The 55,816-nt window shown below is 71.1% G+C and carries 52 protein-coding genes and 1 pseudogene (2 of these 53 cut by a window edge); 29 read left to right on the forward strand and 24 right to left on the reverse strand.

Annotation, left to right across the window (positions count from 1 at the left end):
- The 4 genes in view from LDL49_RS11085 to LDL49_RS11100 are tightly spaced (at most 54 nt apart) and all read right to left on the reverse strand, a layout consistent with a single transcriptional unit that may run on beyond the window.
- Positions 1-307, reverse strand: partial view of a glycine betaine ABC transporter substrate-binding protein gene (locus LDL49_RS11085; RefSeq protein WP_225290881.1) — the beginning only. It extends 659 nt beyond the left edge of the window; only the first 307 of its 966 coding nucleotides appear in the window; it begins with the start codon at positions 305-307; the stop codon falls past the left edge of the window.
- A gap of 54 nt (positions 308-361) precedes the next feature.
- On the reverse strand, positions 362-1,129 hold the full coding sequence (locus tag LDL49_RS11090) for an ABC transporter permease (protein WP_225290882.1): 768 nt from the start codon (positions 1,127-1,129) through the stop codon (positions 362-364).
- Positions 1,126-2,184, reverse strand: coding sequence for an ABC transporter ATP-binding protein (locus LDL49_RS11095; protein ID WP_225290883.1), 1,059 nt, complete (start codon positions 2,182-2,184; stop codon positions 1,126-1,128). The genes LDL49_RS11090 and LDL49_RS11095 overlap by 4 nt, the downstream gene beginning before the upstream one ends.
- On the reverse strand, positions 2,171-2,824 hold the full coding sequence (locus tag LDL49_RS11100; protein WP_225290884.1) for an ABC transporter permease: 654 nt from the start codon (positions 2,822-2,824) through the stop codon (positions 2,171-2,173). The genes LDL49_RS11095 and LDL49_RS11100 overlap by 14 nt, the downstream gene beginning before the upstream one ends.
- Before the next feature lie 152 nt (positions 2,825-2,976).
- On the opposite strand from LDL49_RS11100, the gene LDL49_RS58310 reads away from it, so the two are divergent.
- Positions 2,977-4,206, forward strand: coding sequence for a PucR family transcriptional regulator (locus LDL49_RS58310; RefSeq protein ID WP_225290885.1), 1,230 nt, complete (start codon positions 2,977-2,979; stop codon positions 4,204-4,206).
- A 17-nt stretch (positions 4,207-4,223) separates the two neighbouring features.
- Here the strand turns inward: LDL49_RS58310 and LDL49_RS11110 are convergent, their stop codons facing one another.
- Complete coding sequence (locus LDL49_RS11110) at positions 4,224-5,078, reverse strand: SGNH/GDSL hydrolase family protein (RefSeq protein ID WP_225290886.1); 855 nt, start codon at positions 5,076-5,078, stop codon at positions 4,224-4,226.
- A 125-nt stretch (positions 5,079-5,203) separates the two neighbouring features.
- Positions 5,204-6,460 carry an MFS transporter gene (locus tag LDL49_RS11115; RefSeq protein ID WP_225290887.1) on the reverse strand — a complete coding sequence of 419 codons (1,257 nt, stop codon included), beginning with the start codon at positions 6,458-6,460 and terminating at the stop codon, positions 5,204-5,206.
- Positions 6,461-6,544: 84 nt separating this feature from the next.
- Here LDL49_RS11115 and LDL49_RS11120 point away from each other — a divergent pair, with 84 nt between their 5' ends.
- The 17 genes from LDL49_RS11120 (at position 6,545) to LDL49_RS11200 (ending at position 26,811) form a co-directional block, all read left to right on the forward strand.
- A complete protein-coding gene (locus tag LDL49_RS11120) occupies positions 6,545-7,024 on the forward strand; it encodes an RrF2 family transcriptional regulator (protein WP_225290888.1) in 480 nt (159 codons plus the stop codon).
- Positions 7,025-7,160: 136 nt separating this feature from the next.
- Positions 7,161-8,192 (forward strand): LacI family DNA-binding transcriptional regulator, encoded by a 1,032-nt coding sequence (locus tag LDL49_RS11125; RefSeq protein ID WP_225290889.1) that lies wholly within the window; start codon positions 7,161-7,163, stop codon positions 8,190-8,192.
- 243 nt (positions 8,193-8,435) lie between these two features.
- Positions 8,436-9,530, forward strand: a complete 1,095-nt coding sequence (locus tag LDL49_RS11130) for a Gfo/Idh/MocA family protein (RefSeq protein ID WP_225290890.1) — start codon at positions 8,436-8,438, stop codon at positions 9,528-9,530.
- Positions 9,527-10,444 (forward strand): DUF6807 domain-containing protein, encoded by a 918-nt coding sequence (locus LDL49_RS11135; RefSeq protein ID WP_225290891.1) that lies wholly within the window; start codon positions 9,527-9,529, stop codon positions 10,442-10,444. The genes LDL49_RS11130 and LDL49_RS11135 overlap by 4 nt, the downstream gene beginning before the upstream one ends.
- Positions 10,441-11,160, forward strand: coding sequence for a cupin domain-containing protein (locus tag LDL49_RS11140; protein WP_225290892.1), 720 nt, complete (start codon positions 10,441-10,443; stop codon positions 11,158-11,160). Before LDL49_RS11135 ends, LDL49_RS11140 begins: the two co-directional genes overlap by 4 nt.
- 65 nt (positions 11,161-11,225) lie before the next feature.
- A complete protein-coding gene (locus LDL49_RS11145) occupies positions 11,226-12,344 on the forward strand; it encodes a LacI family DNA-binding transcriptional regulator (protein ID WP_225290893.1) in 1,119 nt (372 codons plus the stop codon).
- 22 nt (positions 12,345-12,366) lie between these two features.
- Positions 12,367-14,322, forward strand: coding sequence for a DUF2264 domain-containing protein (locus LDL49_RS11150; protein ID WP_225290894.1), 1,956 nt, complete (start codon positions 12,367-12,369; stop codon positions 14,320-14,322).
- A 41-nt stretch (positions 14,323-14,363) separates the two neighbouring features.
- Positions 14,364-15,371 (forward strand): hydroxyacid dehydrogenase, encoded by a 1,008-nt coding sequence (locus tag LDL49_RS11155; RefSeq protein WP_225290895.1) that lies wholly within the window; start codon positions 14,364-14,366, stop codon positions 15,369-15,371.
- 212 nt (positions 15,372-15,583) lie between these two features.
- Positions 15,584-18,823, forward strand: a complete 3,240-nt coding sequence (locus LDL49_RS11160) for an MGH1-like glycoside hydrolase domain-containing protein (protein ID WP_225290896.1) — start codon at positions 15,584-15,586, stop codon at positions 18,821-18,823.
- A gap of 121 nt (positions 18,824-18,944) precedes the next feature.
- The gene (locus LDL49_RS11165) at positions 18,945-19,832 is read left to right on the forward strand and encodes a hypothetical protein (RefSeq protein ID WP_225290897.1); all 888 of its coding nucleotides are present in this window, start codon (positions 18,945-18,947) and stop codon (positions 19,830-19,832) included.
- 367 nt (positions 19,833-20,199) lie between these two features.
- Complete coding sequence (locus tag LDL49_RS11170; protein WP_225290898.1) at positions 20,200-20,961, forward strand: endo alpha-1,4 polygalactosaminidase; 762 nt, start codon at positions 20,200-20,202, stop codon at positions 20,959-20,961.
- 34 nt (positions 20,962-20,995) lie between these two features.
- Positions 20,996-22,318, forward strand: coding sequence for an ABC transporter substrate-binding protein (locus LDL49_RS11175; protein ID WP_225290899.1), 1,323 nt, complete (start codon positions 20,996-20,998; stop codon positions 22,316-22,318).
- A gap of 10 nt (positions 22,319-22,328) precedes the next feature.
- Positions 22,329-23,279, forward strand: coding sequence for a carbohydrate ABC transporter permease (locus LDL49_RS11180; protein WP_225290900.1), 951 nt, complete (start codon positions 22,329-22,331; stop codon positions 23,277-23,279).
- The gene (locus LDL49_RS11185; protein ID WP_225290901.1) at positions 23,276-24,154 is read left to right on the forward strand and encodes a carbohydrate ABC transporter permease; all 879 of its coding nucleotides are present in this window, start codon (positions 23,276-23,278) and stop codon (positions 24,152-24,154) included. Before LDL49_RS11180 ends, LDL49_RS11185 begins: the two co-directional genes overlap by 4 nt.
- Positions 24,155-24,181: 27 nt before the next feature.
- The gene (locus LDL49_RS11190; protein WP_225290902.1) at positions 24,182-25,126 is read left to right on the forward strand and encodes a carbohydrate kinase family protein; all 945 of its coding nucleotides are present in this window, start codon (positions 24,182-24,184) and stop codon (positions 25,124-25,126) included.
- Positions 25,127-25,134: 8 nt separating this feature from the next.
- Complete coding sequence (locus LDL49_RS11195; RefSeq protein WP_225290903.1) at positions 25,135-26,442, forward strand: alpha-glucosidase/alpha-galactosidase; 1,308 nt, start codon at positions 25,135-25,137, stop codon at positions 26,440-26,442.
- A gap of 135 nt (positions 26,443-26,577) precedes the next feature.
- Positions 26,578-26,811, forward strand: a complete 234-nt coding sequence (locus LDL49_RS11200) for a DUF6289 family protein (protein WP_225290904.1) — start codon at positions 26,578-26,580, stop codon at positions 26,809-26,811.
- A gap of 24 nt (positions 26,812-26,835) precedes the next feature.
- On the opposite strand, the gene LDL49_RS11205 is transcribed toward LDL49_RS11200, so the two are convergent.
- Positions 26,836-27,357 (reverse strand): XdhC family protein, encoded by a 522-nt coding sequence (locus LDL49_RS11205; protein ID WP_225290905.1) that lies wholly within the window; start codon positions 27,355-27,357, stop codon positions 26,836-26,838.
- 157 nt (positions 27,358-27,514) lie between these two features.
- Here LDL49_RS11205 and LDL49_RS11210 point away from each other — a divergent pair, with 157 nt between their 5' ends.
- On the forward strand, positions 27,515-28,276 hold the full coding sequence (locus LDL49_RS11210; protein WP_225290906.1) for a poly-gamma-glutamate hydrolase family protein: 762 nt from the start codon (positions 27,515-27,517) through the stop codon (positions 28,274-28,276).
- Positions 28,277-28,346: 70 nt separating this feature from the next.
- On the opposite strand, the gene LDL49_RS11215 is transcribed toward LDL49_RS11210, so the two are convergent.
- The gene (locus LDL49_RS11215; RefSeq protein ID WP_225290907.1) at positions 28,347-28,829 is read right to left on the reverse strand and encodes a metallophosphoesterase family protein; all 483 of its coding nucleotides are present in this window, start codon (positions 28,827-28,829) and stop codon (positions 28,347-28,349) included.
- The gene (locus tag LDL49_RS11220) at positions 28,826-29,299 is read right to left on the reverse strand and encodes a GNAT family N-acetyltransferase (RefSeq protein ID WP_225290908.1); all 474 of its coding nucleotides are present in this window, start codon (positions 29,297-29,299) and stop codon (positions 28,826-28,828) included. Before LDL49_RS11220 ends, LDL49_RS11215 begins: the two co-directional genes overlap by 4 nt.
- A 157-nt stretch (positions 29,300-29,456) precedes the next feature.
- Between LDL49_RS11220 and LDL49_RS11225 the strand changes: the two genes are divergently transcribed.
- On the forward strand, positions 29,457-29,921 hold the full coding sequence (locus LDL49_RS11225) for a PPOX class F420-dependent oxidoreductase (protein WP_225290909.1): 465 nt from the start codon (positions 29,457-29,459) through the stop codon (positions 29,919-29,921).
- Between the two features lie 35 nt (positions 29,922-29,956).
- Here LDL49_RS11225 and LDL49_RS11230 read toward each other — a convergent pair whose 3' ends face one another.
- From LDL49_RS11230 to LDL49_RS58315, 10 genes are all read right to left on the reverse strand, one after another.
- Positions 29,957-31,969, reverse strand: a complete 2,013-nt coding sequence (locus LDL49_RS11230) for a beta-galactosidase (protein WP_225290910.1) — start codon at positions 31,967-31,969, stop codon at positions 29,957-29,959.
- A gap of 221 nt (positions 31,970-32,190) precedes the next feature.
- Complete coding sequence (locus LDL49_RS11235) at positions 32,191-33,045, reverse strand: geranyl diphosphate 2-C-methyltransferase (RefSeq protein ID WP_225290911.1); 855 nt, start codon at positions 33,043-33,045, stop codon at positions 32,191-32,193.
- Between the two features lie 41 nt (positions 33,046-33,086).
- The gene (locus tag LDL49_RS11240; protein WP_225290912.1) at positions 33,087-34,361 is read right to left on the reverse strand and encodes a family 2 encapsulin nanocompartment cargo protein terpene cyclase; all 1,275 of its coding nucleotides are present in this window, start codon (positions 34,359-34,361) and stop codon (positions 33,087-33,089) included.
- Between the two features lie 21 nt (positions 34,362-34,382).
- A complete protein-coding gene (locus LDL49_RS11245) occupies positions 34,383-35,777 on the reverse strand; it encodes a family 2B encapsulin nanocompartment shell protein (RefSeq protein ID WP_225290913.1) in 1,395 nt (464 codons plus the stop codon).
- A 382-nt stretch (positions 35,778-36,159) separates the two neighbouring features.
- Positions 36,160-37,206 carry an aldose 1-epimerase family protein gene (locus LDL49_RS11250; protein WP_225290914.1) on the reverse strand — a complete coding sequence of 349 codons (1,047 nt, stop codon included), beginning with the start codon at positions 37,204-37,206 and terminating at the stop codon, positions 36,160-36,162.
- On the reverse strand, positions 37,203-37,907 hold the full coding sequence (locus LDL49_RS11255; protein WP_225290915.1) for an SDR family NAD(P)-dependent oxidoreductase: 705 nt from the start codon (positions 37,905-37,907) through the stop codon (positions 37,203-37,205). Before LDL49_RS11255 ends, LDL49_RS11250 begins: the two co-directional genes overlap by 4 nt.
- The gene (locus LDL49_RS11260) at positions 37,904-38,947 is read right to left on the reverse strand and encodes a type 2 periplasmic-binding domain-containing protein (RefSeq protein ID WP_225290916.1); all 1,044 of its coding nucleotides are present in this window, start codon (positions 38,945-38,947) and stop codon (positions 37,904-37,906) included. The genes LDL49_RS11255 and LDL49_RS11260 overlap by 4 nt, the downstream gene beginning before the upstream one ends.
- On the reverse strand, positions 38,935-40,113 hold the full coding sequence (locus LDL49_RS11265) for a CaiB/BaiF CoA transferase family protein (RefSeq protein WP_225290917.1): 1,179 nt from the start codon (positions 40,111-40,113) through the stop codon (positions 38,935-38,937). Before LDL49_RS11265 ends, LDL49_RS11260 begins: the two co-directional genes overlap by 13 nt.
- Positions 40,113-40,877 carry an enoyl-CoA hydratase/isomerase family protein gene (locus LDL49_RS11270; RefSeq protein ID WP_225290918.1) on the reverse strand — a complete coding sequence of 255 codons (765 nt, stop codon included), beginning with the start codon at positions 40,875-40,877 and terminating at the stop codon, positions 40,113-40,115. The genes LDL49_RS11265 and LDL49_RS11270 overlap by 1 nt, the downstream gene beginning before the upstream one ends.
- An 8-nt stretch (positions 40,878-40,885) precedes the next feature.
- Positions 40,886-41,587, reverse strand: a complete 702-nt coding sequence (locus LDL49_RS58315) for a FadR/GntR family transcriptional regulator (RefSeq protein WP_225290919.1) — start codon at positions 41,585-41,587, stop codon at positions 40,886-40,888.
- Between the two features lie 106 nt (positions 41,588-41,693).
- Here LDL49_RS58315 and LDL49_RS11280 point away from each other — a divergent pair, with 106 nt between their 5' ends.
- Complete coding sequence (locus LDL49_RS11280) at positions 41,694-42,560, forward strand: fumarylacetoacetate hydrolase family protein (RefSeq protein WP_225290920.1); 867 nt, start codon at positions 41,694-41,696, stop codon at positions 42,558-42,560.
- A 103-nt stretch (positions 42,561-42,663) separates the two neighbouring features.
- Here LDL49_RS11280 and LDL49_RS11285 read toward each other — a convergent pair whose 3' ends face one another.
- Positions 42,664-42,978 (reverse strand): DUF6289 family protein, encoded by a 315-nt coding sequence (locus tag LDL49_RS11285; RefSeq protein ID WP_225290921.1) that lies wholly within the window; start codon positions 42,976-42,978, stop codon positions 42,664-42,666.
- Between the two features lie 67 nt (positions 42,979-43,045).
- Between LDL49_RS11285 and LDL49_RS11290 the strand changes: the two genes are divergently transcribed.
- Both LDL49_RS11290 and LDL49_RS11300 read left to right on the forward strand, forming a co-directional pair.
- A complete protein-coding gene (locus LDL49_RS11290; RefSeq protein WP_225290922.1) occupies positions 43,046-44,113 on the forward strand; it encodes a hypothetical protein in 1,068 nt (355 codons plus the stop codon).
- 250 nt (positions 44,114-44,363) lie between these two features.
- Positions 44,364-44,921 (forward strand): hypothetical protein, encoded by a 558-nt coding sequence (locus LDL49_RS11300; RefSeq protein WP_225290923.1) that lies wholly within the window; start codon positions 44,364-44,366, stop codon positions 44,919-44,921.
- Here LDL49_RS11300 and LDL49_RS11305 read toward each other — a convergent pair.
- Entirely contained in the window at positions 44,833-46,413 is a 1,581-nt protein-coding gene (locus tag LDL49_RS11305) for an MDR family MFS transporter (RefSeq protein WP_225290924.1), read from the reverse strand. The two genes, LDL49_RS11300 and LDL49_RS11305, sit on opposite strands and share 89 nt — an antisense overlap.
- A 113-nt stretch (positions 46,414-46,526) precedes the next feature.
- Here LDL49_RS11305 and LDL49_RS11310 point away from each other — a divergent pair, with 113 nt between their 5' ends.
- Positions 46,527-47,165, forward strand: a complete 639-nt coding sequence (locus LDL49_RS11310) for a TetR/AcrR family transcriptional regulator (protein WP_225290925.1) — start codon at positions 46,527-46,529, stop codon at positions 47,163-47,165.
- Here the strand turns inward: LDL49_RS11310 and LDL49_RS11315 are convergent.
- Entirely contained in the window at positions 47,131-50,403 is a 3,273-nt protein-coding gene (locus tag LDL49_RS11315; protein ID WP_225290926.1) for a glucodextranase DOMON-like domain-containing protein, read from the reverse strand. The genes LDL49_RS11310 and LDL49_RS11315 overlap by 35 nt on opposite strands.
- A gap of 58 nt (positions 50,404-50,461) precedes the next feature.
- A complete protein-coding gene (locus LDL49_RS11320) occupies positions 50,462-51,607 on the reverse strand; it encodes a DUF418 domain-containing protein (RefSeq protein WP_225290927.1) in 1,146 nt (381 codons plus the stop codon).
- Positions 51,608-51,816: 209 nt separating this feature from the next.
- On the opposite strand from LDL49_RS11320, the gene LDL49_RS11325 reads away from it, so the two are divergent.
- Entirely contained in the window at positions 51,817-53,223 is a 1,407-nt protein-coding gene (locus LDL49_RS11325) for a dienelactone hydrolase family protein (RefSeq protein WP_225290928.1), read from the forward strand.
- Between the two features lie 14 nt (positions 53,224-53,237).
- On the opposite strand, the gene LDL49_RS11330 is transcribed toward LDL49_RS11325, so the two are convergent.
- Entirely contained in the window at positions 53,238-54,140 is a 903-nt protein-coding gene (locus LDL49_RS11330; protein WP_225290929.1) for a TauD/TfdA dioxygenase family protein, read from the reverse strand.
- 258 nt (positions 54,141-54,398) lie between these two features.
- Between LDL49_RS11330 and LDL49_RS56840 the strand changes: the two genes are divergently transcribed.
- From LDL49_RS56840 to LDL49_RS11345, 4 genes and pseudogenes are all read left to right on the forward strand, one after another.
- A complete protein-coding gene (locus LDL49_RS56840; RefSeq protein WP_263654869.1) occupies positions 54,399-54,521 on the forward strand; it encodes a hypothetical protein in 123 nt (40 codons plus the stop codon).
- 21 nt (positions 54,522-54,542) lie between these two features.
- Positions 54,543-55,025, forward strand: a pseudogene (locus LDL49_RS59125) (serine/threonine-protein kinase); the annotation flags it as partial.
- A gap of 229 nt (positions 55,026-55,254) precedes the next feature.
- Positions 55,255-55,464, forward strand: a complete 210-nt coding sequence (locus LDL49_RS11340) for a hypothetical protein (RefSeq protein ID WP_225291027.1) — start codon at positions 55,255-55,257, stop codon at positions 55,462-55,464.
- A gap of 34 nt (positions 55,465-55,498) precedes the next feature.
- A protein-coding gene (locus LDL49_RS11345; RefSeq protein ID WP_225290930.1) for a translocation/assembly module TamB domain-containing protein crosses the window boundary here: on the forward strand, positions 55,499-55,816 show its 5' end (the start). Its footprint extends 1,779 nt past the window's final position; the window shows 318 of its 2,097 coding nt (coding positions 1-318); the start codon lies at positions 55,499-55,501; its stop codon lies beyond the right edge, outside the window.

The following is a 55,816-nucleotide window of genomic DNA, read 5'->3' on the forward strand; positions in this document are numbered from 1 at the left end:
AGCCGGTGCCCGAGTAGTCCCAGTACATGTCGATCGCCTTGGACGTCAGCGCCTGGCGGTTCGGCACGGTGCCGCCGAGGTTGGTCTTGTCCACGACCTCGGCCCCGTGCGCCTTGAGCAGCTGCACGGCGATCTGGCCGAGCACGATGTTCTCGGTGAAGTCCTTGGAGCCGATGACGAACTTCGCGCCGGACAGCTCGTCGCCCGCGCTGGCGGCCTCGACGGCGTCGCCCGAGCCGCAGGCGCTCGTGGCGGTCAGGGTCAGGGCGGCGGCGGAGAGCAGGGTGAACGTCTTGCGGACACGCATACGAAAAACACCTCTTGAAGCTGGCTTACGGTACTTGCGGTACGAGAGGGGGACTCAGATGCCGCGCGGCTTGAGCAGGTTCTCGGCGAGCCCGCCGAGCCAGTCGATGAAGAAGGCGATGCTCGCCGTCAGCACGGCGCCCGCGATGGTCACGGGCATGCGGTTCAGCTTGAGCCCGTTGATGATCAGCTCGCCGAAGCCGCCCGCGGCGACGAACGCGCCGAGCGTGGCGACGCCGACGGTCAGCACGAGCGCGGTCCGCAGCCCGGCGAGGATCGCCGGCACGGCCAGCTTGAGCTCCACGCGGCGCAGAATCTGTCCCCTGGTCATCCCCATGCCGCGCGCGGCCTCGATGAGCGCCGGGTCGACCTGCTGCACGCCGACCATCGTGTTGCGCAGTACGGGCAGCACCGCGTAGGCGACCAGGCCGACCAGGGCGGTCTGGAAGCCGACCCCCAGCAGGAACGTGCACAGCACGAGCAGCCCGATGCACGGTATCGCCTGGCCCAGGTTGGCCACGGTGAGGATGACGGGGGTGATCAGCCGGTTGCGGGCCCGGGAGGCGACGATGCCCAGGGGGATCGCGATGACCACCACGAGCGCGGTCGCCACGAGCGTCATCTGGATGTGCTCGACGGCCTTGGCGAACAGGACCTCACGGGTGAGGCTGCGGCTCTCGATCGAGTCGAGGTTCTGCGCGCCTAGCCAGGCGTACAGGGCGAGCAGTACGCCGCAGAGGGCGATGGGGGTGATGGCGTACCGCAGACCTGGCACGCGCCCGAGCGAGCGGGGCCGGCCTGCGCCGAGGGTCGCGGTGGTCACGTGCCGACCGCCTCCCCTCGTGCGGCGTCCGGCACGGGCGCGGTCCTCACCGGCGTCGATCCGGATCCCACCGACTGCAGCCGCGGGGCGGGTGCTGGTTCGGTTCCCACGGCCTCGCACAGCGCGCCGTAGGTGAGGACGCCGGACGGCGAGCCGCAGCGGTCGGTGCCGTGCGCGAGCATGACGTCCAGCGCCTCGCGCAGGCTGGCGTCCGCGGCGATCTGCGGCAGGTTCGCGCTACCCGGCTGCTGCCCGCACTCCACGTCGGCCACGCGCAGCAGCGCGAGACGCTTGAGGGTGGCGTCCGCGCCGATGAAGCCGGCGACGTAGTCGTCCGCCGGGTTGGCCAGGATGTTCGCGGGGGTGTCGTACTGGGCGATGTGCGATCGCTCCTTGAGCACGGCGATGCGGTCGCCGAGCTTGATGGCCTCCTCGAAGTCGTGCGTGACGAAGATGATCGTCTTACGCAGCTGCTTCTGGAGCTTGACGAACTCGTTCTGCAGGTGCTCGCGGGTGATGGGGTCGGTCGCGCCGAAGGGCTCGTCCATCAGCATCACGGGGGGATCGGCCGCCAGCGCCCTGGCGACGCCCACACGCTGCTGCTGCCCGCCGGACAGCTCGCGGGGATAGCGGTCGTGGAAGGCCGACGCCTCCAGGTTGACCAGGGAGAGCAGCTCCTCCACCCGGTCGGCGGTCTTGGCGGCGCTCCAGCCGAGCAGGTTCGGCACCAGGCCGATGTTCTGGCCGATGGTCAGATGCGGGAACAGTCCCACCTGCTGGATGGCATAGCCGATGTGCCTGCGGAGCTCGTCGGGATGCAGGCTCAGCACGTCCTCGCCGCCGATGCGGATCTCGCCCGACGTGGGCTCGACCAGGCGGTTGATCATCTTCATCGTGGTCGTCTTGCCGCACCCGGACGGGCCGACGAAGACCACGAGCTCGCCGGCGGGGATGTCGAGGTCGACGTGGTCCACCGCGGGCGCGGGCTGTCCTGGGTAGTGCTTGGTCAGCGCCCGCAGCTCGATGCTTGCGCCTCCGGTGTCACGATCGAACACGAAGCCCCCTGGGAATGGTCAGTTGACGTACGGCGAAGAAGAACAGGTCGAACAGCACGGCGATGACCACGATGCCGAGCGTGCCGGCGAGCGTCGCGTTGAGCGCGTTCACCGAGCCCAGCCGGGACAGGCCTTCGAAGATCTGCGTGCCGAGGCCGGGGCCGTCGACGTAGGCGGCGATGGCCGCGATGCCGATGAGCATCTGCGTGGCCACGCGCACCCCGGTGAGGATCAGCGGCCAGGCCAGTGGCAGCCGCACTTTCAGCAGGACGCGGGTCCGGCTCATGCCCATCCCGCGTCCCGCCTCCACCATGGAGGCGTCGACGCCGCGCAGCCCGGCCACCGTGTTCCTGATGATCGGCAGGAACGCGTACGCGGTCAGCGCGACCAGCGTGGATCCCCAGCCGAGTCCGGTGATCGGGATGAGCAGGGTGAGCAGGGCGAGGGACGGGACCGTCAGGATCGCGGCGGAGATCGCCAGCGAGATTCCCCGGGTTTTCGGAAGGTCGTGGGCGAGCAGCCCGATGCCGACGCCGACTGCCGTGGAGACGCCGATGGCGACGCCCACGACGAGGGCGTGTTCCCCGGCGGCCAGCGAGAGGGTGTCCCAACGTGAGACGACGTACTCGCTGAAATTCATAGAGTGACCGCCTTTACTTACGCTTGCATGAGTCCGTAAACGTACGTGACTATGTGCTGTCAGCGCAAAGTCAGCCGAGGTCAGAGGCATGCACGGGTGCTCGTGAAGCCCTGTCCATTGCGGAAATGCGTCCGTTTTGGCAAGGTTTGACGGTGGCGTGCCCCCTCACCCTGGCCGGCCGCCCCGTACATGAGACGCTTGATCGCCAGACCACCAAACTGGCCAGGCAGCTGGTGCGGAGCTTCGCCGAGGAGATCCCGATCTACCGGCGCCTGCCCAGGGAGGAGCTCGACGGCGACATCACCCGGATCACCGAGGACAACCTGCGGCTGATCTCCCGGATGTTCCGCGACGGCCGCCCGCCGACCAGGGCGGAGCTGGCGCCGCTGCGCTCCTCGTCCGCGCGCCGGGCCCGGGAGGGTGTGCCGCTGGACGACCTGCTCACCGCCTATGCCCGCGGGGCGCGGATGGTGTGGGAGCACCTGTTCGCCGCTGCGACGCCGGCCGACTTCGAGGACGTCCTGGCGGCCAACCGGCTCATCCTCGTCTACACGCAGGCGGTGACGAGCGCCGTGTGCACGGCGTACCTGGAAGAGCGCGAGAGCATGCTCAGCCATGAGCGGCACACCATGCACGCGACGGTGTCCGCGCTGCTCGCGGGCGACAGCGCGGCTCTGGCGGGGGTACGGCTCGCACGGCGCTACCTCGTGCTGGCCGTCGCGGCGGGCCGGCACGCCGACGAGGACTCCGACGAGCCGGGCGGGTCCATCGCCGGGCGGCGCAAGCTGCACCGGATCACCACCGCGCTGCGCCGGCACGCCAGGGAGCCGGTGCTGTCGGTGCTCGACACCACGGGCGGGCTCGTGCTGGTGCCGTGCGGCGGCGACCCGCTGGACGGGCGCCTTGCTCATGTCGGCGAGATGGCCGCCGCGACTCGTGCCGACATGAGCAAGGCCGCTGGGGTGCCGGTGTGGGTCGCCGCCGAGCTCGCCCCGCCCACCGGGGTGCCGGCCGCGGCCAAACTGGCGGAAGAGGTGCTGGAGGTGGTGCAGCTCTTCCAGCGGCCGCCCGGCGCGTACCGGCTGGCCGACGTGCTGCTCGAATACCAGCTCACCCGGTCGAGCGAGGCGACGGCGGCGCTGGCCGGGCTGCTCGATCCGCTGCTGGACAATCCCGACCTGCTCAGGACGCTCAAGGTGTACCTGGACACGGGGCTCGACCGGCGGCGGTCGGCCTCACTCCTGCACGTGCACCCGAACACGGTCGACTACCGCCTGCGCAGGGCCGTCAGCCTGACCGGGCTGGATCCCGTCGACCCCGCGCATCTCCAGCGCATCGGCGCGGCGCTGGCCGCCCGTCGCCGGCTCGGCCACCGCCACTGACCCGTCTTTCCGCCGTCTCAGACGCCTGAGACGGCGGCCGTGACCACGGTGGCGAAGTTGCTCATGCCGAGCGCGTTCGGGTGGAAGGGGGCGGCCGGCGCGGCCGGGACGTACGGCTCGATCCACCGCACACCCGGCGACGCGCACGGGTCGTGGCCGACGCTCGGGGTCTGCAGGTCGATGAAGCCGACGCCGGCGGCGGACGCCTGCTCGGCCAGCATCTGGTTGAAGTACCGCAGGGTGGCGCGGATGTAGTTGGCGTCGGCCTTGATGATCGGGACGCGCGGGTAGCAGCCGTTCGGCGGGGCGTAGGTGGCGTAGCCGACCATGAAGATCCGGGCCTGCGGGGCGCGGGCCCGGATGTCGCTCATGAGCGTGGTCAGGCGCGAGCGCAGCGCGTCCGTCTTCACCCGCCAGCTGTCCTGGCCGTCCACGATGTAGTCGTCGTTGCAGGCGTCTCCGACGGGCGGCGGCAGCAGGTTCAGGCAGTCCTCGATGAAGCCCGTCAGGCCGACGTCGTTCGCCCCGATCTGCACGGTGACGAGGGTGGTGTCCTGGCTGAGCGCGTCGAGCTGCGGCGCGACCGAGCCGAGGTCCGTGCTCTGCCTCTGGTACATGTCGCCGGTGTCGGCGCCGGAGCACGTGACGTCGCGGAACGTACGGGCGCCGATGGCCTGCGCCGTCAGGTGGGCGTAGTTGTGGTCGGAGCGCCAGCAGCCGAGGTCGGGGATGACCTGGTTGGGCACGAGTGGTCCCGAGGCGGCCGAGTCGCCGAGGGCCACGTACACGTCGCTCTGCGCGGCCTGGGCGCCGGGAGCGAGACCTAACGCCAGGACGGCCGCTGCGAGCACGGTCAACATCCGTCGGACCATGGAGACTCCTTGGGCAAGGGGTGGTGGGGGGTGAGGAGTTCGACGCGCAGACAAACGATGAGCCGCAAAGGTCATTCTGTGAATTGGACCGGGCGGTAAATCCGGGCGGTCAAATCTGTGACGCCTCACAAATCCCGGCCGATCGCGGTCGCTCCCGTGCGCTCGCCCTCACGTAGCCGGGCGATGGGGAGCAGCATGGCGGCGGTCAGCCCGCTGAGCAGGCCGAACGCCAGGTGGAAGTCTCCTGTGGCGTCACGTAGCGCTCCTACCAGCACGGGCACCAACGCGGCGCAGGCGTAGCCGACGAAGAACGCCATCGCGCTGATCCGCCCGGCCTCGGCGGCGTCGCGGCTCACCACCACGGGCAGCGTCAGGACGAGCGTGAACAGCCCGCCGTGACCGACGCCCAGGGCGGCGATCCACACCCAGGTGGCCGTCGCCGGTGCCGCCGCCAGCCCCGCGAACCCGATCGCGGTCAACGCCGTCGTCAGCACCAGCCCGGCGCGCCGGTCCCGCCCCTCGCCCAGCAGCGCCGGTACGGCCAGCATGGCGACGACCTGGATGGAGATCATGACGGTCAGCAGCACGCCCGCAGCGGTGGCGTCACGGTGCCCGTCCTCGTGGAGCAGGGGGACGACCCAGGCGAGTTCGCAGTAGTACAGGGCGGAGTTGACGGCGGACAGCACGGTGATGCGCCAGGCCAGACCGCTCCGCCAGGGCAGCCCCTTGGTGACAGGGCCCGCTGGAGTCGCCGCCTGGGGCGCATCGGTCTGGCTCGCACCGGGTCGGTTCGTACCTGCGAGGGCGGGGGTGCTGTCGAGGTTCAGGGAGGTGCGGGAGGCCGACCAGATCGCCATGCCCGCCACCGCGAGCACCGACCAGGAGGCCAGCGCGCCCGGCCAGGAGCCGAGGGCGTCGGCGAGGGGCGCCGTCACCCCGGCCGCGACCGCGCCGCCCAGGCCGAGGCCGGCGGTGTAGATGCCGGTGACCAGGCCGGCGCGGTCGGCGAAGCGGGTCTTGACCACGGCCGGGAGCAACGTCTGCGCGATCGCGATCCCGGCGCCGACGGCCGCCGCGCAGATCAGCTGCAGCCAGGCGGAGCCGCCGAAGACGCGGGCCGCCGTCGCCACGGCGATGACGGCCAGCCCGAGCAGCACGCCGTGCCGCAGCCCGTACCTGCGGCCGACCACGGCGGCCAGCGGCGCGCAGACCCCCATGGCCAGCGTCGGGATGGTCGTCAGCAGCGCCACTCCCGTGGCGGACAGGTCGAGGTCGGTTCGGATGCGGTCCACCAGAGGGGACACCGCGGCGATCGCCGGTCGCAGGTTCGCCGCGGCGACGAACAGCGCGACGGCGGCCGCGCCGAGGGCGGTACGCGTCATGGAGGGCTCCCAGTTGATCTCGGATATTTTCCATCCGAGTTCTATCACGGACATTCGTTGTCCGGAATGGGTAGGCTGCCTCACATGAAGATGTCCAACGGAGTGGAGTGGGCGCTGCACAGCTGCGTCACGCTCAGCCAGAGCCGGGACCCGGTGCCCGCGGCGCGGCTCGCGGAGCTGCACGGCACCCCGCCGGCGTACCTGGCCAAGCACCTCCAGGCGCTCTCCCGAGCGGGCATCGTACGGTCTACGGCCGGGCAGGTCGGCGGCTACCTCCTCACCCGGCCGGCCGCGGCGATCACCGTGCTGGAGGTGGTCCAGGCCATCGACGGTGACTCGCCCGCCTACCGGTGCACGGAGATCCGGCAGCAGGGGCCGCTGGCCGTACCGGCCGAACGGTGTGACCGGCCGTGCGCGATCGCCCGCGCGATGGCGCTGGCCCAGGAGGCCTGGTCCGGCGCGCTGGCGGGCATCACGATCGCGGACCTGGCGGCGGGCATCGACGCCGACAGCGACGGTACGGCCATGGCCGACGTACGCCGCTGGCTGGCCACCCCCGCGTGACCTGCGGCCCACAACGCCCGCGGCGTCTTGTGGTCAGCGCGTCTGCGCTGAGAGTCGTTCGCGGCCGGTCGCGGGTGACCGTATCCAGTATGGTCGGGCCGATCGGCCGGTTGTCCTGGCGCGAGAGGAACCTCGAATGCCCCATGCGGCCAGACCCACCGTCACCTTGCACGATGTGGCCGCGGCGGCCGGGGTCTCGGTCGCGACCGCGTCCCGGGTGCTGGGCGGCAGTTCCCGTACGGTCGCGCCCGAGTACGAGCGGCGGGTGCTCGCCGCCGCGGCCGAGCTGCGCTACACCGCCGACCTGTCGGCCAGGGCGATGCGCAGGGCCGGCGACGCGATCACGCTGGTCGTGGACGACCTCACCACGCCGTCGATGGGGATGATCGTGGCGGCGATGGAGCGGCGGGCCCGTGCGGCCGGGGCGTTCGTCACTGTTTCGGCAACTCGGGCGACGCCCGAACGGCAGCTCGAAACCGTTCGCCTGCTCCGTGCGCTGCGCCCCCGGGCCCTCGTGCTCACCTCCAGCCGGTTGGTGGCCAACGCGATCGAGGGCCGCCTGTTCAAGGAGCTGCAGGCGTACGAGCGCGAAGGCGGCCGGGTCGTGATCGTCGGCGTCGCCGAGGAGTCCTTCGACTCGATCGAGTTCGACGATCAGGGCGCCGCTCGGGCGCTCGGCGCGTTCGTCGCGGAGTCGGGGCATCGGCGGGTGGTGATCTTCGGTGGAGCCCGTGAATGGGCCAACCTGTCCGCGCGCGTTTCGGGATTCACCGAGGGGCTGGTCGGCGGTGGGGTCGAGGATCGGCACATCCGGATCATGGACTGCGAGATCAGCCGCCAGGGCGGGTTCGACGCGGCGCGGCGGCTGGTCGCCGAGGGGTTGGGGGAGACGGACGCGGTTCTCGCCGTCAACGACGTAGTGGCGATCGGGGCGATGTCGGCTTTCCGGGCCGCCGGTGTGCGGGTGCCCGCTGATGTCTCGGTAACCGGGATCGACGACATTCAACTGGCCGTCGACGTGACGCCTCGATTGACGACCGTGGCGCTTCCGCTGGCGCGTGTCGGTGCCGAGTCGATCCGCCTGGCGCTGGCCGAACGCACGGCACCCGCGCATCTGACCGTGCAGGGCGAGCTCGTCGTCCGGGAAAGCACGGCTCACCGCCTCTGACCAGCCGGCCCGAGTACCCCGCCGCGCCTCACCTCGGCAGGCCCACGGGTCCGTGCCTCGGCAAGCCCACGGCCTCGCCTCGGGAATCCCATCGGCCTCACTGGGCAGTCCCATCGGCCTCACCCGGCGGCCCCAGGGGTCTCGTCTGCCCCGAAGCCGGCTCTTGACGCTCGCGTAACCGCCATGCAGACTGCGGAATACGTTTTCCCAGCCACGTCAAGCCGCCCAGGAGGCCAGGCACACATGTCCCCACGCAGTTACCGGACCGCCATCGTCGGAACCGGCGGGATCGCCACCGCCCACGCGGAGGCCGTGCGGGCGTCCGGCGGGCGGGCCCGCCTCGTCGCCACGGCCGACGTGGACCTCGACCGGGCCAAGGCGTTCGCCGAGACCTGGGACGCGCCCCGGGCGTACGCGAGCCTGGAAGAGCTGCTGGCCGAGGAGCAGGTGGACCTGGTCTGCCTGTGCACCCCGCCCGAGCAGCACGCGCCGCTGGCGGCGCGCTGCCTGGAGGCCGGGGTCACGGCGCTGGTGGAGAAGCCGCCCACGCTCTCGCTGGCGGAGTTCGCCGAGCTTCGCGAGGCGGAGAGCCGCTCGACGGCGCACGTGGCGACCGTCTTCCAGCACCGCTTCGGCCCCGCCGCTGTCCGGCTGCGCCGGCTCGTGGCGGCCGGTGAGCTCGGCCGGCCGCTGCTGGCGACCTGCGTCACCCAGTGGTACCGCGACGAGGCCTACTTCGCGGCGCCCTGGCGCGGCACCTGGGAGAAGGAGGGTGGCGGGCCGACGATGGGCCATGGCATCCACCAGTTCGACCTGCTGCTGTCGGTGCTCGGACCCTGGGAGGAGGTCACCGCGCTGGCCGCCCGCCAGGCCCGCGCCACCGACACCGAGGACGTGTCGATGGCGCTGGTGCGGTTCGAGAACGGCGCGCTGGCCTCGGTGGTCAACTCGGTGATCTCGCCGAGGCAGACCTCCGAGCTCAGGTTCGACTTCGAGCGGGCCACGGTCGAGGTGGCGCACCTGTACGGCTACACCGACGAGGACTGGACGCTGACCCCGGCCCCCGGTCACGAGGAGATCGCCTGGACGCCGGGGCCGGTCACCGCCCCGAGCGGGCACGGCGACCAGCTCGCGGCGGTGCTCGACGCGCTCGACCAGGGCGAGCCGCCACCGGTGACGCTCCAGGACGCCGAGCGGACGATGGAGTTCATCGCCGCGCTGTACGCCTCCGCCTTCACCGGCGAGCGCATCAAGGCAGGCCAGATCAGCCCGGCCAGCCCGTTCTGGCGGCGAATGGATGGAAGCGGTACGCCATGGGACAAGGCGGGTGCGCGATGACGCTCCAGGTCTGCCACACGCTCGACCGGTCGATCGCCGTCACGGCGGGGGACGTCGAGCTGTTCACCTACACCTACCGGCCCGATACTCCCACGCTGGAGTCGCCCAAGCCGTACCTGCACCCGATCAGGACCCTGGCCGGTGAGGTCGTGTCGCTGTTCAGGCCGCACGACCACGTCTGGCACAAGGGGATCGCCTGGTCCCTGCCGCACGTGGGCGAGCACAACTTCTGGGGCGGCCCCACGTACGTCCACGGCAGCTTCTACGTACAGCTCGACAACAACGGCAGCGCCGTGCACCAGGAGCTGACCACGCTGTCGGCGGAGGGCGAACGCGCCGAGATCGGGCACCGGCTCGGCTGGCGCTCCCAGGCCGGGCAGCCGGTCATCGACGAGCGGCGCACGCTGACGGCCCAGGTGCTGGACGACGCGACCTGGGTGCTGGTCTTCGAGACGGCCATGACCAACGTCTCGGGAGCCGCGCTCGACATCGGCTCGCCGACCACCAAGGGCCGCGAGAACGCCGGCTACGGCGGCCTGTTCTGGCGCGGCCCGAGATCGTTCACCCAGGGCATCGTTCAGTCGCCGACCGGCGCCGGAACCGGGGACGACCTGCGAGGGACGCGGGCGGAGTGGTTCGGCTTCCGCGGCCGGCACGACGGGAGCGGCGGCTGGTCGACCATCGTCATGGTCGACGACGCCGCCAACCCCCAGCACCCGCCGCAGTGGTTCGTCCGCAGTGAGGAGTTCGCCTGCCTGTGCCCGGCGCCGTTCTTCAGCGAGGAACTGCGGGTCGCGGACGGGGAGACGGTCGGCTTCCGGTACGCGGTCGTGGTGGCCGCCGGAGACCACGGCGAGGAAGGCGCCCGGCACCTGGCCGACCAGGGCCGTGACGCGTTGGGGGTGCGCTCATGACCTTCCCCGGCGGCACGTCGGTCACCCGGTTGTCGGTCTACTCGGGCGCGTGCTCCGATGGCCTGGAAGGCGGCACACCGCACATGCACACCGCCTCCACCGAGGCGTACGTCGTCATCGGCGGTAGCGGCGCGTTGCAGACCTTGGACATGCGCGGTTTCCGGGAGACGGAGCTGAGCCGCGGTTCGACGGTGTGGTTCACGCCGGGCACGATCCACCGGGCGATCAACCGAGGTGGTCTGGAGGTGGTCGTGGTGATGCAGAACGCCGGGCTGCCCGAGGCGGGTGACGCGGTGATGACGTTCCCGCCGGAGATCGTGGCCGACGCGGCCCGTTACCGCGAGGCGGCCACGCTGCCTGCCGGCGCGGGGGTGGAGGAGGCGGTGCGGCGTCGGCGTGATCTGGCCGTGGCGGGGTTCCTGCGGCTGGCCGAGAGCCTGGCCGACGGGGATCAGGGACCGTTGCGGGAGTTCTATGACAGCGCGGTCGCGTTGGTGCGTCCCGCGGTCGCGGGCTGGCGGCGTACCTGGGAGGACACCGTCGCCCGGCAGACCCACCACACCGCCGAGGTGCTCGACGCGCTGGAACGCGGCGACGGGACGCACCTGCGCGAGGCCACGCTGCTCGAATCCCCGCCCGAAGCCCGCTGGGGCATGTGCGGCCGCCTGCACACTCACGACGTCGCCCACCCGCAGGTCCACTCGGCCCCCAGCTGACCACGCTCCCCGCCGACCCACCGCTTCTTCTCCCTGGATCAGACGGGGCTGAAACAATGTGCGGCATGGCCGAAGCCTCGCCTGAAGGGCGTCCGTCACCGGCGACCCTGCACGATGTCGCGCGGGAGGCGGGCGTCTCCATCGCCACGGCGTCGCGCGCGCTCAACGGCAGCACACGCAACGTCCGTACGGAGAACGTCTCCCGGGTGCTGGCGGCGGCGGCCAAGCTCGACTACGAGCCGCACCTGTCGGCCCAGGCGATCGCCAAGGGCTCGACGCGCACGGCGGCCTTGGTGGTGGGCGACGTGGCCGACCCCTACTTCTCCGCCATCGCCGCCGGGGTCAGCCGGGTGGCCGAGGCGGCCGGACTCATCGTCACCATGGCCGTCGCCGACCGGTCACCCGACCGCGAGCTCGAGATCGTCAGAACGGTACGTGGCCAGCGCCCGCGCGTCATCATCATCGCGGGCAGCCGCGTCGAGGGCGCCGGCACGCGTGAGGCGCTGGTCGAGGAGCTCGAGCAGTACCGCACGGCCGGTGGGCGCGTCGTGCTGATCAGCCAGCAGGACCTGCCGTTCGCCACCGTCACCATCGACAACCGCGGCGGGGCCAGGCGGCTCGCCCGCGCGCTGGCCGGGGTGGGGTACCGGCGGTTCGCGGTCGTCCACGCCCCCGACCGGGTCCGCACCTCCCGGGACCGGGTGGACGGCTTCACCGAAGGGCTGCGCGAGGTGGGCATCGCCCTGGACGGCCGGTTCCTGCTGGAGACGGAGTTCACCCGCGCCGGCGGCTACGAGGCGGCCCGCGAGCTGGCCGGACGCGGGCTAGAAGGGATCGAGGTCGTCTTCGCGGTCAACGACGTGATGGCGATCGGCGCGATGACGGCCTTCCGCGACGCCGGGCTGGTGCCGGGCGAGGACATCGCGGTCGCCGGGTTCGACGACATCGGCTCGGCGGTGGACGTCGTGCCGGCGCTCACCTCCGTGGCCGTGCCCCTGGAGGAGGCCGGCGCGAGCGCGATGCGCCTCGCACTCGCCGAGAGCGCGGGCTCCGAGGGCGTGGAGTCCGAGAGCGCGGAACCCGAGAGCGCGGAACCCGTACGGATCGAGCCCTTGAAGGTCGGATCCGCGCGGATCGAGACGCGGGTGATCCTCCGCGAGAGCACCCCTCCCCGGCCGCGTTGATCGCGAGCCGTATTATCCGCTTATGTCATCCCTGCGCCTCCCACCTGCCGATACCGCATTGTCCGCCCACACCGGCTGGACCCGGGCGCACTGGGAGGCCGTGGCGGATCACCTGCTGGAATCCGTGGTGCCGTACGCGACCGACGACTTCGCGCAATACCGCATGCCGGGCAGGGAGAGCCGGTCGGGGACGGTGAGTGACGGTCTGGAGGGGTACGCCCGCACGTTCCTGCTGGCCGCGTTCCGGATCGCCGGAGCGGGCGGTGCGGTGCCGCCCGTTCTCCTGGAGCGGTACGCCCGAGGGCTGGTGGCGGGGACCGATCCGGCGCACCCGTACGCCTGGCCGCCGCTGACCGACATGTCCCAGCCGCTGGTGGAGGCGGCCTCGATCGCGCTGGCCCTGCACGAGACCCGGCCCTGGCTGTACGACCGGCTGTCCCCGGCCGAGCAGGAGCGGGTGGTGGCCTGGTTGGGGGGCTTCGTCGGCAGGCGGACGCCGGACAACAACTGGGTGCTGTTCCGGGTGGTCGTCGAGCAGTTCCTGGCCGAGGTGGGCGGGCCGTACAAGCCCGACGAGATCACCGGCGGCCTGGAGCGGATCGAGGAGTGGTACGTCGGGGACGGCTGGTACTCCGACGGCGCGGGCAAGAACTTCGACTACTACGCGGGCTGGGCCTTGCACCTCTACCCGCTGCTGTGGGCCAGGATGGCCGGGGACGCGGCCCGCCTGGAGCGTTACGGCGAGCGGCTGCGGGTCTTCCTGGGTCAGTACCAGCACCTGTTCGCCGCCGACGGCGGGCCCGTGCATCAGGGGCGGTCGCTGACCTACCGGTTCGCCACGGCCGCGCCGCTCTGGCTGGGCGCGCTGACCGGCTCCTCGCCGCTCCCGCCCGGCCGGACCCGGCGGATCGCCAGCGGGGTGCTGCGCCACTTCGTCGAGCGGGGCGTGCCGGACGAGCGGGGGCTGCTGACGCTCGGTTGGTACGACACGTTCCTGCCGGTCACGCAGAGCTACTCGGGGCCGGGCTCGCCCTACTGGGCCAGCAAGGCGTTCCTCGGCCTGCTGCTGCCCCCCGAACACCCGGTATGGACGGACGCCGAGGTCCCGGCGCCGATCGACCTCGCGGACCAGGCGGTGGCGATGCGCCCGCCGGGGTGGCTGCTGCACGCCACCCGCGAGGACGGCGTGGTCCGGCTGGTCAACCACGGCAGCGACCGGGACCGGATCCAAGACCCCTCGGGGGTGCCGGACCCGCACTATCTCAAGCTCGCCTACACCAGCCACACCGGCCCCAACCTGGCCGAGACGGCCGGCAACGAGGCTGCCGGCAACGAGGCTGCCTGTATCGACGGGAAGGCGGTCGGCGTCGACGGGGAAGTGGTCGTCGTCGCGCCGGACGGCGCCGTCTCCCGCAGGCGCCGCATCGAGCCGCTCACGACGCAGGATCGGTTCGCCGCCTCCGCCTACCGCGACGACCTGCCGGCCGGGCCGGTCCACGTGGTGACGGCCTCGGTGGTGGACGGGGCGGCCGAGGTACGGATCCACCGGGTCACCGCGCCGGCCGGACACCAGGTCAGAGACGGTGGCCACGCCATCGCGGGAGAGGAGCCGCCCACGGCGCGCAGCGGCGAGCTCTGGGCGTCGGCGCGGCGGGCGGACGGGCTGGTCAGCGTGGTGCGCGGGCTGCACGGCTACACGGCGGCCGGGGTGGCGGCCGCTGAGGGCGCGAACGCCTTCGGACGGCACTCGGCCACCCCGTACGTGCTCGCGGACGCCCACCCGGGCGGGACCGCCGTGTACGTCAGCCTCGTCCTGCTCACCGGCGCGGACGAGGCGCGGCCCCCGGAGGTACGGGTCGACGGCGACCAGGTCACCCTCGACCTGCCGGGCGGCGACTCGGCGACGGTCCGCCTCACCGAGACCCCCACCTGCGTCCGCGTGAAAGGCGGCACATGGACGGACTCACCCCCGCGTTGAAGTGCCCGCGTAACCGTCCACCTACCTGAGGAGCCTGCCTGATGTCACGGCCACCCGTCGCGGTCTTCGCGATCGCGCCCTGGGCCTTCCACGACGTCTTCCCCGCCGACCTCGTCGACCGGTTGCGGCAGTCGGTGGAGGTCGACGCGACGGTGACGTTCACCTCGTTCGAGGGCGAGGAGGCGGCGCGGGCGCTGGCCGGGGTGGAGATCCTGCTGACCGGGTGGGGCTGCCCGCGGATCGACGCCGAGGTGCTGGAGGCGGCGCCCGGCCTGCGGGCCGTCGTCCACGCCGCCGGCACCGTCAAGGCGATCGTCGATCCCGTCGTGTTCGAGCGGGGAATCCTCGTGTCGTCCGCGGCGGAGGCGAACGCCGTGCCCGTCGCCGAGTACACCATCGCCATGCTGGTGCTCGGCGCGAAACGGGTCTTCGAGCGGGCCGGTCACTACGCGGCCGGCGCCGACCGGTCCGCCTGGCAGCAGGGGGCGGGCACCGGGCTGTACGACCGCACCGTGGGCGTGATCGGGGCCTCCCGGGTGGGCCGGCACGTGCTGCGGCGGCTGCGCACCTTCGAGGTCGACGTCCTGCTGTCCGACCCCTACGTCTCGCCGGAGGAGGCGGCCGAAATGGGGGCCGAGCTGGTCGACCTGGACGAGCTGTGCCGGCGCAGCGATCTGGTCACCGTGCACGCCCCGGCCCTCGCCGAGACCCGGCACCTGCTGGACGAGCGCCGTCTCGGCCTCCTGCCGGACCAGGCCGTCGTGATCAACACCGCCCGTGGCTCGCTGATCGACACCGAGGCGCTCACCAGGGCGTGCGCGTCCGGTCGCGTCTCGGCCGTGCTCGACGTGACCGACCCCGAACCGCTGCCTCCGGGCCACCCCCTCTTCGGCCTGCCCAACGTGCTCGTCACCCCGCACGTGGCGGGCGCGCAGGGACGCGAGTTGCGGCGGCTCGGCGAGTACGCGATCACCGACCTTGAACACTTCACGCGGGGACGCCCGATGCGCGGCCGGGTGACGGCCGAGCAGCTGGCCCGCCTGGCCTGACGACCTGCCGAAAGCCGAAATAAACCGAAAACCTTTTCGCAACAGACGACAAGGCAGTCCGGCGCGCCGATTGACAGCGCCCTTATATCGGTTTACGTTGCCGAAAACCTTTTATTTAGCCGGTTCGACAGAAAGGATTGTTAGCGCTACCACAAGCAAGCGCTAGGTTCGATCACTCCCCCCAAGCGTTCGATCGGATCGGATCACTCTGCATGAGAAGAATCATCACGGCCCTCCTGCTCATCGCGGGATCACTCGTCTTAGGCGCTCCCGCGCAGGCTGCCCAGACCATCGGATACCCCACCTTCAACGGCCCGTCGATCCCGGCCGCGCCGGGTTCGTACACGACCGGCAACATGATGCAGGCCATCTACGACTCTGAGAGCTCGGGCACGGACTTCTGGATGGACCGGCTGCTGGCCCGCCCCGGCAACGACCCGGCCGGAACCTGGCTCATGTCCCGGGGACGCGCCCTGTTCATGAAGACCCACACGCCGGACACGCTCGGCTTCGCCGGTCAGGTGGCGTACTGGGAGAGCATCAGCAACAACAACGCCTACACCGTCGCCATCACGCCGGGCACCTTCACCGAGCAGGTCAACTCCCGCTGGCAGGCACCGAGCTACTGGAAGAGCGTGCACACCAGCGGCTCCATCACGGTGAACCAGACGAAGTTCATCACCAACAACAACGTCGCCGTGACGAACCTGTCGATCACCAACGGCGGCTCCAGCTCGACCACGCTGCAGCTGCGGGCGACCTCCCCGTACGCCACCTCGGGCAGCGGCAGCGAGCTGACCGGGCAGGTCAACGCCTACAACAACCTCACCACGATCTACCCTCGGCTGACCGGCGACGGCTTCACCGTCTCCAGCGGCGGTCTGAACAGGTCCGTGACGATCCCGGCCGGCGGGACCGTGACCGCCAAGGTGGTCATGGGCTTCGTCACCAACGAGATCCCCGAGTCGCGGACCGAGTATGACGCCTACGCGGGATACACCCACGCCACCGCCTTCGCCACCCACGTACGGGCCTACAACCTGTGGTGGGCACAGAACGTGCCCTACATCGACGTGCCCGAGCCGGCCATCAAGAAGAACATCTACTACCGCTGGTGGCTGATGCGCTTCAACAACCTCGACGCCGACATTCCCGGGCAGACGTTCCAGTTCCCCACCTCGACCGAAGGGGTGCTGGGCTACAACAACGCCATCGCGCTCACCCAGCCCATGCACATCGACGACCTGAAGTACCTGCGCAACCCGATCTACTCCTACGGCGACTGGCTGAGTGTCGGGCAGATCTCCAAGAACGGCCGTTTCCTCGACAACCCGGGCGATCCCGAGAACTGGTCCAACAGCTACACCCAGTACATCGCCGAGGCGGCGTGGAAGAGCTACCAGATCCACGGCGGCCAGCCGGCGATCGCCGCCAACCTGGCGCGCTACGCCGAGGGGGACGTCAAGGGCCAGCTGTCGTACTACGACCACGACAACAACAAGCTCATCGAGTACGACTGGGGCGCCCTGACCGGCAACGACGCCGACGCCGTCTCCTTCCACTGGAAGCCCGGCAACATGGACCGCGCCGAGTCGGCCTACCAGTACAGCGGCGCGCTGGCCGCCGCGCAGGCGTATGAAGCGGTCGGCAACACCGCCAAGGCCACCGAGATGCGCACACTCGCCACGCAGATCCAGAACGCCATCGTCAACGTGCTGTGGAACCCCAACCGGCAGCTGTTCGAGCACCGGCTGAAGTCCACCAACGAGTGGGTGCCGTGGAAGGAGATCAACAACTACTACCCGTTCGCCGTCGGCGCCATCCCCAACACCGCGACGTACAAACAGGCCCTGCGCCTGTTCGACGATCCGGCGCAGTATCCGATCTTCCCCTTCTACACTGCCAACCAGGCCGACAAGGCGGCCTCGGGCACCGGCAGCAACAACTTCTCCACGATCAACTCCACCGTGCAGTTCCGGTTGCTCTCCTCGGTGCTGCGGAACTACCCCACCTCGTGGATCGACGCGACCTGGTACAAGAAGCTGCTGTACTGGAACGCCTGGGCCCAGTACATCAACGGCAACACCCAGTACCCCGACGCCAACGAGTTCTGGGCCGACTGGAACGGCTCCTCGATCACCTACCGCTCCTGGATCCACCACAACATCCTGGGCAGCAGCAACTGGACCGTGATCGAGGACGTGGCGGGGCTGCGCCCGCGCAACGACGCGAAAGTGGAGCTCTCGCCGATCAACATCGGCTGGACCCACTTCACCGTCAACAACCTGCGCTACCGCAACGCCGACCTGACCATCGTCTGGGACGACCCGGCTGACGGCGTGGTCCGTTACCCGGGCGTGCCCGAGGGCTACTCCATCTTCATCAACGGCAGCAGGGTCGCCACGGTCGGCTCGCTGGTGCCGTTCACCTGGGACCCGGCCACCGGCGACGTCACCACGAGCGGCACGGTCACCTATCACGTGTCCTCGCCGGGGCTGCAGGCGCCCGCGCAGGTGACGCAGAGCAGCGCCCGGATGGTGGACCTGCTGAACAAGGCCGGGGTCGACCTGACCGCCAACCTGACCAACCTGGCTCAGGGGGCGAGCGTCTCGACCTCCTCCACCGCGTCGGGCAGCACCGCCGCGGGCGCGGTCGACGGCTTCCCGATCAACGAGCCGTTCTGGGGCGGCACGGGGGCCAGTCAGGACTGGTACGAGGTGAACTTCGGATCCGCCCGCACCCTCAACGAGGTCCGGCTCTACTTCAAGGACAGCCGCCCGGCCAGCGCCACCTATCGGGCGCCCGCCTCGTACGACATCCAGTACTACAACGGCAGCGCCTGGGTCAGCGTGCCCGGCCAGGCCAAGAGCCCGGCGGCGCCGCGGGCGAACTACAACGTGGTGCAGTTCCCGGCGATCAGCGCCCAGCGGGTACGGGTGCTGGCCACCAACGCCTCGGGGGCCAAGACCGGGCTCACCGAGATCAAGATGTTCAACCGGGGCGGCACCCAGCAGCCGCCGAGCGGCAACCTGGCCGCCTCGGCGACCCCGTCGGCGTCGAACACCTCCTCCTGGGAGAGCGTCGCCGCCGTCAACGACGGGATCGACCCGCCCTCCTCCAACGACACCGTGAACCCGCGCTGGGGCTGCTGGCCGGAGACCGGGCAGCAGTGGGTGGACCTGACCTGGTCCGCGGCCCAGAACCTGAACAAGGCGGAGGTGTACTTCTTCGACGATGACGAGGGCATCGACATGCCCGCGTCCTGGAAGCTCCAGTACTGGAACGGCAGCGCCTACGTCGACGTGCCCGGCGCGAGCGCGTACGGGCTGGCCAAGAACCAGTACAACACCGTCAACTTCACCGCGACGAACACCACCCGCCTGCGGGTGCTGATGACCGGCAACGGTACCAACTCCGTCGGACTCCTGGAGGTCAAGGCGTACGGACCGTGACCGGCGGGGGCGTGCCTCCCGGGGCACGCCCCCTTCACGGCCCCAGCCGCACGGCCGTCAACGGGAGGGAATGGCCGTTTCCTGCAAGAACGGGGCGCGGTGGCCGGGTCATCATGAACGTATGGACATCGATCTTTCCGCGGCCGCCGACTTCATGGCCACCCACGCACGGGTCCTGGACCGCCGCCGCTTCCAGCTCCTGATGGGCGAGCGCGATCCGGCCGCCGCGCTGGCCGCGGTGGACGGCTACCGCAATCCGGACGGCGGCTACGGCTGGGGCCTGGAGCCCGATCTGCGCTCGCCCGAGAGCCAGCCGGGGGCCGCGCTGCACGCCTTCGAGGTGTTCGAGGACGTCGCACCGGCCGCCTGCCCGCGGGCCGCCGAACTGTGCGACTGGCTGGAGTCGGTCTCGCTGCCCGACGGCGGGCTGCCGTTCGCGCTGCCCAGCGCCTCGAACGCCGGCAACGCGCCCTGGTGGGCGGGTGCCGACAGTACGGCGTCCTCGCTGCAGATCACCTCCGTCACCGCGGCCGCCGCGCACCGCGCCGCCGCCCACCTGCCCGGCGTGGCCGCGCATCCGTGGCTGGAGCGGGCCACCCGCTACTGCCTGGACGCGATCGCCGCCCTCGACCGGCAGCCGCACGCGTACATACTCGCCTTCGCGCTGCGCTTCCTGGACGCCGTGCACGACACCCACCCGGAGGCCGCCGGGCTGCTCGACCGGCTGGGCGCGTACCTGCCGGCGGGCGGCCAGGTGCACGTCGAGGGCGGCACCGAGCACGAGATGCTGCGCCCGCTGGACTTCGCGCCGTTCCCGGACCGTCCGGTGCGGGCCCTGTTCGCCCCGGAGGTGGTCGAGGCCGAGCTCGACCGTCTGGCCGGGACGCAGAAGGACGACGGCGGATGGACCGTCGACTACGCCCAGATCTCACCGGCGGGCGTCCTGGACTGGCGCGGCTACACGACCGTCGGCGCGCTCGGCATCCTGCTCCGCAACGGGCGGATCTGATAGCACGAACGGGCACGCTGATCGGCGGATCTGACAGCACGTCCGGGCGGGCTGATCGCCCGGCCGCGGCTTCCGGGCACCGGTAGGCTGCTCCGCACTGCGGTGACCTATCTCCTGTGCAATGCTGCGCTGAATGAGCCGGAAGTGAGCAGCTCCGGACTATTGACAGGAGCGTTCGTGCTCGATTTACTCCGAGGGACGCCGGTTTCGAGCACCGGCACCAGAGGTACGCCTAGCCGGTAAGTGGTCACCGCCACAAGCCCGGACTAAGTCGCCAGGATCGCTGTCAGCGTCCGAGGCGGGGACGTACCCCCTATCGTCTGGAGATGCGACGATGAGCCCCACCCGTAGATGCTTAGGCGCTGCCGTGGCCCTTTCGGCCGCGCTGGTCGCGATGCCCTCGACCGCCTCGGCGGCCGCGGCCACCCCGCCCCCGGCACATGCCGGGTTCGACTACCAGATCGGTGGCGCGTACACGCCGCCGGCCGGGGTCACCGTGGTCAGCAGGGACCGGGGCGCCGCGCCCGCCGCGGGGCTGTACAACATCTGCTACGTCAACGCCTTCCAGGTCCAGCCGGGCGAGGAGGACGACTGGGACTCCGACCTGCTGCTGCGTGACGCCAACGGCAACGTCGTCATCGACGAGGACTGGGGCGAGGCGCTCCTGGACCTGCGGACCGACGCCAAGCGCAAGCGGGTCGCCGCGAAGGTGAACGGCTGGATCGACGGCTGCAAGGCCAAGGGCTACCAGGCCATCGAGCCCGACAACTACGACAGCTACACCCGCTCGAAGAAGCTGCTGACGGCCTCGAACGCCCAGGCGTACATCCGGCTGCTCAGCAGCCACGCCCACGCCCAGGGCGTGGCCATCGCCCAGAAGAACACCGCGGAACTGGCCGGATCGCGCGTCGCGAACGGGCTCGACTTCGCGGTCGCCGAAGAGTGCGGCACCTGGGACGAGTGCGGAGACTACACGGCGGCGTTCGGCAACAACGTGATCGTGATCGAGTACACCGCGTCGGGCCTGAAGAAGGCCTGCTCGGGCTGGGGCACCAAGCTGAGCATCGTCCGGCGCGACGTGGACGTCTCGCCCAAGGGCGCCAGCGGATACGTCCGCAAGACCTGCTGAACGGTCTTCTGACCCACGGTTTTTGGAGGTACAGATGGAGCGCGTTGCCCCACCGCCCTCCCGCCGGGACGTGTTGCGCGGCGGGTATGCCCTGGCGCTCACGGCGGTGGCGGGAACGGCGCTGGCCGGGTGCGCGGGCGGCGCCGGCGACGGTGTCGGCGCCGACGGGCGGGTCACGATCGAGCTCTGGCACGGTCAGACCGACACCGCCAAGGAGGCCATGGCGCGACTGGTGGCCGACTTCGAGCGCGCCCACCCCGACATCCGGGTGGACATGGGCGGGGGAGTGCTGGCCGACGCGATGCTGCAGAAGATCACCGCCGCTCTCGCGTCCGGCTCCTACCCTGACATCGCCTACATCTTCGGATCGGACCTGGCGAACGTCGCGCTCAGCCCGCAGGTGGTGGACCTGACCAGCATGGTCGAGTCCGGTCCCACGCCGTGGAACGACTTCTGGGCGCCGGCGCGGGCCGCCGTCACGATCAACGGCCGGGTACGCGCGGCTCCCGCGCTGCTCGACTCGCTGGCCGTGGTCTGCAACAAGAAGGTGTTCCGCGACGCCGGGGTGCCGCTGCCCCAGCCGGGCTGGAAATGGCCGGACTTCATCGAGACGGCCAAGCGGCTGACCGACGCAAGCCGCGGCCGGTTCGGCACCGGCTGGCCGGGCGCGGCCGACGAGGACACGGTCTGGCGGTTGTGGCCGCTGATCTGGGATCTCGGCGGCGACGTGATCGGCAAGGACGGGCGCGGCATCGGGTTCGCGGACGCGGGCGTGCGGGCGTTGCAGGTGGTGGAGTCGCTCGCCAAGGACAAGAGCGTCTACATCGACCCCAAGCCCGGCAGCGAGCAGATGTACCAGGTGTTCCTGTCCGGCCTGATGGGGATGTCGATCACCGGCCCCTGGCAGCTGCCCGACATCCAGACCGCCAAGATCGACTATCAGGTGGTGCCCCTGCCCACCTTCAGCGGGCGGCCGATCACGATCTCGGGTCCCGACACCTGGACCATGTTCGACAACGGTGCGGCGCGGGTGAAGGCCAGCCGTACCTTCCTGACCTGGCTGATGCAGCCCGCGCAGGACGTGCACTGGGACGTGGAGGCGGGCAGCCTGCCGCTGAGCCGCTCCACCCAGCAGTTGCCCGCCTGGCGCGAGCCGGAGGCGGAGACCGAGGGCCTGCCGGTGTTCGTCAAGACGCTGGAGACGGCCCGGGTACGCCCCACGCACCCCGCCTACCCGCAGATCTCCCAGGCGCTCGGGCAGGCCGTGATCGCCGTGCTGCTCGGCGAGAGCACCCCCGCCGAAGCGCTGCGCACCTGTGCCGATGAGGCCAACGCCGCCCTGCTCATCCCGCGTTGAGGAGCCTCGCATGTCGTCTCTTCCCACCCCCATCACCATCTCCGGCCATGAGCTGCGGCAACGGGCCCGGCGCCAGGCCCGCCGGCAGGAGTCGGCGACCGCCTGGACGTTCATCACCCCGGCCGTCCTGATCATCCTCGGGCTCAGCATCGTGCCCACGGTCTGGTCGTTCCTGCTGTCCTTCCAGGCCGATAACCTGGTCACGCCCAGCCGCTGGGTGGGGCTGGACAACTACTACGCGCTGACCAAGGACCCGCACTTCGGCCAGGCCGTACGCAACACGCTGCTCTACACGGTCCTGTACGTCCCGCTCAGCATCGTGCTGGGCCTCGCCCTCGCCCTCGCGCTGAACCGGCGGATCAGGTTCGTCGGCCTCTACCGCACCCTGTTCGTCGTGCCGTTCGTCATCTCGGCCACGGCTCAGGGGACGCTGTTCTCGTTCATCCTGGACCCGCAGTTCGGGGCGGCCAACTCGGTGCTGCACTGGCTCGGCGTCTCTCCCCAGGGGTTCTTCACCGACCCCGCCCAGGCCCTGCCGGTCCTGGTGGCCGTCAGCTTGTGGAGCGGCCTCGGGTTCTGCGTGGTGGTTTATCTCGCGGCCCTCCAGGACGTACCGCAGCCGCTGATCGAGGCGGCGCGGCTGGACGGCGCCGGGCGGTGGCACCTGCTGCGCCACGTCACCCTGCCCACGCTCACGCCGGTCAGCGTGTTCCTGGTGCTCTGGCAGACCATCAACGCCCTGCAGGTCTTCGACCTGGTGTACGTGACGACCAAGGGCGGCCCGCTCGGCGCCACCACGGTGATCGTCTACTTCATCTGGGAGCAGGCGTTCAAGAACTTCACGGCCGGTTACGGAGCCGCAGCCGCTTACGTCCTCGCCGTGGCCCTGTTCGTGATCGCCGCCGGGTTGCGCGTGATCCGGAGCCGCGAGCGCCAGCGCCTCGAAGGAGCCACCCGATGACGGCGACCGCCACCACCCACCGCCGGGCCGCGCACGCGGGCGTGAGCCGTCCGGGCCGCGCGCGGCTGCCCTTCAGCCCCTGGCACCTGCTGCTGGCGCCGCTCGCGCTGGTCTTCGCGATCCCGCTGGTCTGGCTGCTGATCAGCTCCGTGATGACCAACGCCGAGATCAACCGGTTCCCGCCCGCGCTGTGGCCGTCAGGGATCAACCTGGGCGGCTACCGGTACGTGCTCAACAACGCGCTGTTCCCGCGCTGGTTCGTCAACTCGCTCATCGTCTCCGGCGTCGCGGTCGTGTCCAACCTGGTGTTCGGCGCGCTCGGCGGCTACGCCTTCGCCCGCATGCGGTTCTTCGGCTCCCGCGTCCTGCTGGTGCTGATGCTGGCCACGATGGCCATCCCGTTCCAGCTGACGATGATCCCGACGTTCCTGGTCATGAAGAGCTTCGGGCTCATCGACACGCTGGGCGCGCTGATCGTGCCGTCGCTGGTCACGCCGTTCGCCGTGTTCCTGCTGCGGCAGTTCTTCCTCTCGCTGCCCAGGGAGCTGGAGGAGGCCGCCTGGATGGACGGGTGCTCACGGCTGCGGGTGCTGTTCCGCATCGTGCTGCCGCTGTCGCGGCCCGCGCTGAGCACCGTGGCGATCCTGACGTTCCTCTCCACGTGGAACGATCTGACCTGGCCGCTGATCGCCATCAACCACGACACCCAGTACACCCTGCAACTGGGCCTGGCCACCTTCCAGGGCAAGCACCACACGCAGTGGGCGGCGGTCATGGCCGGGAACGTCATCACGGTCCTGCCGGTGCTGCTCGCCTTCGTCGGCGCCCAGAAGTCCTTCATCCGGTCCATCACCTCCAGCGGCCTCAAGGGCTGAAATCCCATCTCCAGCTACAGGAAATCCATGTTCGACCTGCTTGTCATCGGCGACGCCAATCCCGACGTCATCCTCGGCCCCCTGGACGCCCCGCTCGCCTTCGAGCAGCGCGAGCAGCTCGTCGGCGCCGGCGCGCTCACCCTCGGCGGCTCCGCGGCGATCATGGCCTGCGGCGCCGCGCGCCTGGGCCTGCGCGTCGCTTTCGCCGGGCGCGTCGGCGACGACGACGCCGGCCGCTACGTCCGCGACGCCCTGAACGCCTGCGGGGTCGACACCGAGGCGCTGCGCGTGGATCCGGAGCGGTCCACCCCGCTCACCGTCGTCCTCACCCGCGACGGCGGGGACCGCGCGATCCTGACCGCACCCGGCACCCTCGCCGCCACCGGCGGCGACGACGTGCCCGAGGCGCTGCTGGCCGCCACCCGGCACGTGCACGCCGCCTCCTACTTCCTCATGCCGGGGCTGGCCAAGGCGCTGCCCGGCCTGTTGCGCACCGCGCGGGCCCACGGCGCCACGACCTCGCTCGATACCAACGACGACCCCGCCGGGCTGTGGGATCCGTCCGGGCTGGCCGCCGTACTCGCCGAGACCGACATCCTGCTCCCCAACGCGCACGAGGCCCGCCACCTCGCGCGCTCCCTCGACTCTTTGGACTCTTTGGAGTCGGCCGCCGCGGCGCTCGCCGCGCGGGGGCCGCTGGTGGTGGTCAAGAACGGCGCGGACGGCGCCCTCTGCCACGACGGGCGCACGCTCGTCACCAGCCGCGGCATCACCGTCACCCCCGTGGACGCGGTCGGCGCGGGCGACAGCTTCGACGCCGGCTTCATCGCCGCGACCCTGGCCGGACTGCCCCCCGCCCGAGCCCTGGACCTCGCCGCGGTCTGCGGCGCCCTGTCCACCCGTGCCCAAGGCGGCACCCCGGCCCAGCCCACCTGGGATGAGGCCGTCGCACACGTTCCCAGCAAGGATTAGCAGCCGACATGAACACCCCGAAGATCGCATTCATCGGCGCCGGGAGCGTCGTCTTCACCCAGGGCCTCCTGGCGGACCTGTTCGCGTTCGCCGAGCTGAAGGAGGCCCGCATCGCCCTGCACGACATCGACGCCGAGCGTCTGAGCACCGCGACGGCCGCCGCCCGGCACATCGCCGCCGAGCGCGGGGCGAGCCCGCTGATCACCGCGCACGCCGACCGGCGGGAAGCGCTCACCGGCGCCGACTTCGTCATCAACATCGTCCAGGTCGGCATGGGCGAGGCGACCCGCACCGACTTCGAGATCCCCGCCCGGTACGGCGTGCGCCAGACCATCGGCGACACCCTCGGCGTCGGCGGCATCTTCCGCGCGCTGCGCACGTTCCCGCTGCTGAAGGCCCTGGGCGAGGACATCGCCGCCGTCTGCCCCGAGGCATGGCTGCTCAACTACACCAACCCGATGGCGATGAACGTCCAATACCTGGCCGAGGCCACCGGGCTCACCCGCGTGGTGGGGCTGTGCCACTCGGTCTACTGGACGATGCGCGACCTGTCCGACCTGGTGGGCGTGCCGTTCGAGGAGGTCACCTACCGGGCCGCGGGCGTCAACCACCAAGCGTGGGTGCTGCGGTTCGAGCACGACGGCGTCGACCTGTACCCCCGGCTCGACGCCCTGATCGCCGCCGACGAGCAGCTGCGCCGCCGCGTCCGCGTCGACATGTACCGCCGGCTGGGCTATTACCCGACCGAGACCAGCGAGCACTCCTCCGAATATGTGCCCTGGTACCTGGGTCACGACAGCGAGATCGAGCGGCTGCGCCTGCCCATCGGCGCCTACCTGGACATCGTCGACGAGAACGTGGCCATCTACGAGCGGACCCGCGACGCCCTGGCCGCCGGAGACCCGCTGCCGGTCGAGGGGACCATGGAGTACGCCCCGCAGATCATCCACAGCATCACCACGGGCACGCCCCGCACTGTCTACGGGAACGTTCCCAACCACGGCCTGATCAGCAACCTCCCCGCCCGGGGGGCCGTCGAGGTGCCCTGCCTGGTCGACGCGATGGGCGTGCAGCCCACCCGCGCCGGCGAGCTGCCGCCGCAGCTGGCCGCGCTCAACCGCACCTATCTCAGCATGAACGACCTGGTCGTGCGGGCCGCGCTGGAGGACGATCCGCGCCACATCCGCCACGCCGCCATGACGGACCCGGCGACCGCCGCGGCCCTGCCCGTGGAGCGGATCTGGGAGCTGTGCGACGACATGGTGCGCGCCCACGCCGACCGCCTGCAGCCCGCCCTGCGCGCCACCCTCGGCTAGGCCGGCCGCCTTTCATGACCGTCGGCTACCCGAGCTCAGGACAGTAGAAGTCAAGATCCTCACGCGTCTTGAGCTCGGGCCCCCGCTGATCGATGATCAACGGCAGTGCTGCTTCCTCGATCGGGAAGGATCTTCATGATTCGCCGCGTACTGCTGGCCGTACTCCTCGCCCTCGCCACCCTCACGACCTTCACCAGCGCACCCGCGTACGCCCGAGTCTGCGCGCTCGGCTACCACTGCGTCACCACGTACTACTCGGACTCCAGCCACACCACGGTGGTGGGCGCCATGTACGAGGACTGTGAAGGCGCCGAGTCCAGATGGGGCTCCCGCTCGATCTACAAGGACTTCGTCGAGACCCCCTGCTGAACCGGGCACCGTGGCCGGGTGGTTTCAGAAGGTGAAGCCGCCCGGCCGTCCGTTGCGGTCGGCGAGCAGACCGGCCAGCGTCGCGACGGCGATCTCCGGTGGCGTGCGCGAGCCGATGTTGAGCCCGATCGGCCGGTGCACCCGGGCGATGTCCTCCTGCCGCGCGCCCAGCTCGGCCAGCGCCTGAAGATAGGGCGCCGGATGACGCGGGCTGCCCATCACCCCTATCCACCGGCACTTGTGCGCGAGCAGCTCGTGCAGCACAGCGGCGAGTTCGGGACGGTGGTGGTCGGTGAGCACGATGTCCGCGGTGCCGTCCAGATCCGCCGGGGGCGCGGTGACGATCTCGAACCCCACCGGCGCGGCGGCCCGGCCGGGGTCAGGCTCGAAGAGGATCCCGCGGAATCCCAGGTCGGCGCCGTAGCGCAGCAGGTAGTCGGCGACCGGCGAGGCGAACACGGCGACGAGGGTGCGGCCTTCGGCACCGGCCGCCGCCTCGCCATGGGCGACGTCACAGAGCGCGTCCGCGTCATGCGAATGGGCCATGCCAGCAGTCTCGCACGCGAGCGGATCGACGTCGCCCGGGGCCGGTCCGCCAGCTGCGGGCGGGTAAATCGGAGCCCTCCAAGATCGGTCCGCTAGGCGCGCGGGTAAAGCCGAGTCCACTACCGTGGACGCATCAACCGTTCTCCAAGCTGGGGGCATGACCATGGCAAGCGTTCTCCCGACGGTACGAGGTCTCGCCGGGGTCGCCCTCGTCGCGAGCGGCGTCGCGCTCGTCCCGGCGCCCGCCTCCGCTGCCGCCCAGCACCGCGTTCCCGCCTCCGCCCAGCACCGCATGGCCGACACGTACCCGAACTACGCCGAGCTCGCCGCGCACGAGACCGAGGGCACCGACTACCGGCGCGTACAGCGCTTCCCTCAGGGCGCGAAGGTGGCGCACATCGCCATCCACGGGGGGAGCATCGAGGCCGGCACGTCCCAGCTCGCGGAGCACAGCGCCCAAGCGAGCAATGCCGCCTACTACGCGTTCGAGGGCATCAAGTCCACGGGCAACGGCACCCTGCACATCACCGCCGGCCGGTTCGACGAGCCGCGGGCGCTCAAGCTGCTGGCCAAGGTCGACCGTACCGTCTCCTGGCACGGCTACTCCGACAGCACCGAGGCGAGCACGTACGTCGGCGGCCGGGACACGGCGCTGGTCGAGCGGGTCACCGCCGGCCTGCGCGCCGCCGGGTTCACGGTGGCGCGGGAAATCCCGGACGGTCTCGACGGGTCGAGCCCGGACAACATCGCCAACAAGAACCGCCGTGGCAAGGGCCTTCAGCTGGAGATCAGCAGCGCCCAGCGGAAGCGGTTCTTCGTCGACGGCGATCTCTCCCGTAGCTCGATCGAGAATCCGGCGAACCGCACCAAGGCGTTCTACGCCTACACCGCAGTGGTCAACAAGGCCCTGAACGGCTGATTTCGGCCGTCCGCCGGGGATCAGGGCGGGCCGGTCCGTCGGCACTCACCACGCCGGGGGAGCGGCGCCATCAGGTGACGGGGACGATGTCCGCCGACACCACGCGCCCCTCCTCGATCACGAGCAGCCCGATCGTCCCGTGCGGCTGGCGGCGGCGGTCGGTCGGGGAGCCCGGATTGAAGATCCGCAGCCCGTCCTCGTGATGGTCGAGCGGGATGTGCGAGTGCCCGAACACCACCAGCTCAGCCTCCGGGAAACGCCGTCGCATGCGCTCCCACCGCCCCTTGGCCGTACCGCTGTCGTGGATCATCGCCACCCGGAGTCCGGCGAGCTCCAGCTCCAGCGTCTCGGGCGCGTCCACATCCGGTCCGTCGTTGTTCCCCTTCACCGCGTGGACCGGCGCGTACGCCGCCAGCTCGGCCAGCACCGCACCCGTACAGGCATCGCCCGCGTGCAGGATGGCGTCGGCCCCCCGCAGTTGCTCCGCCACCCGGTCCGGGCACGACTTCCAGTACCGGGGGGCATGGGTGTCGGACAGGACCGCCACCCTCATACCCGCGCCTTCCACCGCACCTCGCCGTCCTGCCACTGGTCGGTGGGGCGCAGCCCGGCGGAGGCGGCGACGGCGGCCGAGGCGGCGTGGTCGGGGTGGATGTGCGCGACGATCGTGTCGATCTCCTGGCCCGCGATCCAGCCGACCAGCGCCTTGGTGGCCTCGCCGGCCAGGCCCCGGCCCTGCCAGGGGGTGCCGACCACCCAGGCGAGCTCGGCGGTGCGGCGGTCGATCGTGGCCTGCACGTAGCCCACGAGAGCGCCGTCCTCGCGCAGCTGGATCACCCAGTTGCGCCAGCCGGCCGGCCCGGCGACCAGCCGCTCGTAGCGGCTGCGCAACTCCTGCGCGGTCGCGGGCGCGCCGCCGATGAAGGCGTGCAGGGCGGGATCGGCGAGCACGACGGCCATCTCGTCCGCGTGCTCGACCCGCAGGGGCAGCAGGACCAGCCGTGGGGCTTCGATCGTGTCCATACGGCTCACGATATCCGGGCTGTTCGAAGGTCGATCCCCAGGCTTGACGCGCTCCGGAACGGGGGCGCGCGCCGTCGTCTGACCCGAGGAGGTGAAAGGATCGCAGTCTTGGCGCCGGCCGCCGCCGATGGCCGGGCGCGGAAAGGTAGGGGAAGAAATGGCTCCGAGGGTCGCGACCGCCAACCGTGTCGAACTGCCCGAACTTCTCGATTTTCTCCGTCCCCGGCATCATGGCCTGCTGTCGACCACGCGTGCCGACGGGCGCCCCCAGCTCTCGCCGGTGTCCTGCGGCGTGGACGAAGGCGGCCGGATCGTGGTGTCCACCTATCCCGATCGGGCCAAGACGCGCAACGCCCGCCGTGACGAGCGGGCGTCGATCTGCGTGCTGTCCGACGACTGGGACGGCCCGTACGTCCAGGTCGACGGCCGGGCCGAGGTGCTGGACATGCCCGAGGCGCTCGACGCGCTGGTGGACTACTACCGGTGCATCTCCGGCGAGCATCCCGATTGGGATGACTATCGGGCCGCCATGGAGCGGCAGGGCAAGTCCCTCATCCGCCTCCATATCGACCGCTGGAGTCCGATCGCGACCGGCGGATTCCCGGCCCGTCTGGCGCTCTGACGGGATCAGCTTGGGCGGGATCAGCTCTGACGGGATCAGTCGAGAGGCCGCAGCGCGACGACCGCGCGCGGCGCCAGTGTCACCAGGCCGTCGGCCGTGGACCCGGTCAGCAGATCCTCGGCCGGATAGGGGATCGGCACGCGCCGCGTCTCGTCGCCGTGGTTGAGCACGAACAGCACGGCCCCCCGGCGTACCGCCTCGACGCCCGGCGGCAGCTCGGGCAGGGCGCCGGTCACGTCCGCGTCGGCCAGCACCCGCGCGGTCAGCTCGGCCAGCCCGTCGGCCTCGGGCACCGTCGCCACGTACCAGGCGACGCCCGCGCCGCTCTCGTGCCGCAGCACCGCCGGGCGGCCGGCCAGGTCGCCGTCGGCGAACGTGGCCACCGGCTCGGCGCCCTCGGCCGCCATCAGCTCGGTCCAGATCCGCGCGGTGAAGCCGGTGCCGTCGGCCCAGTGGCAGCGCACCGGCCGGTCCTCCGGCGCGGGCAGCCACTCCTCGCCGGACGCGCCCAGCACCTCGCGCAGCGGCGCGGGGAAGCGGCCGGTACGGACGTGCGCCCGCGGGTCCGCCACCCCGGAGAAGGGACCGACCAGCAGCACGCCGCCGCGGTGCACGTACTCGGTCAGGGACGCGGCGTCCCCGTCGCTGATCAGGTAGAGGTTCGGCACCACGGTCAGCGCGTACCCGGTGAGGTCGGCCGACGGCGGCACCAGGTCCACGGTCACGCCACGCTCCCACAGCGGCCGGTAGAAGCGCAGGAGCTGGTCGGGCAGGGTGAGCCGGTCGCTGGGCCGGCCGCGCTCCTCAAGCGCCCACCAGCTCGCCCAGTCGAACACCATCGCCACCTGGGCGGGAACCGGCGTGCCCGCCACCGAGGCCAGCCCGCGCAGCTCGTTGCCGTGGGCGCGCACCTCGGCGTGCAGCCGGGTCTCCGGTCCCGCGTGCGGCACCATTGCGGCGTGGAAGCGCTCGGCGCCGAAGCGGGAGGCCCGCCACTGGAAGTAGCACAGCCCGTCGGCGCCGCGGGCGAGCGCCTGCAACGACTCCAGCCGCAGCTGTCCGGGCGGTTTGGGGAGGTTGTGCGGGCGCCAGTTCACCCCGTTCGTGGCCTGCTCCATCAGCAGCCACGGCCGCCCGCCGCCGAGTGAGCGGGTCAGGTCGTGGGTGAGCGCCGAGCGGGCGGGGGAGAGCGGGTCGGCGGGGTCGGGGTACCAGTCGTTGGAGACGATGTCCTCTTCGGGCGCCCACGACCAGTAGTCGACGGGCTTGAACAGGCCCATGAAGTTCGTGGTGATGGGCACGTCCGGAGTGCGCTCGCGCAGGATGTCGCGCTCGGCCCGGTAGTGCGCGAGCAGCGTGTCCGAGCAGAACCGCCAGAAGTCCAGCTGCTGCGTGGGGTTGATCATGTACGGGGCGCGGCGTGGGGGGATGATCTCGGCCCACTCGCCGTAGTGCTGGCTCCAGAAGGTGGTGCCCCACGCCTCGTTCAGGGCGTCCAGGTCGCCGTAGCGCTCCCGCAGCCAGGTACGGAACGCCGCCGCCGTGTCACCGCAGTGGCAGACCTGGCCGTACTCGTTGCCCACGTGCCACAGCGCCAGCGCCGGGTGCCCGGCGTAGCGGTCGGCGAGGTCGGTGACGATGGCCAGCGCCTTCTCCCGGTACGCCGGGGACGACGGGCAGAACTGGTTGCGCGAGCCGTACCAGAGCCGGTGTCCCGACTCGTCCACGGGCAGGGTCCGCGGCCAGCGGTGGCCCAGCCACGGCGGCGGCGAGGCGGTCGGGGTGGCCAGGTCGACCGCGATCCCGGCCGAGCCGAGCAGGTCGAGCACCCGGTCCAGCCAGCCGAAGTCCCGCGCGCCCGGCTGCGGCTCGATCCGCGCCCAGCTGAACACGCCGACGGTGACCAGGTTGACCCCGGCCGCCTTCATCAGCTCGACGTCTTCGGTCCAGACCTCTTCGGGCCACTGCTCGGGGTTGTAGTCGCCGCCGAAGAGCAGCCCGCGCCCGGCGGTGAGGGTGTGCGTGCCCAGTCGCGGCGAGGCAGTCATGTGCCTGCTCCGTCGCGCCGGGCCCGAGCCTAACGAAGTCATTCCACTCCGGCCTGGGCGGCTCGGCGCAGCGGGCCGAGACGAGTCGGTGAAAACGTTTCGCAAAAAATCTAGAGCCCGGTTTGCGGATATGTCAACGTGTCTAGGTGATGCGTCCTAAATGTCCAGTCAGGCGGCGTGCCGGCCGCCTGACCTGGGGCCGGGTGCCGGGGGTGCGTCTGTCAGGCGCGATCGGCGGCGATGAGGAGGTACTGGAAGCTGCCGTTCTTGTAGGCGTCGAGGAAGGGCTGTTCGATCCCGGTGGCCAGGGCGGTCCGGGCGCGGAGCTCCCAGTAGGGGATCGTCGCGGGCGTGAGGTCCACGACGCTGATGGGGACGAGGCGGTTGGCCGCCATCTCCTTGAAGTACGTGCTGCGCGGATGGATGTCGCAGATGTAGTGCGCGTTGATCTGGCTGATGGCCCGGGACGGCAGGCCGTAGGCGTCGTTGTAACAGCCGGTGATGCACACGTATCGGCCACCGCGGCTCAGCAGCCGGGCGTGCTCGGCGAACAGCAGCGAGAGCTCGACGTACATCGTGCTCTCGTTGTTCCAGATCGCCTGGAACGTTCCAGACTCGAAGCCGGTGTCGAGCATGTTGCGGAAGTGGAAGCGCACCTTGTCGGCCACGCCGCGCTTCCTGGCCTGCTCGTTGGCGAAGGCGACCTGCGACTCGGAAATGGAGACGCCGTCCACGTGGCAGCCGAACCGCAGGTTGGCGACGATGCTGGAGCCACCTCTGCCCGAGCCCGCGTCCATGACCCGGTGGTGGGGTTCGAGCGGGCCGAGCCGGCTCATGAGGAAGTCGGTCTGCGCTGATTCGAGCCGGTGGAGTTCCTTGATCACGCGTTCGTCCCGGGTCTCCGCGGGGCCGTCCAGCACCGTCCAGTCGACCTCGCCGATGCCGTAGTGATGGTGGTAGATGCCGTCCACTTCGCCCAGCCGGAGGTTGACCGGGTTCTGCTCGGTGTTCCAGTAGTCGGCCACGGATCGCTGGTAGAGGCTGCTGAGAACGGTGGAGTCCTGCGTAGCGGTCATCTGAGGGATTCCCTTCTTCATGAAATGCCGGGGTAGCGGGGTCAAGACCGGTAGCGGCTGGAGGAGCCATGCCATTCGAGGCAGCCGGCCATCCACGCCTGTGCTCCGCGCAGGAACCGCTGGAGCTCCATGCACGGGACGGTGGCGAGTGCGCGATGGCTGGATTCGAAGCCCTTGACGAGCTCGTTGTGGAGGGCGACCGCGCGTTCGGTCGCCTCGCGGATGGAACACTTCTCCTCGGCCGCGATGAGCAGGATCACGTTGGAGTCGGGGAGCTCGTCCGCGGCCTCCCTCTCGACGGAATAGAGGTCGTTGACGAGGACGCTGGCGGTGCCCGCCTGCATGAGCGCGGTGTGGAAGCGCCGGTCGAAGAAGAGGTCGGCGCCCAGGTGGTAACCGCCCACGATGTCGATCAGCGTCATGGAGGTGTAGAAGCTGTCGTGCTGACGGGCCGCGAGGTAGCGCCAGACCGGCGGCGGCGTCTCCAGGTAGCGCCAGGCCGCGTAGGCGGCCCAGCTCACGTACATCTGGGAAGTGATGTTGCAGACGCGGCCGATCTGTGACCGGGCGGCGTGCCGGGAGATGTGGCTGATGCTCGACCTCAGCGAGACCAGGACGGGGTCGGACTGGATCGCCTCCTCGAGCTGGCGGGTGTAGTCGCCCGCCGGAGGGGGCGGGTCCATGGCGGACATCACCAGGGCCAGCCGCGGTGGCAGCTCGGTCGGCGTCGCGCCCAGGTCGGTCTCGTCGGCGTAGTAGTCGTCGGCCGCCCACCAGGCGGCGTTCGTCTGCGCCGCGATCAGCAGCATGTCGGGGTCGTCGGTGTCGGGGTGCGTGAGCATGGCCAGCCGGCCGTAGCCCGTGTCGCTGAACTGCTTCATCCGGCCCTCGTGGAGCCCGACGCGCTCCGCCCACGCCACCAGGCGCCGGTTGACCTCGTCGGCCAGCCCCTCGTCGACGCGTACGGTCTCGGGGCAGTACAGCGGGGGATACGACCCGTCGCCCCACTCCCGCTCCCGATAGGGGAGCGGCGCGAGGTCGTGCGCGCGCATGGCGCTCGACAGCGTCAGCCGCGGCTGCGGGGGTTCGTGCCCGTCGTGCTCGCAGACCCTGGACGGGGGCCACTGGTCCGGGGATGGGACACGGAGCGCCGAGGTGCCCAGGCCGGTGGGACCCGCCGTCATCCGGGCGAGCGCGTCCGCTCCGGCGGGCTGCTCGGGTATGGCCTGGACCTGGGTTTCGGCGGCTCGGCGGACGGAAGGGCCGGCTGGCAGCGCGATGGCGGCCGGCGGCTCTGCGGTGTCGTCTGCGGGCATGCGGCCCTCTTCCTAGGATTGTCAGGAGCGGGGGGCGGCGATGTTGGCGTTCTCCAGGATCCCGATCGCGTCGGGCACCAGGATCGCGGTCGAGTAATAGGCGCTGACCAGGTAGGACATCACCGCCTGGCGGTTGATCCCCATGAAGCGGACGTTCAGGCCGGGCTCGTACTCCTCGGGGATGCCGACCTGGTGCAGGCCGACCACCCCCTGGTCCTCCTCGCCCGTGCGCATGGCCACGATCGAGCTGGTGTGCCCGTCGGTGATCGGGATCTTGCCGCAGGGGAAGATCGGGATTCCGCGCCAGGCCGGGATCTCGTGGCCGTTGACGTTGGCGCTGCCCACGGTCAGGCCGCGCTTGTTGCATTCGCGGAAGAAGGCGGCGATCGCCTTGGGATGGGCGAGCAGCAGGCGGGTCTTGCGGCGCATGCTGATCAGGTCGTCGAGGTCGTCCGGGGTCGGGGGGCCGGACCAGGTGTTGATCCGCTGGCTGTAGTCGGCGTTGTGCAGCAGCCCGAACTCGCGGTTGTTGAGCAGCTCCCACTCCTGGCGTTCGCGGATCTCGTGGATCGTCAGGCGGAGCTGCTCCTCGAACTGGTTCATCGGCTCGTTGTAGAGGTCGGCCACGCGGGTGTGGACCCGCAGGACGGTCTGCGAGACGCTCAGCGGGTATTCGCGAGGATTGAGCTCGTAGTCCACGAAGGTGCCGCCGATGTCCGGCTCGCCGACGTGCCCGGCGGCCACATGGACCGCCGCCTCGCCGCGTTTGTTGACCGGTTTGCGGGTGCCCTCCAGGTAACGCTGGATGTGCTCCCGCAGGGCGGGCGATTGGTCGAGCAGCCGCTGGAACTCCCGCCGCGGCGAGACCATGACCGTCCCGGCGGTGGCGGCGTGGATCGAGCACGGCCACCGGGGATCGTCCTGGGCGAAGGCCTCGTCGCCGAACTGGTCGCCGTCCGCGATGACGCCGAGGACCACCGTGCCGCCGTATTGGCCGGTGGACAGGCGGTTGAGCCGGCCGTGGGCGATGACGAAGGTCTCGGTGACCGGCGTCCCGGCCTCGACGATCATCTCCCCGGCCTGGAACTGCCGCGCCGTGAACGTCGAGGCGAGCGCGCTCAGCACGTCGAGGTCGCCGAACCCGCGCAGGGCGGGCAGCTCCGTGAGCGTCTCCGAGATGATCCACACGTCGTCGGCGCCGTTCTGCACCACGCTGACCCGGCCACGTCCCACCGCGTGGGTCAGCCGGCGGTTGACCCGATAGGTGCCCCCGGCCACGTCCACCCACGGAAGCATGCGCAGCAGCCAGCGGGAGGTGATGGCCTGCATCTGCGGATGGGTCTTGGTGGTGGTGGCCAGGTTGCGCGCGGCCCGGGTGTCCAGGCTCAGCCGGTGTTCCGCTTGCTCGGGGGGCATGTTTCCTCGCACTCTCTGATCGTGGAAATGAAACCCGTCGGCTCAGCGGGCCGATTTCGGCGGCTTCGAGAGTACGGGTGGGAAATCTCTTCCGGAGAGCATCAGATCGACGGGGGTAATTCCTCGGTCGTGGTGGCGCGGAATGTGGGCGGCTTTGTCATCGAATTCTCGGTCGCCTTCACACTGGTGGTCCGGTCGAGGCGTCTTCGATGGTAAAGGCCGTTACGCGGCCAGGCAATGGCCCTCTCTGGTCGCCTTCCACCGGCTATTCAAAAATCCAAGTACGTCTGATTTAACCGATAATTCGTGAATTATCGGCGGAAAAAGCGGAGGACCCGGGTCCGCACCGAAAGTCAGGTGCGGGCCGGGTCCTCGGTAAAACTCAGACCGTCTCGACCCTGAACGTGGTCTGGTAAGTGCGCGACTCCTGAGCCCCCAGCCAGATCATGCTGCCGTCCTCCCGGGCCGCCGCGTCGCCGCCCACGTGGTGGGTGGACGGCTCCAGGCCGATCGCGTAATTGCCGGAGCGCAGGTTCAGCCACTCGAAGAAGCACGGGAACTGCGCCGCCCGAAACTCCACACTGACCGCCATGCCCAGCCGGTCGTTGACCACCGCGACCCGGTGCAGGCCCTCGGCGCCGGGGTTCAACGCGTGCTCGTACACCTGCTCCACGAAGCCCGGCACCGGGCCCGGCAGCGTGAGGTGGTCGGCCCCCTGCTCGGCGACGCTGTCGCTCTGCCACAGGGTCTCGCGGATGTCCGCCTCGAACCGGGCGCCCTCGTCGAGCAGCGGCCAGCCGAGGTTGATGTGGTAGAGGAACATGTGCGGCGTCGGCTCGAACCCGGCGTTGGTCACGGTGTCGGTCAGCCGGATCTCGTCCCCGCCCAGGTCGGCCTCGATGCGGCGGGTCAGGGTCAGGTTCTCGCCGAACACCGCCGCCTGCCGTACCTCTCCCTCGGCCCACAGGACGCAGCGGTCGCCGTCCCAGCGCTCGCCGTAGCCGCTCAGCCGGGCGGGCAGGTTGCCCGCGCGGCCGTGCAGGCCGTGCCGTACGGACTGGCGGGGCGGGTAGCGGTAGGTATCGGCGGGGACCTCGCCGCCGAACAGGGTGTGGTCGAGGCCGGCCGTGACCATGAGCCCCGAGAAGGAGCGCAGCCAGGACAGGCCGTCCTCGTCGGCGTTCTCGTGCAGCCCCGGATGGCGGAAACCGGTGGGGGAGCGCCAGCCGAAGGACCGCCCGGCGTGCTCGGCCGCGCCGATGTCCATGCACCGGTCGATCAGCACGTCGAAGGCCAGCCCCGAGCCGGTGCGGAACTCCAGGGTCCGGATGCCGCGTTCGGCGCCGTCGCCGAGTGTCACCAGGCGCACCCCGCCGGCCGCGGCCGGGTCGCCGGTGAGCTCCGCCAGTTGCCTGCGGGTCGGCGTCATGCCATCACCCACCCTCCGTTGACTTCGATGGTCTGGCCGGTGACGAAGGACGCGTCGGAGCCGGCCAGGAAGGACACCACGGCGGCCAGCTCCTCCGGCCGGCCGCGCCGCTGGAGCGCCTGCCGTTCGAGGACGAACCGGTTGTACGCCTCGGGATCGGGATGGATCTCCTCGGCGGCCGTGGGGAACGCGCCGGGCGAGACGCAGTTGACGCGGATCTCGCGCGGCCCGAGCTCGCGGGCCAGGGCCCTGGTCAGGGCGGTGGCGGCGCCCTTGGTGGCGACGTAGGCGGCCAGGTCGGGCCAGCCGCCGTGCATGGTGATCGACGCGATGTTGATGATCGCGCCGACGCCCAGCGAGGTCATCTGCCTGGCCGCGTGCTGGGCCGCCAGCCAGTAGGCGCGCTGGTTGACCGCGTGCACGTCGTCGTACTCGGCCAGCGGCACCTCCAGGAAGGGCCTGCTGGGGTAGATGGCCGCGTTGTTGACCAGGACGCCGACCGGCCCGAGCGCGGCGGCCGTCCGGGCGAAGGCGTCCTCGACGGCGGCCGGGTCGCGCAGGTCGGCCGCCAGGTTGAGCGCGCCGTCGAGTGAGCCGGCGTTGAGGTCGAGCGCCGCCACCTGGTGGCCGTCGGCCGTCAGGCGGCGGACGATCGCCTGGCCGAGCGCGCCGGCCGCGCCGGTTACCAGCGCCGTGGTCATGTCCACTCCCTGTGCAGGTCGTCGAGCAGGTCTCTGGCCGGTCTGCGGGCGGTCAGCCCGTCGCGGAGCAGGGCGGAGGTCCGCTCCTGCTTGCCGATGTAGCCGGGGAAGCGCGGCCGGATCCAGGCCGCCTCCACGGTGTCGCGGGTGTCGCGGTAGAAGCCCGAGGCGTCCCAGGCGGAGCGGGCGGCGGGCTGGCCGCCGGTGGCGGGGAACAGCCCGGTCTGCACCGGCTCCGACAGCAACCGGCGCAGGTGCGCTCGTACGGCGTCCTTGGCCCTGTCGTCGTGCACCCGGCTCCTGGAGACCGCCAGACCGGTGCCCCCGAGCACGCTCCCCGGCCCCTGGCCGGGCCAGGAGGGGGCGTCGGCGAAGGCCAGCGGGTAGGTGGCGTACCCGTACACCAGCGGGCAGAGGTCCGGCCCGCCCGCCGCCATCGCGTCGAGGACGCCGATCGGGTTGCGGAGCGAGACCTCGGGGTCGGCCAGCGCGAGCAGCTCGGCCATGAGCTCCAGCGCCCGCAGCCCGGCCTCGCGGTCGAGGAAGTCGCCCGAGCACAGCGCGCAGAACATGAGGAAGGCGTGCGGCCCGCCCAGGCACAGCGCCAGCCGCCCGCCTTTGCGCGCGAACTCCACCGTCTCGGGCCAGGTCTCCGGAATGTGCGTGCCCGGCCAGGCGGCGGACACCTGGGTGGCCGCGTCGAGCGGCAGCGCCCACTGGCGCCCGTCCAGGTGGTAGCTCTCATACGAGCGGCCGACGGTGCGGGCGCGGAAATCGGCCAGCTCATCCGGCGAGAACAGCTCGTCCATCGGCACCAGCGAGTCCAGCGCGGCGCCCAGCCCCGGATGGTCGATCACCAGCACGTCGTACGACTGGCAGAGCGTGGCGATCGGCTCGGACTCGAAGCCTTCGAGCGGCTGACGGTCCCACTCGATCGGCTCGGGCACGTCCCCGTACGGGTTCGGCCCGGCCAGGTCGAGACGGGTGAGCTCGTCGAGCGGGGCGTGGCCGCGGGGGTGGTCCCAGGTCAGTCCGCGCACGCCAGCACGCCCTTCTCCACCAGCTCGGCGGCGTGCTCGGCCGGGTAGCCCAGCTCGCCGAGTATCTCCGCGGTGTGCTCGCCCACCAGCGGCGCGCCCCTGCGTACCTGGGGCGGGGCGGCGCTGAGGCCGTACGGGAAGCCGGGGGTGGTGACCGTGCCCTCGGTGCGGTGGTCGTAGGTGACGAATGAGCCGTTGTGCCGGACCTGCGGGTCGGCCACCAGCTCCGCGTAGCCGTACACCGGGCCCGCCCACAGGTCGTGGCGGGCGCAGATGTCCAGCCACTCGGCGGTCGTGCGTTCGGGCAGCCGCCGGGCGACGGTCGAGGTGATCTCGTCGCGCTGGGTGTGGCCGTCCATGCCGGCCAGCTCGGGCAGGTCGAGCGCGACGGCCAGCCCGTCGAGCCGGGGCATGCCGAGTGCGAGGTAGCCGTCCTTGGTGGCGAACACCCCGTACGGCGCGCGGATGTAGGTGTGGCCGTGCGGCTCGCGCCCGCGCCGCTGCGGGACCCCGCCGACGGTGAAGACCGACAGCTCCTGCATCTGCACGGCGATGGCCGCGTCCAGCATGTTGACGCTCACCCGCTGGCCCTCGCCGGTGCGCTCGCGGTGCAGCAGCGCGGCCAGGGCGCCCTCGAAGGCGCTGTAGGCGGTGATCGCGTCGATCGCGTAGGTGCCCGCGGGGGCCGGGGGGTCGCCGTCGCGGCCGGTGCTGAGCATGGCGCCGCTCATGGCCTGGAGCAGCAGGTCCTGTCCCGGCCGTGTCACGTACGGGCCGCTCTCGCCGTACCCGGACATGGAGACGTAGACGACGCGCGGATTGAGCCCGCTGATGGTGTCGTGGTCCATGCCGAGGCGTTCGGCGACGCCGGGCCGGTAGTTCTGCAGGAACACATCCGCCGTCGCGGCGAGCCGGTGGACGATGTCGCGGCCCTCGTCCGACTTGAGGTTCACGGCCAGGCTGCGCTTGTTGCGGTTGAGGGACAGGAACGAGGCGTTGACCTGGTTGCCTGTGGCGCCGCCCGCGGGGGCGTGGCGCTGCCACTCGCCGGTCACCGGCTCCACCTTGATCACGTCCGCGCCCAGGTCGCCCAGGCGCATGGCGGCCAGCGGGCCCGCCATGGCGATGGACAGGTCGACCACGCGGTAGCCGTCGAGGACGCCCATCAGCGCCCCTCGAAGACCGGCTCGCGGCGGGCGGCGAACGCGGCCCGGCCCTCGGCCGCGTCGGCGGTGGCCATGCAGACGGTCTGCAGGTCGCGCTCGTACTGGATGGCCTGGTCGAGCGGCATGGTGTACGCCGCCTTGAGGTTGGCCTTGGCCGTCTGGGCGGCGATCGGCGGCCGGGCGGCGATCTTCCCGGCCAGCTCTCGTACGGCCGGCAGCAGCTCGTCAGGGGGCAGCACCTCGGTGACCAGCCCCCAGTCCTTGGCCCGCGCGGCGTCGATCGGGTCGCCGGTGAGCAGCATGGTGGCCGCGTTGCCGGGCCCGACGGCGTGGGCGAGCAGGGCGGACTGGCCGCTGCCGCCGATCCAGCCGAGCTTGATCTCGGGCGCGGCGAACGTCGCGGTGGTGGCCGCCAGCCGGATGTCGCAGGCCATGGCCAGCTCCAGGCCGCCGCCGTAGGCGTAGCCGTTGACGGCGGCGACGATCGGCTTGCGCAGGGCGCGGACCGCGTCGCCGTAGTCGCCGCGGTTGCGGAACTCCCACGGTGTGGCGTACGCGTCGAGCTCGCGGATGTCGCTGCCCACGCAGAAGGAGCGCTCCCCGGCGCCGGTGAGCACGGCCGCCCGGATGGCGGGGTCGGCGTCCACGCGGTCGAGGCAGGCGCGCAGCGCGCCGGCCATCCCGGGGGTGATGGCGTTGAGTTTGGCGGGTCTGTTCAGGGTGATGACGGCCACCGGGCCGGCCACGTCGAGCAGGACGTCCATGGATTCCCTCAGCAGTGGAGCGCGTCGGCGCGGGCGACCTCGACCACCTCGCGCATGGCCTCCTCGGCCTTGCGGTGATGGCGGCGCCGGATCGCCACGGCTACGCGCTCATGGTTGGGCAGCGTTTCCTTGTTGTGCGCGACCGATCGGGTGTGCACCTGCCGTACCGAGCGCAGGGCGATGCTGATCATGTCGTAGATGTAGAGCAGCAGGTCGTTGTCGGCGGCGCCGAACACGGCCCGGTGGAAGGCCAGGTCGGCGCCGATGAACGGGTCGGGGTCGTCGGCCGTGGCGTGCAGCGCGGCCAGGGCCTCGTCGATGCGCTGGATGGCCGCCGCGTCCGCCCGCTCGGCCGCCACCCGGGCCGCCCCGGGCTCCAGCGCGACGCGCAGGTCGGCCAGCACCCGGATGTCCCCGGGCTGGGCGTCGGGCCCGAACCGCCAGCTCAGCACGTCGGCGTCGAGCAGGCTCCAGGACTCGCGCGGCCGGACCCGGGTCCCGGCGCTCCTCCTGGTCTCCAGCAGGCCCTTGCCGGCCAGCACCTTCACGCCTTCCCGTACGGCCGAGCGGCCCACGCCGAGCTCGTTGACCAGCTGCTCCTCGATCGGGATGGGCGTGCCGGGCACCAGCGAACCGTCGACGATCCGGGCACCCAGGGCGTGCACGACGTGAGCATGCCGAGCCGTGTCCGGGTAAGGATCAGTTGCCACGGTTTCCTCCGTATTCGGATGTTTGGCACAGTATCGGGACGGTCGGTTTTTTCATAGACTTTCATCTGATGAAGTTCGGACTTCATCTGATGAAGCTGGGAGTGTTATGCACATCGTACGGTTTGTCAGCCCGCTGACCAGCGCGGACGCGGTCGGCGTCGACGACGGCGACCAGGTGACGCAGCTGGACGGGGTCACCACCGTCGGAGAGCTGCTCCGCCTGCCCGTCGCGGAGCTGCGCGAGCGGTGCGCCGCCGCGGCCGGCCCGCGGCACCCGTCCGCGTCCGTCCGCCGGCTCGCGCCCGTGGACGGGCTGATGGAGGTGTGGGCCGCGGGCGTCACCTACCGGCGCTCGCGCGAGGCGCGGGTGAGCGAGAGCGAGCGGGCGGCCGACGTGTACGAGCTCGTCTACGACGCTGAACGGCCCGAGCTGTTCTTCAAGTCGGTGGCCTGGAAGGTGTCGGGCGACGGCGGCCGGATCGCCGTGCGCGCCGACTCGGAGATCGACGTGCCGGAGCCGGAGCTGGGCCTGGTGCTGAACTCCGCGGGCGAGATCGCGGGCTACACGGTGGTCGACGACGTGAGCTCTCGGACGATCGAAGGGGTCAACCCGCTGTACCTGCCGCAGGCCAAGATCTACCTGGGCGCCTGCGCGGTCGGCCCGGCGATCAGGCCCGTCTGGGAGGTGGCCGACCCGTATGCGCTGGACATCACGCTGACCATCGCCAGGGCGGGGGAGACGGTGTGGGACGGCAAGGCGTCCACCTCTGAGCTGCACCGGCGCCTGGGCGATCTGGCCGGCTACCTGTTCCGTGCCGACGCCTTCCCCGACGGGGCCGTGCTCTCGACCGGCACCAGCCTGGTGCCCGACCTGCCGTTCACGCTGCGCGACGGCGACACCGTGACCATCGGCATCGCCGAGATCGGCACGCTGACCAGCACCGTGGTGCACGGCCTGGCCGCCATGGGCTGAACGCCGCTCGCCCGGCGGTTCGCCGTCGAGCGCTGAGGCAGGCACGACCAGGGCCGGGCACCGTCTTCGGTGCCCGGCCCGTCGTGATTACGGCCCGTCGTGATTACGGCCCGCAGGGCGGAGTGAAGATGCGCAGGATCCCCTGGCGTACACCCCAGCCTCCGGAGGGCTGGCCGCAGCCCCTCCAGAACTGGCCGACGAGCTTGTCGTTCTCGTCGAAGTAGTCGAGGACGAGCAGGACGTCGCCTCCGCCCGGGGGAGTCGAGATGAAGGTCGACGGCTCGGGCAGGGGCGCCGAGGCCGACGCGGTGCTCGCCGGCAACAGCGTGAGCGCGGCGGCGACGGCGGCCGCCACGAGGACGGCCAGCGTCCATGCCAGGACGAAGCCAACGCCGCGCGGGCGGCTGGATCTGATCATAGAGACGTCCCTTCCTATGAGTTCTCCAAAACAGGGCGTTCCATCGCGTTCCGTGACGGGACATCCGATGACAGGAAACGTTTACCGTCCGATCCGGTCGTGGGCCAACGACGGCTCGCTCACGTCGAAGGCGTACCAGACGGCCACGTTCGCCGTGGACACCGTCGCGCCGCCCACCCCGTCGGTCACCTCGGCCGACTACCCGGCCGACGGAGGCTGGCACGGCGACGCCGGGAAAGCAGGCACCTTCGCGCTCAAGCCCGCGAACGCCGACACCGGCTGGCTCGCCTACCGGCTCGACAGCGCGGCGGTCACGAAGGTGCTCAGTACCGGCGCGGCTGTCTCCGTCAAGTTGACCCCGGCCGCCGTCGGTGCCCACACGCTCACCGTGTACACCCTGGACAAGGCCGGGAACGCCTCGCCGGCCACCGCGTACGCCTTCAACGTGGGCTCGGGCGCGGCCGTGGCCACGCTCGCCGCGCCGAAGGACGGCCTGCGGAGCACCGGCAAGGTCCCGCTCGCGGTGACCGGCTTCGGCTTCACCCAGGCGACCTTCCGGTACCGGCGGGCCGACACCGACGAGTGGGCCGACCTCCCCGTGGCGAACGTGCTCGCCGCCGACGGCAAGCCCCTGACCGCCTGGCCCGTGGCCGCGCCCAACGGGGTGTCCGGCCTGGTCTGGGACGCCGGAGCCCAGCTCGGCGACGCCGCGGTGCAGGTACGCGCGCTCGTCGCCGGGACGGCGGGCCCGGTGGCGTCGGCGTCCGCCGAGATCGTCGTTGACCGCCGCGCCACCGAGGCGGCGACCAGCGAGGTCGGGCCGGGCACGGTGAACCTGCTGACCGGCGACTACCGCCTCCAGACGACCGCGGGCGGCCCGTTCGGCCTGACACTGACCCGGACCGCCACGTCCCGGAACCCCGGCTGGGAGGACCTGACGCTCACCGGCACGTACACGCTGAGCGGCTCCCGGGGGCAGACGACCACGTTCGCCAAGCAGGGCGAGCGGTATCTGCCCACCGAGTACGCCTATGACCAGGACCGGCCGAAGTCGCTCACCCGATCCGGCCACACGATCGACTTCGGCTACGGCACGGACGGCCGCCTCAGCACCGTGTCCTTCCGGGAGCCGTAGTCACCCAGTACGCCTACGACGGCGCCGGACGCCTGTCCGAGACCTGGGACCCGAGGATCACCCCCGCGCTGAAGACCACCTACGGCTATGACGGCGCGGGCCGCGTCACGACGCTCACCCCATCGGGAGAGCTGCCGTGGACCTTCGGCTACGACGCCGACGGCCGCCTGAAGTCCGTCACCCGCCCCACGCTCAAGCCCGGCACCGCCGACCAGATCGCGGGCGAGGCCAAGACCACCATCGTGTACGGGTGCCGCTCAGCAAGGCGGCCGGCGGCCCGGCCGACCTGACGGCCACGACTACCGCGGCCTGGGGACAGACGGTGGCGCCCGTGACGGCCACGGCGATCCACCCGCCGAACTCCACTACCCGCCCCACCGTGACGTCCTTGGACGAGTCGGGCCGGGCGATCAACGTACTGGCCCCTGGCGGGCACCTGTCCGCCACCGACTATGACCGGTTCGGGCACGCGACATGGGTCCTCACCGCGGCGAACAGGGAGCTGTCGCAGCGGCCGACGACCGACAACCGGCTCGCCGAGCTGGCCATCACCGCCTACAGCTCCGACGAGCGGGTGGACCTGCTGTCCACCCGCTCGGTCTACGACGCCTCCGGCAGCCGCTTCCTTGATCGGCTCTACAAAACCGTAAGGGTGCGGTTCCGGCGTGACCGGAACCGCACCCTGGCGCGGCCGGGGGTGACCCCCGGCCCGTGCGGACTCAGCCGCTCATGGCGACCGCGTCGGCCTCGGCCTTGGCCTGGGCCGCCTGCGGCGTGGCGGCGCCGCGCAGCGGGACCTGGCGGATGAACAGGGCGGCCACGATGCCGATGGCGGCCACGACCGCGCCCCAGGTGAACAGCGCGGTGATGCCGTTGGTGACCGCCTGCTGGAACAGGTTCTGGACCGCCTCGGGCAGGCGGCGCAGTAGCTGCGGGGTCATCGAGGCGGCCTGCGCGGCGACGGCGGGAGTGCCGGTGAGGGTGTCGGTCAGGTGACTGGTGTAGACGGCACCGAGCAGCGAGACTCCGAGCGAGCTGCCCATGTTGCGGAGGAAGGTCGACACGCCGGTGCCCGCGCCCATGTCACGCAGCGCGAGGCTGTTCTGCGCGATCAGGGTGCTGGTCTGCATCAGCCCGCCCATGCCGGCGCCGAGGACCACCATGTAGAGGGCGGTCACCGTGGTGGAGGTGGCGACGTCCATGGTGGCGAACAGCGCCAGGCCGATGGTGACCAGGACGGCGCCGACGATCGGCACCGACTTGTAGTGCCCGGTCTTGCTGATCAGCTGGCCGGCGGCCAGGCTGACGGCCATCGAGGCGATCATCATCGGCATCAGCAGCAGGCCGCTGTTGGTGGCCGAGGAGCCCTGGACGAACTGCTGGAACTGCGGCAGGAAGCCCATCGCGCCGAACATCGCGAAGCCCGAGATGAAGGCGACCGCGCCGGACAGCGAGAAGTTGAGGCTCTTGAAGACCCGCAGCGGCATGATCGGCTCGGCCACGCGCCGCTCGACGAAGATGAAGGCGACGAACGCGACCACGGCCAGGGCTATCAGCCCGAGGATCTGCCCCGAGCCCCACTCGTACTGGGTGCCGCCCCAGCTGGTGACGAGCACCAGAGCGGTGATCCAGATCGTCAGCAGGCCGGTGCCCCACCAGTCGATCACGGCCTTGCCGGTGCCCTTGGGCAGCTTGGCCAGGGTGATCCAGCACAGGACCAGGGTGACCGCGCCGAGCGGCAGGTTGACGTAGAAGGCCCAGCGCCAGCTCAGGTTGTCGGTGATGAAACCGCCGATGAGCGGGCCGCCGATCATCGCGACCGGCATGACGGCCATCATCACGCCCTGGTACTTGCTGCGGTCGCGCGGCGGGATCATCTCGCCGATGATCGACAGCACGCCGACCATCAGTCCGCCCGCGCCCAGCCCTTGGATGGCGCGGAAGGCGACCAGCTGGGCCATATCCTGGGACGCGCCGCACAGCACCGAACCGAGCAGGAAGATCGCCACAGCGGTGGTGAAGATGATGCGGCGGCCGTAGAGGTCGCCGAGCTTGCCCCAGATCGGCGTGGCCACGGTGGAGGCCAGGACATAGCCGGTGGTCACCCATGCCAGATGCTCGAGGCCGCCCAGCTCGCCCACGATCGTGGGAATCGCCGGGGCGACGATCATGTTGTCCAGCATTGCCAGCAGCATGGCGACGACCAGACCGCTCATGGTCACCATGATCTGGCGGTGGCTGAACCCTAATCCGACCTGCTCTTCCGCTCCCGAGGCGGTGTCCGCGCTGTCCTTGGCCATTACGTGCGCTCCTGTCGATCCATAGAACTTACCTGTCGGTCGGCAAGCGTACTTGCTAACCGGCCGGTAGGCAAATAGGCTGTGTAACAGCGTAGGAGCAAGAGGGAAGAGCCATGACCAAGACGGAACCGGGCGCGCGGCGCAAGGGCAGCGAGACGCGGGCCGAGATCCAGGAGGCCGCGCTGGCCCTGTTCACCGAGCACGGCTATGACGCCACCTCCATGCGCGAGATCGCCGAGCAGCTGGGCATCACCAAGGCGGCGCTCTACTACCACTTCGACAGCAAAGAGGCCGTCATCCGCAGCCTCTTCACCGACCACATGCGCGCGATGGACGAGCTGCTCGACTGGGCGGCCGGGCAGCCGCACTCCCCGGAGCTGGCCGCCGAGCTGCTGAGCCGGTGGCTCACGATGAGCAGCCGGCAGGGGGTGAAGAACATGCGGTTCGCCATCGCCAACCACACCGCGCTGAAGGCGGTCATGCCGCCGAGTGAGGACAGCCCGCTGGAGCGGACCAACCGGGCCGCCCAGCTCATCCTGGGCCCCGGAGCCTCACTGCAGGATCAGCTCAGCGTCCGGCTGGCCCTGCTCAGCGTGCACAGCGCCGTGCTCGCCGCTCAGGGCACCGAGGCCAAGAACGACGACATCGTCCTCGCCGCGCTACGCGCGGCGACACTCCTGGTCAGCGACCTGTTCCCCAACCTTCCCCTCCTCCACCTCACGGAAGCGGAATCGGAACCGCCCGCAGCGTGACCGGGCCGAGGAGCGGGTTCAGTTCGTCCGCCTGGGACTGCCCGGCCGGGACGAGCACGTCCACGGCCTTGGGCACGCCGCCCGGGTCGACGGAGCACAGGGGAGCGGTCCCGCCCGGCGCGCACACGCCGAACTGGTACGGCTGGGGAGTGGCGGTGAAGCCCCTGGCCTGGTCGGCGCTGAACCCGTCCTGGCCGGCGAGCACGACCGCGAACCGCCAGCCGGGCCCCGGCGTGCCGAAGTCCGCCTTGGGCAGGGCGATCGTGATCGTGCGGGTGGTGCCGGAGCCGCGGACGGCGGCCCCGGACCGGGCGGCGCCGGTGGCCGTCACCCAGACCGGGGCGGCGAAGCCCTGCGCCTCGACCCGCTGCGACCAGGCGTCCTGTCCGGCGATGCGGTAGTTGCGCTGCGGGAACGCCGGATCGGTCGAGCGCGCGGTCACGGCCGGGTCCTGGACGTAGACGTCGAGCAGCTGGGCGCCGATCTGGCTGCCGAAGGTGGGAGTGAGGTCAGCGATCTCGGCGCGCAGGTAGACGGTGCTCGCGTCCGTGATGACCTGGAACCTGCGCAGGTCGAAGGCGCCCGCGTGGAAGTCGGCGGCCGTCGGGTAGGCGTAGGTCCCCGGCCCGTCGTCGTCGCCGCCGGGGTCGGTGACGTCGAGCACGGTCGTGGCCCCGGTGATGTCGCCGACGACCGAGCGCCGGGCATACCCGGTGCGGCCGTCGGAGGTCGTGGCCGTCACGGTGAGCACGACCTCGCCGAACGAGACCGGCGCCTGGGCGGTGAAGCGGCCGTCGGCTCCCGCCCGTACCGAGACGACCTTGGTGGCGGCGCCGATGTCGATGGGCGTGGCCGCGATGTCGACCCGCGCGCCGGGCGCGGTGGTCCCCTCGACGGTGACCGACGTGCCGGCGGCCGTGCTCCCTTCCGCCGGGGCGGTGACGGTGAGCGGCGCCGCCCCGGGCATGCCGTGGGCGGCGTAGCGGCGGCGTACGACCTCGGGCTGCTCGGCCGGGCGGCCCGAGGCGAGCGAGAGGATCAGCCGCACCTCCTGGGCTTGGGCCCAGGTCAGCGGGGAGGCCGAGCCGGCGGGCTCGCCGTCGCGGAAGCCGATCGAGGCGGTGGCCGGGTCGGTGCCGTACGGTGAGGCGGCCAGGTCCGGGTTCTCCCACGCCTGCTCGGGGACCAGGCCGGTGCCGGAGGACATGGCCCGCATCGCCGCCAGGAGGGACGCCGCCGTACGCGTGTCGCCGGTCTGCAACGCCTGCTCGGCCCGCTCGCCGGACAGGACCGGCCACAGGTGGCCCGAGCCGGTGTTCGCGGTGGGCCAGGGCCGCCCGGACGTGGCGCAGGAGGTGGGGTCGGGCTCGTAGCAGTCGCCGTAGCCGTCCTCGGTGCCCGCGGTGTCGGAGCCGTAGCGGTACCAGCCCCGGCCGTTCGGCGTCGTACGCCCGATCACCCGGTCCACGACCGGCAGGCTGACCAGCACGTCGGGGTCGGTGGCGGGCAGGATGCCCAGCCGGGTCAGCTCCAGGAAGCCCGCGTCCACCACCCGGCGCTGGTCCTCCGTCGGGCCGCCGTTGCCGAGGTTGTACGGGGCGGCGGCGTCCGGGTCGCCGGTGCGCGACAGGCGCAGGAAGTAGCGGGGGGCGTACGGGCCGGTCGTGGTGACCGTCCAGCCCTTGGCCGAGCGGGCGAAGTGGTCGGCCGTGGCGCGGTAGAGCCTGGCCCGGCCCTGGTCGTCGCGGCCGGCGGCGATCTCCCCGGCGGCGACGAGCCCGGCGATCTCGGCCGCGATCGTGGACGGCGAGTAGCCCTGCTGCTCCTCCCAGCGCTCGACGCCGAACGCGGGCCCGTGCGCCACCAGGAAGTCCGCGGCCTCGCGGACGTGTTCCCACAGCGCCGCGCCGATCCCGGCCTGGTGGGCCATGAGGATCGGGTACGCGCTCTCGTCGAGCTGGTCGCCGCCCGAGTCGGGGGCGAGCCGGCCGTTCAGCAGGGAGTTGCGCGGCAGGCGGCCGTCGGGCAGTTGCTGGCGTTCCAGCAGGAAGCGGGCCGTGGCGCGGGCGGTCGCCAGGTCGCCGTCGGTGAGGAAGCCGGTGAACGCCTCGTACAGGTCGCGGGCGAACACCTCGCGATAGGACCCGAAATAGACCGCCTTGCCGCCGACCTTCTCGCCCGCGCCGACCGCCTGGCCCCACGGGCTGGCCAGCGAGGCGACGACGGCTCCGGGGAAGGTCTTGTCCTCGCTCGCCTTCAGCACGTTGGCGGACAAGCGGTAGGCGTCGGCCAGCGAGGCGGGCGGCTTGCGCAGCCCGGCGTCGTAGGCGGCCCAGCCCGCCTCGTACCGGGCTCGGGTGGTCTCGAACGGCCGGGCGGCGGCCTCGCCCGCGGTCCGCAACGCGGCACTCGCCGTACGGCCGAAGCCGAGCGCGAAGGTCACCGCACCCGAGCCGTCGAGGGGCAGCCGGGCGGTGGCGACCACGTTGCCGTCCGGGGCGGTGGTGCTGGGGGTCAATGCGTGGCCGGCGTCCAGTTGCGCGGCGCCGTCGCTGGGCGTGCCCGCGTAGCCGACGCCGGCCTGGGGCAGCCGCCGCTCCGCGCGCAGCGCCAGATGGGTGGGTACGGCGTAGTCGCGGGCGGGCGCGGAGGTCTCGGTGTTCGGGTCGGAGATCACCGGGGCGCCGGTCGGGCCGTCCACCACGCCGCTGTCGGCCCCGCCGTTCGGCGTGCCGCCGCCTCCGTTGCCGTTGACGCTCGCGTCCAGCCGTACGTACAGGCGCAGTCCGGCCGGCTGGAGCCGGGTCCGGACCACGACGGCGTCGCTGTCCGGATCGGTGAGGTAGGTGGTGGTCAGGCGGTAGCGGCCGGCCTTGCTGGCCGAGGTGATCGTGCAGGCCATGCCGGAGCGGTCGGTGGTCACCTTATAGGTGGTGTCGCGGGACTGCAGCTCGGTGAACGTCGTGCCGTCGGTGACGGCGAACTGCATCGTCTCGACGTTGGTGTTGTCGATGGTCGGCTCGTAGACGTCGGACAGCACGCCGCCCGCGACCGTGTACCAGACCTTCGAGGCCCGGCCCGCGGCCGTACCGACGCAGTCCTTGCGCGCCAGCCCGAAGTGGGACGCCACGCCCGGCCCGGCCGGAGCGGGACCCCGGGCCATGGCGGGCGCGGCGGGCAGCCCGGCCAGCGCGGCGGCGACAGCGAGGGCGAGTGTGAACCGTCGAACCGTGGCCATGCCGTGCCCCCTCGGATCCGCCCTTTTCGTTGCAGAGAAGACCAGGTCCTGATCCGTGTCAACCCCGACCCGCGGTGAGGCGGCGAAGGACGTACTCGATCGGGCCGTAACGATGGCTCCGCAGCCACCACCAGCTCAGCCCGAGCAGGAGCGCGTAGATCACCGCGGCCACGCCCATCACGGCGAGCGGCGACAGCCTGCCCGCCAGGGCCAGTCCGTAGCCGGTGAAGATCAGGCAGCAGAGCACCGACTGCCCGATGTAGTTGGAGGCCGCCACCCGCCCGGCCGGTGCCAGCACCCGTCCGGCGGCGGGGATGCGTTTGATGACCTGGAGCAGGGTGACCACGTAGGCGGCGGTCAGCAGCACCGAGGCCACGTTGTTCACCGCCAGCGCGACCAGTTGCAGCCCGTCCCCGGATGAGGACGACGCCCAGGTGAAGAAGACCGCGGCGGGCAGGCCGACGCCGAAGCCCACCCACTGGACGCGCGGCACGAGATGGGCCCAGCGCGCCGGTTCCTCGAACAGCCGTGACCGGCCCGCCGCCAGCCCGAACAGGAACAGCGCCATCGCCATCGGCCCCTGCCCGATCCACACCATCGCGGCCACCGCCGGGTACGTCTCCACCTGGAACGACAGGAAGCTCAGCGGCCCGCCCGTGACCAGCGCCTCCGCCCGCGCCGTGGCCGCCGCGTCGCTCACCGCCACTGTGCCTGCCGCCGGGTCGAGCAGGGTCAACCCGGCCAGCAGCAGCCAGATCACCGACATGACGCCGATGATGGCGCAACCGGTGATCACCGCCTTCCTGGGCGAGATGCCGCGCATCGCCAGCAGGATCACCCCGAGCGTGGCGTACAGCGTGAGGATGTCGCCCACCCACAGCAGGAACCCGTGCAGAATCCCGATCACGAAGAGACCGAGGCAGCGCCGCAGCATCCGGGCCTTGACGTTGACCCCGTCGCGCGTCTGGAGCGTGAAGGAGTAGCCGAACAGGAAGGAGAACAGGATGTAGAACTTCGTCAGCACCAGCGTGCTGACGAGGTACGCGACCGGCCCCTCGGTGATGGGCATGATGCCCGTCCCCACGGCGTAGCCGGGATCGGCGAAGAACCCGATGTTCGCCACCAGGATGCCCGCCAGCGCGAACCCCCGCACGGCGTCGATCTCGTGCACGCGCCGTGAGCCCGGCGCCTCGGTCAGTGTCATGATCCCGACGCTAGAGACGCCGGGCACCCCGGCACATCGATCCTTGGCAGCCCCCGAGACCGACCAAAGTCGCTGGATCCTTCGCCGCCACGGTGGGCTGCGGCTCGGCCGCCCGGGAGCGGTACCCGGCGTGCGCTATCAGATTGCTGATGGATGCACCCCCACGAGGCTATTGGCGGCCTATGGCCTCCGAGGGTGAGCATGGGGTCATGACCAGACGCATTCTGATCGCACTGACCAGCCACGCCGCACTGGGCGACACCGGCAAGGGCACGGGTTTCTACGTCTCGGAGGCGGCCCATCCCTGGGAGGTCTTCACCGAGGCGGGCTTCGAGGTCGACCTCGTGAGCGTCGCCGGTGGCGAGCCGCCACGCGACGGGGTGGACTCGGACGACCCCGTCCAGCGGCGCTTCCTCGCCTTGCCGTCGCTTGGCGACACACCTCGGCCGGAGGATGTTGATCCGTCCGGGTACAGCGCGATCCTGTTCGCCGGTGGGCACGGCACGATGTGGGACTTCCCCGACAACCCTGCCTTGGCCGCTCTGACTCGTACCATCTGGGAGAACGGCGGCGTCGTCGCCGCCGTATGCCACGGCCCGGCCGCACTGGTCGGCGTGACGCTGTCCGACGGCACGCCGCTGGTGGCGGGGCGGCGGGTGGCGGCCTTCACCGATGCCGAGGAGGCGGCCGTCGGGCTGACCACGGTGGTCCCCTTCCTGCTCGCCTCCCGCCTGCGCGAGCTGGGCGCCGAGCACGTGCCCGGCCCCGACTTCCAGCCCCAGGTGATCCGCGACGGCCGCCTGGTGACAGGCCAGAACCCCGCCTCCGCCCGAGGCGTGGCCGAAGCCGTCCTGTCCGCCCTGAGCAGCAGGGCGGCGGATTCCGGCACGGTACCCGCGAACCTCAGGGACGTCACTGTGCGGACCAGCGACGGTCCCATGGGTGGATATCTCGCTTGCCCCGCCGGGGACGGCGTATATCCGGCCGTCATCGTGGCCCACCAGCTGTTCGGGCTGACCGAGGACGTGCGCGCGGTCGCGGACCGGATCGCGGGCATGGGGTACGTGGTGCTGGCCCCCGACTACTACCACCGCGCCGACCCGGGAGTGGAACTGCCGCCCACCGACGAGGGCCGCGCCCGCGGGTTCGAACTGATCGCGACGCTGAGCCGCACGGGAGTGCTGGAAGACACCCGCGCGGCCGTCGACTACCTCGCCGCCCGCGATGACACGAGCGGCGCGGTCGGCATGGTGGGCCTGAGCCTGGGCGGCCACCTGGCGTACCTGGCGGCCACCCAACTCGGCTTCCCGATCACCGTGGTCCTGTACGGGGGCTGGCTGACGGGCACCGACATCCCGGTGAGCAGCCCGGAGCCAACGCTCGACCTGACTCCGGGCATCAAGGGCAAGCTGGTGTACATCATCGGCGACCGCGACCACGCGATCCCCGAAGAGCAGCGGACAGCCATCGCCGAGCGCCTTCGAGTCGACGGGATCAGGCACGAGATGGTCGTCTTGGCGGGCGCCCCACACGCCTACCTGTCACAGGAGGACTCGCCGTACCACGCAGAGACCTGGCAGCGCATCGAACGGGCCCTCGCCGACGAACTGGCCTGATTGCCTTGGCGGGCTCAAGCCGCCACAGGTGAGTACGCGGTCGCGTCCCCCTTCAGCACCGTGCTGGTCCGTCCGTCCACGTCCACCGGCACGTCGCCCGCGATCGTGACCCGGTGCAGGCGGCGCGGCTGGTCGCCGAAGTCGTGCACGACACGGTGCTGGGTGGCGCGGTTGTCCCAGATGGCCACGTCGCCGGGCGCCCATCGCCAGCGGACGGTGTTCTCCACCTGGGTGACCTGCTCCTGGATCAGGTTGATGATCGAGGCGGAGGTCTGTGCCGACAGCCCGGCCAGCCGCTTGGCGAAATCGCCCAGCAGGATGGCCCGCTCGCCCGTCTCCGGGTGGACGCGCACCACCGGGTGCTCGGTCTCGTAGACGGTGGCGGCGAAGACCTCGGCGTACTCGCGGGTCCGCGCGGGATCCTCCGACGTCGCGATGCGCGCGTAGTCGTACTGGTTGGTGTGTACGGCCCGCAGCCGGTCGAGCAGATCGCGCAGCTCGGCGGGCAGGTATTCGTAGGCGGCCACGGTGTTGGCCCACAGCGTGTCACCGCCCGCCGGGGGAACGGTGACGGCCCGCAGGACCGAGGCGAGCGGCGGCCGGTCGACGAACGTGACGTCGGTGTGCCAGCGGTCGACCTTGTGCCCCTTGCGATAGTCGAGGTCGAGGATGTGCGCGTTGTCGTCGAGGGCGGGCACGGTGGGGTGCGCGGTGGTCAGGTCGCCCAGCAGCCGGGCGAAGGCGACCTGCCGCTCCTCGTCCAGGTGGTCCTGGCCGCGGAAGAAGAGCACCTTGTGGGCGAGCAGCGCGAGGCGGATCTCGGCGACGACGTCGGCGGGCAGGTCGCCGCCGAGCCGTACGCCGCTGACCTGGGCGCCGATGCGGCCCGCTACGGGGCTGATGTGCAGGGTTGACATGGATGTGGTCCTTCCAGGAGATGGGGTGTCGGCCGATCAACGGAAGGACGGACAGAGCGCGCTGGCCACGCGGCAGAAGTCCACGTGACCTCGGATGGTGAGAACCATGGGCGTCACACTGTCCACCGTAGATCCGGAGCCTCTTATAGTCAACACAACAGGTAGGAAATATGGGTTTTAGGTGGGATGGCCGGTGCCGTGCGCCATCCGCGTGTGGGGCTGACGCGAATAGGGGGTGACTTTCCTCGGGAGGAAGCGATGCGCGCTATCGAACCCCTGCGTCCGGGTGACCCGCGCCGGCTGGGCGGCTATCGGGTGATCGGCCGGATCGACAGAGGTGGCCAGGGCGAGGTGTACCTCGCGGAAGCGGACGGGCCGTAAGGCTCGGCTGGAGCGGCTGGGGTGGCCGGGCAGCGTGTCGCGGCGAAGCTGCTGAACGCCGGCTCGTGGGACGACGAGCGGGCGCAGCGCACGTTCATGCGTGAGGTGGCGCTGGCCAAACAGGTGGCCCGATTCTGTACGGCCCAGGTGGTGGACGCCGGCATGCTCGGCGGTCAGCCGTACTTGATCAGCGAGTTCATCGACGGGCCCTCCTTGGCCGAAAGGGTGGCGATGGAGGGACCCGTCATCGGGAGCGCGCTGGAGCGGCTGGCGATCGGGACCGCCACCGCCCTGACCGCCCTCCACCAGGCCGGCATCGTGCATCGCGACTTCAAGCCGGGAAACGTGCTGATCGGTCCCGACGGCCCGCGCGTCATCGATTTCGGCATCGCTCGCGAGGCGGACACCACGGCCACGGCGACCAGCCAGATCATGGGCACGCCCGCGTACATCTCGTCGGAGCAGCTCGCGGGCTCGCCCGCAGGCGCCCCCTCCGACGTGTTCGCGTGGGGGGTGACGATCGCGTTCGCGGCCATGGGGAAGGCGCCGTTCGGGCAGGACTCGATCCCGGCGGTGCCGGTCGTGGCCGGGTTGCGGCAGAAGGACGCCGCGTCCAGACTCCAGCAGGCCGGACTGACCCCCGGAAAGCTCACCCCGGACTTGCTCCATCGGCGGCACACCCGGTCGCGTCCTGCGCGCCGTCCTACGGCCGGGCACGCGTACGGTCGACCTGGTGATGAGCGCGGCCCGCGCCCGCGTGCCCGACGCGCGCGGCTGGCCGATCGACGCGGGAAAGGCGGCCGTGGAGAAGGCCGGCTTCACGGTGAAGGTCGGTTACCGCAAGGGACCCGACTGGATCGGCAAGGTGGCGGCCCTGAGCCCGCCCGCCGGAGCGTCCGCGTGCATCGGCACCGAGGTGGAGATGTCGATCGGCGTCAAATAGCCGATGACAGCTGGCGTTGCGGCAGAATTCAGCCATGCGCGTCGAGGAGCTGTCCGCGGCCGAGCGCCGGGTGTGGGAGGCGTTCCCCCGGGGCGAGCTGGTCGACTTCCGCACCGGGAAACCGGACGAGGACGCCCCGGCGACCGGCGCGAGCTGGGGCCCGGAGCGGACGGTCCGCGCCGGAGTGATCGCCGAGCTCCTGCTGCGGGAGGAATCAGCGCGATCACCCGCGCTGCGGGAGGAAACGAAGCGGTTACCGGCCCAGGGGGAGGAATCGGCGCGGTTTTCGGCCCTGCGCCTCAAGGGCGCGCGCGTCACCGAGCTCCTGGACCTGACCCACGCCACCATCACC

It is taken from the genome of Nonomuraea aurantiaca, assembly GCF_020215705.1.
Classification (GTDB): Bacteria; Actinomycetota; Actinomycetes; order Streptosporangiales; family Streptosporangiaceae; genus Nonomuraea; species Nonomuraea aurantiaca.

Excerpts from the sequence above, each read along its gene's own strand:
- LDL49_RS11100 (WP_225290884.1), bottom strand. The coding sequence starts at position 2,824 with ATGAATTTCAGCGAGTACGTCGTCTCACGTTGGGACACCCTCTCGCTG.
- LDL49_RS11110 (WP_225290886.1), bottom strand. The coding sequence starts at position 5,078 with ATGGTCCGACGGATGTTGACCGTGCTCGCAGCGGCCGTCCTGGCGTTA.
- LDL49_RS11115 (WP_225290887.1), bottom strand. The coding sequence starts at position 6,460 with ATGACGCGTACCGCCCTCGGCGCGGCCGCCGTCGCGCTGTTCGTCGCC.
- LDL49_RS11120 (WP_225290888.1), top strand. The coding sequence starts at position 6,545 with ATGAAGATGTCCAACGGAGTGGAGTGGGCGCTGCACAGCTGCGTCACG.
- LDL49_RS11125 (WP_225290889.1), top strand. The coding sequence starts at position 7,161 with ATGCCCCATGCGGCCAGACCCACCGTCACCTTGCACGATGTGGCCGCG.
- LDL49_RS11130 (WP_225290890.1), top strand. The coding sequence starts at position 8,436 with ATGTCCCCACGCAGTTACCGGACCGCCATCGTCGGAACCGGCGGGATC.
- LDL49_RS11135 (WP_225290891.1), top strand. The coding sequence starts at position 9,527 with ATGACGCTCCAGGTCTGCCACACGCTCGACCGGTCGATCGCCGTCACG.
- LDL49_RS11140 (WP_225290892.1), top strand. The coding sequence starts at position 10,441 with ATGACCTTCCCCGGCGGCACGTCGGTCACCCGGTTGTCGGTCTACTCG.
- LDL49_RS11145 (WP_225290893.1), top strand. The coding sequence starts at position 11,226 with ATGGCCGAAGCCTCGCCTGAAGGGCGTCCGTCACCGGCGACCCTGCAC.
- LDL49_RS11150 (WP_225290894.1), top strand. The coding sequence starts at position 12,367 with ATGTCATCCCTGCGCCTCCCACCTGCCGATACCGCATTGTCCGCCCAC.
- LDL49_RS11155 (WP_225290895.1), top strand. The coding sequence starts at position 14,364 with ATGTCACGGCCACCCGTCGCGGTCTTCGCGATCGCGCCCTGGGCCTTC.
- LDL49_RS11160 (WP_225290896.1), top strand. The coding sequence starts at position 15,584 with ATGAGAAGAATCATCACGGCCCTCCTGCTCATCGCGGGATCACTCGTC.
- LDL49_RS11165 (WP_225290897.1), top strand. The coding sequence starts at position 18,945 with ATGGACATCGATCTTTCCGCGGCCGCCGACTTCATGGCCACCCACGCA.
- LDL49_RS11175 (WP_225290899.1), top strand. The coding sequence starts at position 20,996 with ATGGAGCGCGTTGCCCCACCGCCCTCCCGCCGGGACGTGTTGCGCGGC.
- LDL49_RS11180 (WP_225290900.1), top strand. The coding sequence starts at position 22,329 with ATGTCGTCTCTTCCCACCCCCATCACCATCTCCGGCCATGAGCTGCGG.
- LDL49_RS11185 (WP_225290901.1), top strand. The coding sequence starts at position 23,276 with ATGACGGCGACCGCCACCACCCACCGCCGGGCCGCGCACGCGGGCGTG.
- LDL49_RS11190 (WP_225290902.1), top strand. The coding sequence starts at position 24,182 with ATGTTCGACCTGCTTGTCATCGGCGACGCCAATCCCGACGTCATCCTC.
- LDL49_RS11195 (WP_225290903.1), top strand. The coding sequence starts at position 25,135 with ATGAACACCCCGAAGATCGCATTCATCGGCGCCGGGAGCGTCGTCTTC.
- LDL49_RS11200 (WP_225290904.1), top strand. The coding sequence starts at position 26,578 with ATGATTCGCCGCGTACTGCTGGCCGTACTCCTCGCCCTCGCCACCCTC.
- LDL49_RS11205 (WP_225290905.1), bottom strand. The coding sequence starts at position 27,357 with ATGGCCCATTCGCATGACGCGGACGCGCTCTGTGACGTCGCCCATGGC.
- LDL49_RS11210 (WP_225290906.1), top strand. The coding sequence starts at position 27,515 with ATGACCATGGCAAGCGTTCTCCCGACGGTACGAGGTCTCGCCGGGGTC.
- LDL49_RS11215 (WP_225290907.1), bottom strand. The coding sequence starts at position 28,829 with ATGAGGGTGGCGGTCCTGTCCGACACCCATGCCCCCCGGTACTGGAAG.
- LDL49_RS11220 (WP_225290908.1), bottom strand. The coding sequence starts at position 29,299 with ATGGACACGATCGAAGCCCCACGGCTGGTCCTGCTGCCCCTGCGGGTC.
- LDL49_RS11225 (WP_225290909.1), top strand. The coding sequence starts at position 29,457 with ATGGCTCCGAGGGTCGCGACCGCCAACCGTGTCGAACTGCCCGAACTT.
- LDL49_RS11230 (WP_225290910.1), bottom strand. The coding sequence starts at position 31,969 with ATGACTGCCTCGCCGCGACTGGGCACGCACACCCTCACCGCCGGGCGC.
- LDL49_RS11235 (WP_225290911.1), bottom strand. The coding sequence starts at position 33,045 with ATGACCGCTACGCAGGACTCCACCGTTCTCAGCAGCCTCTACCAGCGA.
- LDL49_RS11240 (WP_225290912.1), bottom strand. The coding sequence starts at position 34,361 with ATGCCCGCAGACGACACCGCAGAGCCGCCGGCCGCCATCGCGCTGCCA.
- LDL49_RS11245 (WP_225290913.1), bottom strand. The coding sequence starts at position 35,777 with ATGCCCCCCGAGCAAGCGGAACACCGGCTGAGCCTGGACACCCGGGCC.
- LDL49_RS11250 (WP_225290914.1), bottom strand. The coding sequence starts at position 37,206 with ATGACGCCGACCCGCAGGCAACTGGCGGAGCTCACCGGCGACCCGGCC.
- LDL49_RS11255 (WP_225290915.1), bottom strand. The coding sequence starts at position 37,907 with ATGACCACGGCGCTGGTAACCGGCGCGGCCGGCGCGCTCGGCCAGGCG.
- LDL49_RS11265 (WP_225290917.1), bottom strand. The coding sequence starts at position 40,113 with ATGGGCGTCCTCGACGGCTACCGCGTGGTCGACCTGTCCATCGCCATG.
- LDL49_RS11270 (WP_225290918.1), bottom strand. The coding sequence starts at position 40,877 with ATGGACGTCCTGCTCGACGTGGCCGGCCCGGTGGCCGTCATCACCCTG.
- LDL49_RS11280 (WP_225290920.1), top strand. The coding sequence starts at position 41,694 with ATGCACATCGTACGGTTTGTCAGCCCGCTGACCAGCGCGGACGCGGTC.
- LDL49_RS11285 (WP_225290921.1), bottom strand. The coding sequence starts at position 42,978 with ATGATCAGATCCAGCCGCCCGCGCGGCGTTGGCTTCGTCCTGGCATGG.
- LDL49_RS11290 (WP_225290922.1), top strand. The coding sequence starts at position 43,046 with ATGACAGGAAACGTTTACCGTCCGATCCGGTCGTGGGCCAACGACGGC.
- LDL49_RS11305 (WP_225290924.1), bottom strand. The coding sequence starts at position 46,413 with ATGGCCAAGGACAGCGCGGACACCGCCTCGGGAGCGGAAGAGCAGGTC.
- LDL49_RS11310 (WP_225290925.1), top strand. The coding sequence starts at position 46,527 with ATGACCAAGACGGAACCGGGCGCGCGGCGCAAGGGCAGCGAGACGCGG.
- LDL49_RS11315 (WP_225290926.1), bottom strand. The coding sequence starts at position 50,403 with ATGGCCACGGTTCGACGGTTCACACTCGCCCTCGCTGTCGCCGCCGCG.
- LDL49_RS11320 (WP_225290927.1), bottom strand. The coding sequence starts at position 51,607 with ATGACACTGACCGAGGCGCCGGGCTCACGGCGCGTGCACGAGATCGAC.
- LDL49_RS11325 (WP_225290928.1), top strand. The coding sequence starts at position 51,817 with ATGACCAGACGCATTCTGATCGCACTGACCAGCCACGCCGCACTGGGC.
- LDL49_RS11330 (WP_225290929.1), bottom strand. The coding sequence starts at position 54,140 with ATGTCAACCCTGCACATCAGCCCCGTAGCGGGCCGCATCGGCGCCCAG.
- LDL49_RS56840 (WP_263654869.1), top strand. The coding sequence starts at position 54,399 with ATGCGCGCTATCGAACCCCTGCGTCCGGGTGACCCGCGCCGGCTGGGC.